At 63.9% G+C, this 56,366-nt stretch carries 51 protein-coding genes and 3 pseudogenes (1 of these 54 running past the window's edge); 31 read left to right on the forward strand and 23 right to left on the reverse strand.

Going from position 1 to position 56,366, the window contains the following annotated elements; translation table 11 throughout:
- The coding region (locus ACK4OE_RS00735; RefSeq protein ID WP_409882368.1) for a lyase family protein at positions 1–1,048 on the reverse strand (1,048 nt) is incomplete at its 3' end.
- A 175-nt stretch (positions 1,049–1,223) separates the two neighbouring features.
- Between ACK4OE_RS00735 and ACK4OE_RS00740 the strand changes: the two genes are divergently transcribed.
- Both ACK4OE_RS00740 and ACK4OE_RS00745 read left to right on the forward strand, forming a co-directional pair.
- A complete protein-coding gene (locus tag ACK4OE_RS00740; RefSeq protein ID WP_409882370.1) occupies positions 1,224–2,168 on the forward strand; it encodes a LysR family transcriptional regulator in 945 nt (314 codons plus the stop codon).
- Between the two features lie 323 nt (positions 2,169–2,491).
- Complete coding sequence (locus tag ACK4OE_RS00745) at positions 2,492–2,878, forward strand: DUF6331 family protein (RefSeq protein WP_409882371.1); 387 nt, start codon at positions 2,492–2,494, stop codon at positions 2,876–2,878.
- An 88-nt stretch (positions 2,879–2,966) separates the two neighbouring features.
- On the opposite strand, the gene yegQ is transcribed toward ACK4OE_RS00745, so the two are convergent.
- The 3 genes from yegQ to ACK4OE_RS00760 all read right to left on the reverse strand — a co-directional run bounded on the left by yegQ (position 2,967) and on the right by ACK4OE_RS00760 (position 6,750).
- Entirely contained in the window at positions 2,967–4,406 is a 1,440-nt protein-coding gene (yegQ, locus tag ACK4OE_RS00750) for a tRNA 5-hydroxyuridine modification protein YegQ (RefSeq protein WP_409882372.1), read from the reverse strand.
- A gap of 154 nt (positions 4,407–4,560) precedes the next feature.
- A complete protein-coding gene (ttcA, locus tag ACK4OE_RS00755; RefSeq protein ID WP_409882535.1) occupies positions 4,561–5,472 on the reverse strand; it encodes a tRNA 2-thiocytidine(32) synthetase TtcA in 912 nt (303 codons plus the stop codon).
- A 213-nt stretch (positions 5,473–5,685) separates the two neighbouring features.
- On the reverse strand, positions 5,686–6,750 hold the full coding sequence (locus ACK4OE_RS00760; RefSeq protein ID WP_409882373.1) for a homocysteine S-methyltransferase family protein: 1,065 nt from the start codon (positions 6,748–6,750) through the stop codon (positions 5,686–5,688).
- Between the two features lie 373 nt (positions 6,751–7,123).
- Here ACK4OE_RS00760 and ACK4OE_RS00765 point away from each other — a divergent pair, with 373 nt between their 5' ends.
- From ACK4OE_RS00765 to ACK4OE_RS00800, 8 genes are all read left to right on the forward strand, one after another.
- Entirely contained in the window at positions 7,124–7,336 is a 213-nt protein-coding gene (locus ACK4OE_RS00765) for a hypothetical protein (RefSeq protein ID WP_409882374.1), read from the forward strand.
- A 166-nt stretch (positions 7,337–7,502) separates the two neighbouring features.
- Positions 7,503–7,853: an RNA recognition motif domain-containing protein gene (locus tag ACK4OE_RS00770; protein WP_409882375.1), complete on the forward strand. Its 351-nt coding sequence runs from the start codon at positions 7,503–7,505 to the stop codon at positions 7,851–7,853.
- Positions 7,854–8,095: 242 nt separating this feature from the next.
- Entirely contained in the window at positions 8,096–10,006 is a 1,911-nt protein-coding gene (gene recQ / locus ACK4OE_RS00775; RefSeq protein ID WP_409882377.1) for a DNA helicase RecQ, read from the forward strand.
- A gap of 99 nt (positions 10,007–10,105) precedes the next feature.
- Positions 10,106–10,954: a hypothetical protein gene (locus ACK4OE_RS00780; RefSeq protein WP_409882378.1), complete on the forward strand. Its 849-nt coding sequence runs from the start codon at positions 10,106–10,108 to the stop codon at positions 10,952–10,954.
- A 113-nt stretch (positions 10,955–11,067) separates the two neighbouring features.
- A complete protein-coding gene (locus ACK4OE_RS00785) occupies positions 11,068–12,267 on the forward strand; it encodes a threonine ammonia-lyase (RefSeq protein WP_409882379.1) in 1,200 nt (399 codons plus the stop codon).
- A 76-nt stretch (positions 12,268–12,343) separates the two neighbouring features.
- On the forward strand, positions 12,344–12,490 hold the full coding sequence (locus ACK4OE_RS00790; protein ID WP_409882380.1) for a hypothetical protein: 147 nt from the start codon (positions 12,344–12,346) through the stop codon (positions 12,488–12,490).
- Positions 12,491–12,568: 78 nt separating this feature from the next.
- The gene (gene queC, locus ACK4OE_RS00795; protein WP_409882382.1) at positions 12,569–13,279 is read left to right on the forward strand and encodes a 7-cyano-7-deazaguanine synthase QueC; all 711 of its coding nucleotides are present in this window, start codon (positions 12,569–12,571) and stop codon (positions 13,277–13,279) included.
- A 296-nt stretch (positions 13,280–13,575) separates the two neighbouring features.
- Positions 13,576–15,456, forward strand: coding sequence for a phosphoenolpyruvate carboxykinase (GTP) (locus tag ACK4OE_RS00800; protein ID WP_409882383.1), 1,881 nt, complete (start codon positions 13,576–13,578; stop codon positions 15,454–15,456).
- A 101-nt stretch (positions 15,457–15,557) separates the two neighbouring features.
- Here ACK4OE_RS00800 and ACK4OE_RS00805 read toward each other — a convergent pair whose 3' ends face one another.
- Together ACK4OE_RS00805 and ACK4OE_RS00810 are read right to left on the reverse strand one after the other, a co-directional pair.
- Complete coding sequence (locus ACK4OE_RS00805) at positions 15,558–15,998, reverse strand: hypothetical protein (protein WP_409882385.1); 441 nt, start codon at positions 15,996–15,998, stop codon at positions 15,558–15,560.
- 224 nt (positions 15,999–16,222) lie between these two features.
- Positions 16,223–16,663: a hypothetical protein gene (locus tag ACK4OE_RS00810; RefSeq protein WP_409882386.1), complete on the reverse strand. Its 441-nt coding sequence runs from the start codon at positions 16,661–16,663 to the stop codon at positions 16,223–16,225.
- 124 nt (positions 16,664–16,787) lie between these two features.
- Between ACK4OE_RS00810 and ACK4OE_RS00815 the strand changes: the two genes are divergently transcribed.
- The 5 genes from ACK4OE_RS00815 (at position 16,788) to ACK4OE_RS00835 (ending at position 20,831) form a co-directional block, all read left to right on the forward strand.
- The gene (locus ACK4OE_RS00815) at positions 16,788–17,741 is read left to right on the forward strand and encodes a LysR family transcriptional regulator (protein ID WP_409882387.1); all 954 of its coding nucleotides are present in this window, start codon (positions 16,788–16,790) and stop codon (positions 17,739–17,741) included.
- Between the two features lie 82 nt (positions 17,742–17,823).
- Positions 17,824–18,669 (forward strand): metallophosphoesterase, encoded by an 846-nt coding sequence (locus ACK4OE_RS00820; protein WP_409882388.1) that lies wholly within the window; start codon positions 17,824–17,826, stop codon positions 18,667–18,669.
- A gap of 112 nt (positions 18,670–18,781) precedes the next feature.
- Positions 18,782–19,204: a universal stress protein gene (locus ACK4OE_RS00825; RefSeq protein ID WP_409882389.1), complete on the forward strand. Its 423-nt coding sequence runs from the start codon at positions 18,782–18,784 to the stop codon at positions 19,202–19,204.
- A gap of 170 nt (positions 19,205–19,374) precedes the next feature.
- Positions 19,375–19,830, forward strand: a complete 456-nt coding sequence (locus tag ACK4OE_RS00830; RefSeq protein ID WP_409779925.1) for a fasciclin domain-containing protein — start codon at positions 19,375–19,377, stop codon at positions 19,828–19,830.
- Between the two features lie 62 nt (positions 19,831–19,892).
- Entirely contained in the window at positions 19,893–20,831 is a 939-nt protein-coding gene (locus ACK4OE_RS00835; protein ID WP_409882390.1) for a fasciclin domain-containing protein, read from the forward strand.
- 102 nt (positions 20,832–20,933) lie between these two features.
- Here the strand turns inward: ACK4OE_RS00835 and ACK4OE_RS00840 are convergent, their stop codons facing one another.
- Both ACK4OE_RS00840 and ACK4OE_RS00845 read right to left on the reverse strand, forming a co-directional pair.
- A complete protein-coding gene (locus tag ACK4OE_RS00840) occupies positions 20,934–21,557 on the reverse strand; it encodes a TetR/AcrR family transcriptional regulator (protein WP_409882391.1) in 624 nt (207 codons plus the stop codon).
- A 108-nt stretch (positions 21,558–21,665) separates the two neighbouring features.
- Positions 21,666–22,577: a LysR family transcriptional regulator ArgP gene (locus ACK4OE_RS00845; protein ID WP_409882392.1), complete on the reverse strand. Its 912-nt coding sequence runs from the start codon at positions 22,575–22,577 to the stop codon at positions 21,666–21,668.
- A gap of 80 nt (positions 22,578–22,657) precedes the next feature.
- On the opposite strand from ACK4OE_RS00845, the gene ACK4OE_RS00850 reads away from it, so the two are divergent.
- Positions 22,658–23,995 (forward strand): D-amino acid dehydrogenase, encoded by a 1,338-nt coding sequence (locus ACK4OE_RS00850; RefSeq protein ID WP_409882393.1) that lies wholly within the window; start codon positions 22,658–22,660, stop codon positions 23,993–23,995.
- Between the two features lie 42 nt (positions 23,996–24,037).
- Positions 24,038–24,610: an NAD(P)H-dependent oxidoreductase gene (locus ACK4OE_RS00855; protein WP_409882394.1), complete on the forward strand. Its 573-nt coding sequence runs from the start codon at positions 24,038–24,040 to the stop codon at positions 24,608–24,610.
- An 18-nt stretch (positions 24,611–24,628) separates the two neighbouring features.
- On the opposite strand, the gene ACK4OE_RS00860 is transcribed toward ACK4OE_RS00855, so the two are convergent.
- Positions 24,629–25,630: a M14 family zinc carboxypeptidase gene (locus tag ACK4OE_RS00860; protein ID WP_409882395.1), complete on the reverse strand. Its 1,002-nt coding sequence runs from the start codon at positions 25,628–25,630 to the stop codon at positions 24,629–24,631.
- Positions 25,627–25,881: a hypothetical protein gene (locus ACK4OE_RS00865; protein ID WP_409882396.1), complete on the reverse strand. Its 255-nt coding sequence runs from the start codon at positions 25,879–25,881 to the stop codon at positions 25,627–25,629. Before ACK4OE_RS00865 ends, ACK4OE_RS00860 begins: the two co-directional genes overlap by 4 nt.
- A gap of 97 nt (positions 25,882–25,978) precedes the next feature.
- On the opposite strand from ACK4OE_RS00865, the gene ACK4OE_RS00870 reads away from it, so the two are divergent.
- Positions 25,979–26,500 carry a flavin reductase family protein gene (locus ACK4OE_RS00870; protein WP_409882397.1) on the forward strand — a complete coding sequence of 174 codons (522 nt, stop codon included), beginning with the start codon at positions 25,979–25,981 and terminating at the stop codon, positions 26,498–26,500.
- Positions 26,501–26,589: 89 nt separating this feature from the next.
- Here the strand turns inward: ACK4OE_RS00870 and ACK4OE_RS00875 are convergent, their stop codons facing one another.
- The 6 genes from ACK4OE_RS00875 to ACK4OE_RS00900 all read right to left on the reverse strand — a co-directional run bounded on the left by ACK4OE_RS00875 (position 26,590) and on the right by ACK4OE_RS00900 (position 31,516).
- Entirely contained in the window at positions 26,590–28,089 is a 1,500-nt protein-coding gene (locus tag ACK4OE_RS00875; RefSeq protein ID WP_409882399.1) for a DUF4832 domain-containing protein, read from the reverse strand.
- An 81-nt stretch (positions 28,090–28,170) separates the two neighbouring features.
- Entirely contained in the window at positions 28,171–28,437 is a 267-nt protein-coding gene (gene minE, locus ACK4OE_RS00880; protein WP_010465263.1) for a cell division topological specificity factor MinE, read from the reverse strand.
- Positions 28,438–28,440: 3 nt separating this feature from the next.
- The gene (gene minD / locus ACK4OE_RS00885) at positions 28,441–29,259 is read right to left on the reverse strand and encodes a septum site-determining protein MinD (RefSeq protein ID WP_409882400.1); all 819 of its coding nucleotides are present in this window, start codon (positions 29,257–29,259) and stop codon (positions 28,441–28,443) included.
- A gap of 43 nt (positions 29,260–29,302) precedes the next feature.
- On the reverse strand, positions 29,303–30,043 hold the full coding sequence (gene minC / locus ACK4OE_RS00890) for a septum site-determining protein MinC (protein ID WP_409882401.1): 741 nt from the start codon (positions 30,041–30,043) through the stop codon (positions 29,303–29,305).
- A gap of 166 nt (positions 30,044–30,209) precedes the next feature.
- The gene (locus ACK4OE_RS00895) at positions 30,210–30,512 is read right to left on the reverse strand and encodes a proteophosphoglycan ppg4 (RefSeq protein ID WP_409882402.1); all 303 of its coding nucleotides are present in this window, start codon (positions 30,510–30,512) and stop codon (positions 30,210–30,212) included.
- A 209-nt stretch (positions 30,513–30,721) separates the two neighbouring features.
- A complete protein-coding gene (locus tag ACK4OE_RS00900) occupies positions 30,722–31,516 on the reverse strand; it encodes a hypothetical protein (protein ID WP_409882403.1) in 795 nt (264 codons plus the stop codon).
- Positions 31,517–31,749: 233 nt separating this feature from the next.
- Between ACK4OE_RS00900 and ACK4OE_RS00905 the strand changes: the two genes are divergently transcribed.
- Positions 31,750–32,679 carry a DMT family transporter gene (locus tag ACK4OE_RS00905; RefSeq protein ID WP_409882536.1) on the forward strand — a complete coding sequence of 310 codons (930 nt, stop codon included), beginning with the start codon at positions 31,750–31,752 and terminating at the stop codon, positions 32,677–32,679.
- Positions 32,680–32,780: 101 nt separating this feature from the next.
- Here the strand turns inward: ACK4OE_RS00905 and ACK4OE_RS00910 are convergent.
- The 3 genes and pseudogenes from ACK4OE_RS00910 to ACK4OE_RS00920 form a co-directional block, all read right to left on the reverse strand.
- Positions 32,781–33,622 (reverse strand): annotated as a pseudogene (locus ACK4OE_RS00910) (PhzF family phenazine biosynthesis protein).
- Between the two features lie 98 nt (positions 33,623–33,720).
- A complete protein-coding gene (gene pssA, locus ACK4OE_RS00915; RefSeq protein ID WP_409882404.1) occupies positions 33,721–34,347 on the reverse strand; it encodes a CDP-diacylglycerol--serine O-phosphatidyltransferase in 627 nt (208 codons plus the stop codon).
- A 140-nt stretch (positions 34,348–34,487) separates the two neighbouring features.
- Positions 34,488–34,724, reverse strand: a pseudogene (locus ACK4OE_RS00920) (acetoacetate--CoA ligase); the annotation flags it as partial.
- A gap of 127 nt (positions 34,725–34,851) precedes the next feature.
- Here ACK4OE_RS00920 and ACK4OE_RS00925 point away from each other — a divergent pair.
- The 3 genes and pseudogenes from ACK4OE_RS00925 to ACK4OE_RS00935 all read left to right on the forward strand — a co-directional run.
- A pseudogene (locus tag ACK4OE_RS00925) lies at positions 34,852–35,130 on the forward strand (tripartite tricarboxylate transporter substrate-binding protein); the annotation flags it as partial.
- Between the two features lie 393 nt (positions 35,131–35,523).
- On the forward strand, positions 35,524–36,009 hold the full coding sequence (locus tag ACK4OE_RS00930; protein ID WP_409882406.1) for a Cache 3/Cache 2 fusion domain-containing protein: 486 nt from the start codon (positions 35,524–35,526) through the stop codon (positions 36,007–36,009).
- A gap of 91 nt (positions 36,010–36,100) precedes the next feature.
- On the forward strand, positions 36,101–37,612 hold the full coding sequence (locus tag ACK4OE_RS00935) for a methyl-accepting chemotaxis protein (RefSeq protein ID WP_409882407.1): 1,512 nt from the start codon (positions 36,101–36,103) through the stop codon (positions 37,610–37,612).
- A gap of 141 nt (positions 37,613–37,753) precedes the next feature.
- On the opposite strand, the gene ACK4OE_RS00940 is transcribed toward ACK4OE_RS00935, so the two are convergent.
- The gene (locus ACK4OE_RS00940) at positions 37,754–39,862 is read right to left on the reverse strand and encodes an acetoacetate--CoA ligase (RefSeq protein WP_409882409.1); all 2,109 of its coding nucleotides are present in this window, start codon (positions 39,860–39,862) and stop codon (positions 37,754–37,756) included.
- A 259-nt stretch (positions 39,863–40,121) separates the two neighbouring features.
- On the opposite strand from ACK4OE_RS00940, the gene ACK4OE_RS00945 reads away from it, so the two are divergent.
- Positions 40,122–41,714, forward strand: a complete 1,593-nt coding sequence (locus ACK4OE_RS00945; protein ID WP_409882410.1) for a fibronectin type III domain-containing protein — start codon at positions 40,122–40,124, stop codon at positions 41,712–41,714.
- A 161-nt stretch (positions 41,715–41,875) separates the two neighbouring features.
- Positions 41,876–43,861, forward strand: a complete 1,986-nt coding sequence (locus ACK4OE_RS00950; protein WP_409882411.1) for a hypothetical protein — start codon at positions 41,876–41,878, stop codon at positions 43,859–43,861.
- Between the two features lie 122 nt (positions 43,862–43,983).
- On the opposite strand, the gene ACK4OE_RS00955 is transcribed toward ACK4OE_RS00950, so the two are convergent.
- A complete protein-coding gene (locus ACK4OE_RS00955; RefSeq protein ID WP_409882413.1) occupies positions 43,984–44,814 on the reverse strand; it encodes a M48 family metallopeptidase in 831 nt (276 codons plus the stop codon).
- A gap of 897 nt (positions 44,815–45,711) precedes the next feature.
- Here ACK4OE_RS00955 and ACK4OE_RS00960 point away from each other — a divergent pair.
- The 3 genes from ACK4OE_RS00960 (at position 45,712) to ubiM (ending at position 49,431) form a co-directional block, all read left to right on the forward strand.
- A complete protein-coding gene (locus ACK4OE_RS00960; RefSeq protein WP_409882414.1) occupies positions 45,712–47,289 on the forward strand; it encodes a BCCT family transporter in 1,578 nt (525 codons plus the stop codon).
- Positions 47,290–47,518: 229 nt separating this feature from the next.
- On the forward strand, positions 47,519–47,953 hold the full coding sequence (locus ACK4OE_RS00965; protein WP_409882415.1) for a hypothetical protein: 435 nt from the start codon (positions 47,519–47,521) through the stop codon (positions 47,951–47,953).
- A gap of 197 nt (positions 47,954–48,150) precedes the next feature.
- Positions 48,151–49,431: a 5-demethoxyubiquinol-8 5-hydroxylase UbiM gene (ubiM, locus tag ACK4OE_RS00970; protein ID WP_409882417.1), complete on the forward strand. Its 1,281-nt coding sequence runs from the start codon at positions 48,151–48,153 to the stop codon at positions 49,429–49,431.
- Positions 49,432–49,610: 179 nt separating this feature from the next.
- On the opposite strand, the gene ACK4OE_RS00975 is transcribed toward ubiM, so the two are convergent.
- Together ACK4OE_RS00975 and ACK4OE_RS00980 are read right to left on the reverse strand one after the other, a co-directional pair.
- Positions 49,611–50,543, reverse strand: coding sequence for a class I SAM-dependent methyltransferase (locus ACK4OE_RS00975; RefSeq protein WP_409882418.1), 933 nt, complete (start codon positions 50,541–50,543; stop codon positions 49,611–49,613).
- Between the two features lie 180 nt (positions 50,544–50,723).
- Positions 50,724–51,482 carry a zf-TFIIB domain-containing protein gene (locus tag ACK4OE_RS00980; RefSeq protein WP_409882420.1) on the reverse strand — a complete coding sequence of 253 codons (759 nt, stop codon included), beginning with the start codon at positions 51,480–51,482 and terminating at the stop codon, positions 50,724–50,726.
- 141 nt (positions 51,483–51,623) lie between these two features.
- On the opposite strand from ACK4OE_RS00980, the gene ACK4OE_RS00985 reads away from it, so the two are divergent.
- The 4 genes from ACK4OE_RS00985 to ACK4OE_RS01000 all read left to right on the forward strand — a co-directional run.
- Positions 51,624–52,913 carry a solute carrier family 23 protein gene (locus ACK4OE_RS00985; protein ID WP_409882421.1) on the forward strand — a complete coding sequence of 430 codons (1,290 nt, stop codon included), beginning with the start codon at positions 51,624–51,626 and terminating at the stop codon, positions 52,911–52,913.
- A gap of 142 nt (positions 52,914–53,055) precedes the next feature.
- Positions 53,056–54,597, forward strand: coding sequence for an acetyl-CoA hydrolase/transferase family protein (locus ACK4OE_RS00990; RefSeq protein WP_409882422.1), 1,542 nt, complete (start codon positions 53,056–53,058; stop codon positions 54,595–54,597).
- Positions 54,598–54,783: 186 nt separating this feature from the next.
- Positions 54,784–55,935 (forward strand): ABC transporter substrate-binding protein, encoded by a 1,152-nt coding sequence (locus ACK4OE_RS00995; RefSeq protein ID WP_409882423.1) that lies wholly within the window; start codon positions 54,784–54,786, stop codon positions 55,933–55,935.
- Between the two features lie 114 nt (positions 55,936–56,049).
- Positions 56,050–56,366, forward strand: partial view of a hotdog fold thioesterase gene (locus ACK4OE_RS01000; RefSeq protein WP_409882424.1) — the 5' portion only. 106 nt of this gene lie beyond the right edge of the window; only the first 317 of its 423 coding nucleotides appear in the window; the start codon lies at positions 56,050–56,052; its stop codon lies beyond the right edge, outside the window.

A 56,366-nucleotide genomic window follows, 5' to 3' on the forward strand; every position in this document is an offset into this window, starting at 1 on the left:
GCGATGCCTGGGCCGAGGCCACCACGTCGCTGGCCTTGGCCCGCGTGTTCTGGATGATGCCGGGGTTGGCCTTTTGCGGCATGGCGCTGCTGGTGTAGGTCTTGCCGCTGGCCAGCAGCAACCAGGGCCGGGTCTGGTGGTACTGGGTGTGCACGTCCTGCATGAACGCGCCCACGCGGATGGCAGTAGAGCTGGCGATGGATGTGGCCTCGATGGGAATGTCGTACGTGCTGATCTGCCCCGCGTCCAGCGAGTTCACGATGAGACCGTCGAAACCCAGCAACTGCGCCAGGCGCTCGCGGTTGATGCCCCAGCTGGAGTTGGACAGGACTGCCGTGCCCATGGGGCTGAGGTTGATGCGGGCATAGGCCTCGCGAATGCGCGCCGAGTCGCGAGCGAACGAATCGGCCCAGGCCATCAGGTAGTGCCCGTAGCTGATGGGCATGGCCTGCACGCCATTGGTGTAGGCGGGCACATAGGTGGCGGTGTGGGCCTGCGCCGTGGTGATGAGCCTTGCGCGCACCTGGTCCAGCGCATCGGCAAAGTCCAGCATCTCCAGGCGCAACTGCGCGGCATTCAAGGTGGAGTGGATGTCCTGGCGGCTGCGCCCGGTGTGGATCAGCGTTGCCTCCGGGCCCACGGCATCCGTGATGATCTTCTCGACCTGCAGCACATCGGTGGGCCGCTTGCCGCCGGGCGTAGTTGCCTGGGTGATCGACAGCTCCACACCACGCGCAATGCGACCCGCCTGGGCCTTGGGGATGATGCCTTGTTCCACATTCACCACCGTCGATGCCATGTTGATGCGGCCAAACCAGTAGAACGTGTCTTGCGACTTTGCCAAGGCGCTGGTGGCGTCCCCTTTGACCACCCCCTGGATCTTGGCCACCTGCGCCTGGCACTCGGCCGTGGTCTTGCACGCGGTGTCGAGGGTATCGGCGGCGTTGGCCTGGCCCATGGCGAAGATGGCGGCCATCACCGGGGCGACGAGGAAACGGGACGGGCGCGAGGTGATCTCGCCCAAGCTGAGGCGCTGCAATGACGGCATGAAGTTTTGTCTCCTGATTTCCTGCGCACTGGCTTGCACACGTGCGGGAATAAGATTCGTTAGTTGAATGACCCCAGGGCAGGCTTGCGTCCACCCCGAGGCACCTGATAGTTGCACAGCAGTCACCACAGGGCCAATGCTTCTTTTTCAACACGATTCAAATTTTGAATACCCCATGCCAGACCTGACGCCCTCCGTCCTGTTCAATCGCATCCTGGGCCGTGTGCGCCTCAAGCACCTGCAGTTGGCGATTGCGATTGCCGATTTACAAAGCCTGCACCGCGCGGCCTCTGCCATTGGCTTGAGCCAGCCCGCAGCGACGCATGCACTGGCGGAGCTGGAGAGTTCTATCGGCGGTGCCCTCTTTGAAAGGCACGCCAAGGGCATGCGCTTGACCCGCCTGGGTGAGGCGGTTCTGCCACTGCTGCGCGCTTCGCTGGTGCCCCTGCAAGCGGCTGCTGGCAACGCGGCGCTGATGCAGCAAGGGGCCGCGTCCGCGCTGATCCGCATCGGCAGCATCGCGGCGGGCATCAACGGGTTACTGACGGCCGCCATTCCGGCCTACTGCGCCCTGCACCCGAGCGCCGCCATCGATGTTCACGAAGTCACCATCGACAACCTGCTGGAGAGCATCCAGGAAGGAACCCTGGATCTGGCGATCTGCCGTGAACCGACCCCGCTGCCGCAGGGGTTCGAGTTTCACGCCGCGCTGCAGGATGCATTCGTCATCGCGTGCCGCCCTGGGCACCCATTGGCGCAACAGGCAACCGTCACAGGCGCTGAACTGCTGTCACAACGCTGGCTGGCCCCGCCGCTCACGGGCCTAGGGCCTCAACAAGTGGATAGCCTTTTTGACGATCTGGGCGGGGTGCCGGAACTGTGCAGGGTATCGAGCCGCTCGACGGAAATCATCTACGCCATGCTGGCGGAAAGCGACATGCTGGTCTGCGTGCCAGCGAGTCTTGTGAGGCCGTTGGTGCGCCGCAAGGATCTGGCCGTTTTAGCGTGGAGGCCGCAGGGGGTGGGCCCGCTGGGGGTGTTGGTGAAAGAGGAGGTGTTTGCGAATGGCGCGCATCCCTGTCGTGCGTTTATCGAGCATGTGCTTTCTGCGCGGGCATAGCGCTGGGCTTGTCGGCCTTTGTGGGCAGCGGCGCCGAAGCCGCGACAGGCTTGGGTTTGTACAGCCCCAGCAACTCCGCCTCAACCGGGAACTGAGCCACAGGCGGGAGAGCGCTGCGGGACCGGTCTATGGGGAGGGCAATCACAGATCAACACTCCCTCGTGCGGTACGTAGGCGACTTTGGGCGGGAACGTTGCGCATAATGCGGACCGCCAGCCCAAACTTCAGTTTGTGCCGAACGCTACTTGTTTGCATCAGCCCGATGCAGTCAGCCAAAAAATGGCTATTTGTTACGTCTTCCAGCGCATTCCTTTCGGCTTCCGATGAACAAGCGTATTCGCACAAACGACATCTTGATTGGCGAGGATCGATGGATTGAGTCCATCGAACTCAAAGGTGGACACAGCGATGCTGTAGAGATTGATCCACTCCTGATCGGCCTTTCCTCAATGTGGTCGTTGCTTGAAGTGCACTGCGTTGCAGGCTGCTGCGGCTTAGAAGCGTTCGACTTTTTTCCGGAGTCCATCGCTACCGCGAGCAAAAGAATGGACCTGTTCGACCTGAATAGCTCACTCACCAATGCGATTCAGGACATTGAGGATCTCAGCACCGAGTTGGTAAGAAGTACGCGTTTGAACAATCTGGCAGATAAAAAAATGTTCCTAGCCCTTCTTCACCACATTCGCTCATGCGTTCCTACGGCGTACTAGATCCCGCGCAGGATGCGTGGGCCAACAACAAGCTTGATATGTCGACCCACTCGCACTGCTAGGAGCATTTGGTGGAATGCTTCCAGCGTCACACCGCTGCTACGGAATCCCGTGTAATAGCACCGGCCTCAGCTTCCACCACCCGCGCCAGCAACGCCCCGCTATACCGCCCAGCCAGCGGAATCCACACCCGCACCGGATTCCCCTGCGCCACCTGCACGCTCTGACCGAGCACATCGTGCATCTGCTCCAGCCGCACGGTGATATTCCCACTCGGGTGCACTACTGCAAGAAGATCACCCACGGCAAAGTGGTTCTTAGTTTCCACCAGCACCCAGTCGCCCAACAGACCCACATCGGCCTGCCCCTCGGCACCCAGCACTTCGCCCACATACTGGCTGCGCTGCGTGGCTGAGTGGCCGTTGATGTAGTTCTGGTAGTCGTTGCTCGGGCGGCGCTCCAGCAGGCCGCCGGTGTAGCCGCGGTTGGATAAGCCTTCCAGTTCAATCAGCAGCTCGGGGTTGAACGGGCGGCCGGCCACGGCGTCGTCGATGGCGCGGCGGTAGACCTGGGCAGTGCGGGCCACGTAGTACAGGCTCTTGGTGCGGCCTTCGATCTTGAGCGAATCCACGCCGATCTGCGCCAGGCGGGCCACATGCTCCACAGCGCGCAGGTCCTTGCTGTTCATGATGTAGGTGCCGTGCTCGTCTTCCATGATGGGCATCATCTGCCCAGGGCGGCCAGCCTCTTCGATCAAATACACCTTGTCGGCCTTGGGGTGGCGCTCGCCGTTGCCGGTGGTGGAGGCAAACGATTGTTCCGCCTTTTGCTGTGCGGCCTCGAAGTTGAAATCGCCTTCCATCTTTTGCGCAATGGCTTCGCCCGTGGTGGGGTCGATGTCGGCGTCGTGCGTGGCGTAGTTCCAGCGGCAGGCGTTGGTGCAGGTGCCCTGGTTGGGGTCGCGGTGGTTGAAGTAGCCGCTGAGCAGGCAGCGGCCCGAATACGCGATGCACAGCGCGCCGTGCACGAACACTTCCAGCTCCATGTCGGGGCATTCCTGGCGGATCTTTTCGATCTCGTCCAGGCTGAGTTCGCGCGAGAGGATCACGCGCTCCACGCCCATCTTTTGCCAGAACTTCACGGCCGCCCAGTTGGTGGTGTTGGCCTGCACCGACAGGTGCACCACCTGCTCGGGCCACTTTTCCTTGACCATCATGATCAGGCCTGCATCGGCCATGATGAGGGCGTCGGGCTTGCAGTCGATCACGGGCTCGATGTCGCGCAGGTAGGTGCGGATCTTGTCGTTGTGCGCAATCAGGTTGCTGGTCACAAAGAACTTCTTGCCGCGTACGTGGGCCTCGTCAATGCCTTGCTTGATCTGCTCCAGGCGGAACTCGTTGTTGCGCGCGCGCAAGGAGTAGCGGGGCTGCCCGGCATACACCGCGTCGGCGCCAAAGTCGTAGGCGGCGCGCATTTTGTCGAGCGAGCCAGCGGGCAACAGCAGTTCGGGGGCTTTGAGGATGGTCATGGGGTACCTCTGAATCTGGATAAGGGCGGCATCAATCCACCAACATCCGTTCGGCCTGAGCCCGTCGAAGGCTGGCACCGGGCTTCGACAGGCTCAGCCTGAACGGTTGGGGGAATGCGGCCTGTGAAAACATGGCAGTCGGGGCGCGGAAGCTTCAGCGCGGCATCAGCGGCAGGCCGCCCAGCATGCCTACGGCCTGCGCAGGAAACTCTTCGGCATCAAACGCCTTGTCGCCATCGGCGTCCTGCACACCATTGGGCACCAGGCCCTTGAAGTCGAACTGGCGCGGGTCCATGAAGTGCGAAGGCACCAGGTTGCGCAGCGCCACGGCCATGTTCTCGATGCGGCCGGGGTACAGCTGCTGCCACTCGCGCAGCATCTGGCCGATCTGCTTGCGCTGCAGGTTTTCTTGGCTACCACACAGCGTGCAGGGGATGATGGGGAACTGGCGGTGCTCGGCCCAGCGGGTCAGGTCGTCTTCAGCCACATAGGCCAGGGGGCGGATGATGAGGTGGTCGCCCCGGTCGCTTTGCACCTTGGGCGGCATGCCCTTGAGCTTGCCGCCAAAGAACATGTTCAAGAAGAAGGTCTGCAGCATGTCGTCCCGGTGGTGGCCCAGCGCGATCTTGGTGGCGCCCAGCTCGTCAGCCACGCGGTACAGGATGCCCCGGCGCAGGCGGCTGCAGAGGCTGCACATGGTCTTGCCTTCGGGGATGTGCTCTTTGACGACGCTGTAGGTGTCCTGCGTCTCGATGTGGAAGGGCACGCCCACCTTCGTCAGATATTCGGGCAGCACATGGGCCGGAAAGCCGGGTTGCTTCTGGTCGAGGTTGACGGCTATCAGCTCGAACTTGTTGCCATTGCGCTGCTGCAGCATGCGCAGCACGTCGAGCATGCCGTAGCTGTCTTTTCCGCCCGAGACGCACACCATGACCTTGTCGCCGTCTTCGATCAAACCAAAGTCGGTGATGGCCTGGGCGACCTGGCGCACCAGGCGCTTTTCAAGCTTGAGCGCGGCGTGGGCGGCGGCCTTGTCGGCCACTGCGGATGCGTCGTCGCCTTCCATGGAGGATTGAGCGGGCGGGGTGGCGGTATCAAGCATGGGGTGGGCAGACCAGAGGGCGGAACGGGTAGGCGCGATGACTGGGGATTGCAAGGGTGCCGCACCAGGCACTGCCCTGCAATGGGCTGCCGCACTGCGCTAGCGCGGCATTTACTATACTTTTTATAGCTGCTAGCGCTTATTGGATAAGCGCTAGAGGCCAATTTGACTAATATTTCAGGCTTCGGCAGGGTAGAACATCTTGCGCGTAGGAACGCTTTCCACCGCCTTGGCGATGGCGCCGATGTGGTCCGGCGTGGTGCCGCAGCAGCCGCCCACGATGTTGACCAGCCCTTCGGCAGCAAACTCGTGCACCAGGCGGCTCGTCACCTCCGGCGTTTCGTCAAAGCCGGTGTCACTCATGGGGTTGGGCAGACCGGCGTTGGGGTAGCAGCTGATGAAGGTGTCTTCGGCCACGCGGTTCAGCTCCTGAATGTAGGGGCGCATCAGCGTGGCGCCCAGGGCGCAGTTCAGGCCAACGGCCAGCGGGCGTGAATGGCGCACGCTGTGCCAGAAGGCGGTCACGGTCTGGCCACTCAGGATGCGGCCCGAGGCGTCGGTGACGGTGCCGCTGATGATCAGCGGCAAGCGCTCGCCGCTGTTTTCAAAGAACTCGTCGATGGCAAACAGCGCTGCCTTGGCATTGAGCGTGTCGAAGATGGTTTCGACCAGCAGCACGTCGCTGCCGCCCTCGACCAGCGCTTCCACCTGCTCGTAGTAAGCGGCGCGCAGCTGCTCAAAGTCCACATTGCGCGCGCCGGGGTCGTTCACATCGGGGCTGATGCTGGCCGTCTTGGGCGTGGGGCCGAGGGCGCCAGCGACAAAGCGGGGTTTGTCGGGCGTGCTGTACTTGTCACAGGCGGCGCGGGCCAGCTGGGCCGACTTGAGGTTCATCTCGCGCGCCAGATCGGCCATCTTGTAGTCCTCTTGCGCAATGGTCGTTGCGCCGAAGGTGTTGGTCTCGATCAGGTCGGCGCCTGCGGCCAGGTAGCGCTCGTGGATGTCGCGGATCACGTCGGGCCGGGTGATGCTGAGCAGCTCGTTGTTGCCCTTCACATCGCGCGCAAAGTCCTTGAACCGGTCGCCCACACCGTCGGGCCCGGTGTAGCCCTCGCCGCGGTACTGCGCCTCGCCCAGCTTGAAGCGCTGGATCATGGTACCCATGGCGCCGTCCAGGATGACGATGCGTTGGGCGAGGATGTCGGGCAGCTGCGCGGCGCGCGTGTAGTGAAGGGCTTGCATAGCCCGCTATTGTAGGAAGACGGACCGCCCGGGCATGTCGGGCGCCCTGCGGCCCCTGCGTGTGACGGGGCTCAAGGCGCGCCCCTGCGCGGCACGGCTTTAAAACCCTTGAGAATAATAATTCGCCTCTAAATTACAGATTGCAATATAATCACCGAAGTTGCAGTCACGCCTCCTGACTAGGGCCGTCACCGCAACGCCTGCCCAGCGGCTGCAAGCCGCCCTGCGCGGGCTGCCCTTTGCGACCTTTGTTTGTCGCCCCAGTGGATCTGTCGAGCTGCAGCCCACCGAGTCCTTTCGATGCTCACGCAGGTTGTTTTTTGGAGCCTGCGTTCCAGACTGAATGCACCAGATTTCACAGACAGCCATCTCCATGGGCCAGTTCGTCGTCTCGCCCACGACACACCCGACCGACTGCGGCCGCTTCTTTCGCGCCTCTTTCTCGGTCCATCGATCCCAAGGCAACGGCAGCTATTGCCGCGTGTTCCGCTTCGACAAAACCTTTGCCTCGCGCGAAGCCGCCCGGCTCTTTGCGGTCACGCAGGGCTGGCTGCAAACCTGCATGCGGCATCCGCCGGCGTGCTGATCACGGTGATGTGGATGGCGCTGGTGCAAGCATTCATGCAGTCATCGCAGCGGCCACCCCTCTCTCATCGCCTTCTTTTCCCGGTTGCTGCGGACTCCCGCTCCGCACAGCTGCATCCCAACGGTACGCCCTTCGTTGCGCGCCACATTTCAGAAAGGCTCTTCTCATGAGCACCAAAATCTACGTGGGCAACCTGCCCTACTCCGTGAACGACGACATCCTGCAAAGCAACTTTGCCGAATTCGGTGGCGTGTCGTCTGCCAAGGTCATGATGGACCGCGAAACCGGCCGCTCAAAGGGTTTCGGCTTTGTCGAAATGGCCAACGCCGAAGTCGCCCAGGCCGCCATCACCGCGCTGCACGGCATGTCTGTGGATGGCCGTTCGATCGTCGTGAACCTGGCCCGCCCACGTGAAGCCAGTGGCGGCGCAGGTGGCTACAGTGCCGGCGGTTACAACACCGGCGCACGCTCGGACGTTGGCTATGGCAATGGTGGCTACGGCGGCGGCCGCTACTGAAATAAGTAGCTTCGTGAGAAAGACCGGCTCTTTGGAGCCGGTTTTTTTTCGCCCCTCTGAGGCTCGCCCTGGCGAAACCTGCGGGGCGGCAGGGCCCCATGGTCATGGCAACGCACCCAGCTGCACCCGGCGCACAATAAGCCCCTTCGCCCGCAGGCACACCTGCCTTGAGAATATTGGTCAAATTGGCCTCTAGCGCTTGATAGATAAGCGCTACCAGCTATCAAATTCAGAGTATCCGTTTGTCTTCCCGCCTGTCCTCCGCTCCGTCTTCATCCCCCGCCCACACCGTCCTGCAGGACGTTTTTGGCTACGAGCAGTTTCGCGGCCCGCAGCAGGGCATCGTCGAGCACGTGATTGCGGGCGGCGATGCGCTGGTGCTGATGCCCACGGGCGGCGGCAAGTCGCTGTGCTACCAAGTACCGGCCATCGTGCGCCAGCAGCAGGGGCGCGGGGTCACCATCGTGATCTCGCCGCTGATTGCGCTGATGCACGACCAGGTGGGCGCGCTGCATGAAGCAGGGGTGAGCGCGGCGTTTCTCAATTCCACGCTGAGCTACGACGAAACGCAAGATGTGGAGCTGCGCCTGCAGACCGGCGACATCACGCTGCTGTACGCCGCGCCCGAGCGGCTGAACACGCCGCGTTTTCTGGGCCTGCTCGACAGTCTGTACCAGGGCGGGCACCTGTCGCTGTTTGCGATTGACGAGGCGCATTGCGTGAGCCAGTGGGGCCACGACTTCAGGCCCGAGTACCGCGCGCTCACGGTGCTGCACGAGCGTTATGCGGGCGTGCCGCGCATCGCGCTCACCGCCACGGCGGACGACCTTACGCGGGCCGACATCATCGAGCGGCTGCAGCTGGAGAACGCGCGCCTCTTCATCAGCAGCTTTGACCGGCCCAACATCCGCTACCGCATCGAGGAAAAGAAAGACGTCACCACGCAGTTGCTGCGCTTCATCGAACGCGAACACGCGGGCGAGGCAGGCGTGGTGTATTGCCAGTCACGCAAGCGCGTGGAAGAGCTGGCCGCCACGCTGAGCGACGCGGGGCTGACCGCCTTGCCTTACCACGCGGGGCTGGACACGAAAGTGCGCCAGAAGAACCAGGATCGCTTTCTGCGCGAGGAAGGCATCGTGATGGTGGCGACCATTGCGTTCGGCATGGGCATCGACAAGCCCGATGTGCGGTTTGTGGCGCATGTGGACATGCCCAAGAACATCGAGGGCTACTACCAGGAGACCGGCCGCGCGGGCCGCGACGGGCTGAACGCCGACGCCTGGATGGCCTATGGCCTGAACGACGTGGTCAACCAGCGCCGCATGATCGACGAGAGCCCGGCGGGCGAAGAATTCAAAGCAGCATTGCGCGGCAAGCTCGACGCGCTGCTGGCCCTGGCCGAGGCCACCGACTGCCGCCGCGTGCGGCTGCTGGCCTACTTTGGCGAAAAGTCCACGCCCTGCGGCAACTGCGACAACTGCCTGAACCCACCGGCCGTTTGGGATGCGACGGATGCGGCGCGCAAGCTGCTGTCCACCATCTACCGTGTGAACCAGGCCAGCGGCATCAGTTTTGGCACCGGGCACATCATGGACATCCTGCGCGGCAAGAAGACTGAGAAGGTGGAACAGTTCGGGCACGAAAAGCTCTCCACCTTCGGCATCGGCGCGGACCTGTCAGAGCCCCAGCTGCGCGGCGTGCTGCGCCAGCTGATCGCCACCGGTGCCGTGGGCCTGCAAAAGGTGATGCTCGACAGCGGGTTCAGTTTTGACACGCTGTGCCTCACCGAGGGATCGCGGGCCGTGCTCAAGGGCGATGTGCCGGTGCAGCTGCGCGAATCAGTATCGTCGGCACCTGCCAAACGCGCCCGTACGCGCAAGGGCACGGGCACCGCCCCGCCAGCCGCTGCCGCCAACCTGGGGCCGGATGCACAGGCACGCTTCATCAACCTCAAGGCCTGGCGCGGCGAGGTGGCGCGCGAGCACAACCTGCCCGCGTATGTGATCTTTCACGACGCCACGCTGGCAGCCATTGCCGAGCGCAACCCGGGCACGCTGGACGACCTGCAGGGCATCAGCGGGATGGGGGCGAAGAAGCTGGAGGCGTATGGGGCCGAGGTGCTGCGGGTGGTTTCTGGCGGGCCAAACCAGTAAAACCCTAGACGGGTGGCGCGGCAAAAATTTCTTTGTTACAAATCAAGAAGCTACCTACATTACTTGAGCACACAAATTTTTCGTGCAAAAGGAACTCTGATGTTGTTTAAAAAATTGGTGACCGCGGCCCTTCTGTTATCCGGCGTGGCCGCCCACGCTTTCTCTCCCCAGGCTGGAACTTGGGTTGTCAACGCCGAGTTAGACGGCAAACCTGGCCGGGGTTTAGCAATCGACGTGCAAAACGACGTTTTCGTGATGCAGATGTATGCATATGAGGCGAGTGGGGAGCCTACGTTTTATCTGGCCTCGGGCAAGATCACCAGTGAGCAAGTGGCTGTGCCTTTGGTTCGCTATGTCGGCGGCCGCTATTTGGGCAGCGGCGCGCAGTCGGGCCGGGAGTCGGGCAGCGTTGGCACTGTGCGGTTTCGTTTTACCAGCGGAGCTACTGGCTTTGTTACGCTCCCCGGTGAATCCGAAAAGGCGATCTCACGATTCAACTTTGGATATCCGTTTGCAGCCCAAAGCTTAGTGGGCCTCTGGAGCATGCTTTCGCTGGGTTCGGAAGGGTTGTCTGCAGATGCCGTCCAGCTGTCCACAAACATCGGACCTAGCTCCACAGGGAATGGCCTCGTGGTTACATCCGATGGCCTTTTTGGCTGCGAGCACCAAACCAGCGGATCGTCTGCGGGTACCGTTCTCTGTGTGCGCATCAACGCACAAGGACAACTGGTGCGGTCTTACAACTTCGTGTATGTGGCCAACGATGGCGAGGGGTATTCCCTGCGCTCAGGCAGCAGCACGCAGCAAACCATGTCCGTTCGTCGACACACCAGCCCTCAAGGCGTAGGTACTGGATTGGTATTTAAAGAGGAGACGCCTGCGTTTGAGCACTCTGCACTGCGCGCTCACCTCAATGCCATTGCCAGCAGCGAGACGCCAGCGCGATAGTGCGTTTTCCCAGCGGGTGACCCGTCAAACCGAATAGTTGGACTTCAATTGCACATGGTTCGGCAGGTGGGTGTGCTGTGCGAGTGTGTGCCGCCGTGCGCCACAATCGCGCCATGCTGACCCTCCAAGACATCCGCGACGCCGCCGTCCGCCTGCAAGGCCATGTGCTGGACACCCCTTGTGTGGAATCCAAAACGCTCTCGCAGATTGTGGGCGCGCAGGTGTTCCTCAAGTTCGAGAACCTGCAGTTCACTGCGTCCTTCAAGGAGCGCGGCGCCTGCAACCGCTTGACGCTGCTGTCCGACAAGGAGCGCGCACGGGGCGTGGTGGCCATGAGCGCGGGCAACCATGCGCAGGGCGTGGCGTACCACGCGCAACGCCTGGGCCTGCGCGCGGTGATCGTGATGCCGCGCTTTACGCCGGGTGTAAAAGTGGAGCGCACGCGCGGTTTTGGGGCCGAGGTGGTGCTGCATGGCGACACGCTGGAAGAAGCCCGCGCCCATGCCTATGCGCTGGCCGACGCGCAGGGGCTGACCTTTGTGCACCCCTACGACGATGAAGGTGTGGCCGCTGGCCAGGGCACGCTGGGGCTGGAGATGCTGCAGGCCGTGCCCGACCTGGACACGCTCGTCATCGCGGTGGGCGGAGGCGGGTTGATCTCGGGCGTGGCGACGGCGGCCAAGGCGATCAAGCCGGGCATCGAGATCATTGGCGTGCAGACCCAGCGCTTTCCGGCCATGGTGAATGCAGTGACCGGTTCGAACCACCCGCAGGGCACATCAACCATCGCCGAGGGCATTGCTGTGGGCACGCCGGGCAAGATCACGCAGGAGATCATCAAGCGCCTGGTGGACGACCTGGTTCTGGTGGACGAAGGCGACATCGAGCAGGCGGTGCTGATGCTGCTGGAGATTGAAAAGACGCTGGTCGAGGGCGCCGGGGCGGCAGGGCTGGCGGCGCTGGTGCGCTACCCCGAGCGCTTCAAGGGCAAGCGCGTGGGGCTGGTGCTGTGTGGCGGCAATATCGACCCGCTGCTGCTCGCCGCAATCATCGAGCGCGGCATGGTGCGGTCAGGCCGGTTGGCGCGCATCAAGGTCAGTGCGCGCGACGTGCCCGGCGTGCTGGCGCGGATCACCGCCACCGTGGCTGATGCCGGGGCAAACATTGAAGAAGTGCACCACCAGCGGGCGTTCACCATGCTGGCCGCGCAGAACGTCGAGATTGAGCTGGTGCTGCAAACGCGGGGCAAGAGCCATGTCGATGACGTGCTGGCGCAGCTGCGGTCGGCGGGCATGGAGGCGGATCTCATCTGACCCCGCAAAGAGGTTTTGGCTGTGGCCCACGCTGGCGGCTAGAATTGCGCAAGTTTTAAGCATCTGGAGCCACCCCATGTCCGACCACAACACACCGCACTCCCCTGAAGCCCACCCGGTTGACCCCGTTGAAAATGTGGTGCCGCTCATGCCGGTGGTGCTCCCTGTGGTGGGCGGCATCATGATGTTCTTGCTGGCATTCATTGCCGTGACAATGGCCTGATTGCACCGCCTCAGCATGTCACCAGAGCCCCGCACTGCGGGGCTTTTTTACGTCACGCATCCGTTTGAGGAGTTCGCCATGAGACCCGGACACGCACTTGTTTTATTTTCCGGAGGCCAGGACTCCACCACCTGCCTGGCCTGGGCCTTGGAGCACTTTGCCCGTGTCGAAACCATCGGCTTTGACTACGGCCAGCGCCACCACATTGAGCTGCAGGCGCGCCAAACCGTGCTGGCATCGCTGCGCAAGCAGTTCCCACACTGGGCAGCCAGGCTGGGGGACGACCACATGATCGACTTGGCCGTGCTGGGCCACATCAGCGACACGGCGCTGACCAGCGACACCGAGATCCAGATGACGGCTGCGGGTTTGCCCAACACCTTTGTGCCAGGACGCAACCTGCTGTTCTTCAACCTGGCGGCCGCCGTGGGCTACCGGCGCGGCCTGCACACGCTGGTGGGTGGCATGTGCGAGACCGACTTTTCAGGCTACCCCGACTGCCGCGACGACACGCTCAAGGCGCTGCAGGTCGCAGTTTCGCTGGGTATGGGACAGCGTTTCACCTTCGACACCCCGCTCATGTGGCTGGACAAGGCCGAGACTTGGGAGCTGGCAAGGACCCTGGGTGGACAGGCGCTCGTCGATTTGATCGTGAACGACTCCCACACCTGCTACCACGGCGTGCGGGACACGCTGCATAGCTGGGGCTACGGCTGCGGTACCTGCCCAGCTTGCGCATTGCGAAAAAGCGGCTACGAACGCTGGACAGGCGTTTTGGCCGGCGCCTGACACCGCTTCAACCGAATCACTCACGCATAACCCCATGCAATTTTTGCATGGATTTGACCCCAGTCTGACAGACAAGCGGGCGGCAGATTCATAAAATTGACATCCCAGCCGACCCGCGGAATGCGTGGAACTAGCCTCCACCCGTGGGGCGGATACACGCACCCGCCCGCCGACTGAGCACGTAAGCCGTTTTTTCAAAGGCAGCGCTCAGCATCCGCATCTGCGCCAGGTCTTGCCGCGATCCGTCCGGGTCCGCTTCCTTTGAAAAAACTGTTTTTCAACTTAGGAAGCTCCCGATGAACGCACCCACGATGCAGGGCCTGAATCTCAACGCCCCGTCTTACGTCAAAAACGCCCGGCTGCTTGCCTGGGTGGCCGACATGGCCGCCCTGTGCAAGCCCGACACCATTTATTGGTGCGACGGCTCCAAGGAAGAGTACGACCGCCTGTGTCAGCAACTGGTGGATGCTGGCACCTTCAAGAAACTGAACCCCGCCAAGCGCCCTGGCAGTTTTCTGGCCTGGTCCGATCCGTCGGACGTGGCCCGCGTGGAAGACCGTACATACATCTGCTCGGCTGCCAAGGAAGACGCCGGCCCCACCAACAACTGGATGGCCCCCGCCGAAATGCGCGCCACGCTGCACCCGCTGTTTGACGGCTGCATGAAGGGCCGCACCATGTACGTGGTGCCCTTCAGCATGGGCCCGCTGGGCAGCCACATCGCCCACATCGGCGTGGAACTGACCGACAGCGCCTACGTGGCCGTGAACCAGCGCCTGATGACCCGCATGGGCAAGGCCGTGTACGACGTGCTGGGCGTGGAAGGCGAGTTCGTTCCCTGCATGCACACCGTGGGTGCCCCCCTGGCCGAAGGCGAGAAGGACACCACGAGCTGGCCGTGCAACCCCAAGGTCAAGTACATCGTGCACTACCCCGAAACACGCGAGATCTGGTCGTACGGCTCGGGTTACGGCGGCAACGCGCTGCTGGGCAAGAAGTGCCTGGCCCTGCGCATTGCATCCACCATGGGGCGTGACCAGGGCTGGCTGGCCGAGCACATGCTCATCCTGGGCGTGACCAACCCTGCGGGCAAGAAATACCACGTGGCTGCGGCCTTCCCAAGCGCCTGCGGCAAGACCAATTTCTCGATGCTGGTGCCGCCCGAGGCTGGCTTTGCCGGCTGGAAGGTCACCACCATCGGTGACGACATCGCCTGGATCAAGCCCAACGCCGACGGCAAGATGTATGCGATCAACCCCGAGGCCGGCTACTTTGGTGTGGCGCCCGGCACCAACATGCACACCAACCCTAACTGCATGCTCTCGCTGAACAAGGACGTGATTTTCACCAACGTGGCCCTGACGGACGACGGCGACGTGTGGTGGGAAGGCATGGAAAAGGACACCGGCAAGCTGCCGGACCATTTGATCGACTGGCAAGGCAAGGACTGGACGCCGCAAATCGCCAAGGAAACCGGCGCCAAGGCCGCCCACCCCAACTCGCGCTTTACGGTGGCCGCCACCAACAACCCAGCGCTTGATGCGCAGTGGGATGACGCCAGTGGCGTAGCGATTGACGCGTTCATCTTTGGCGGCCGCCGCTCGACCACCGTGCCGCTGGTGACCGAAGCCCGCACCTGGACCGAAGGTGTGTACATGGCAGCCACCATGGGCAGCGAAACCACCGCCGCCGCCTTTGGCGCCCAAGGCGTGGTGCGCCGCGACCCCTTTGCCATGCTGCCGTTCTGCGGCTACAACATGAGCGACTACTTCCAGCACTGGCTCAACATGGAAGGCAAGATCGCCGCCACCGGCAACGCTCTGCCCAAGGTGTTCTGCGTGAACTGGTTCCGCAAGGACGAGGCAGGCAAGTTCGTGTGGCCCGGCTATGGCGACAACATGCGCGTGCTCAAGTGGATGATCGACCGCATCGAAGGCCAGGCCCAAGGCCAGGAAACCATGTTTGGTGTGGCTCCGCAGTACGCAGAGATCAACTGGACGGGCCTGGATTTCAGCGCCCAGCAGTTCCAGGCCGTCACCAATATCGACACGGCCGCGTGGGCAGAAGAGTTCAAGCTGCACGACGCCCATTTTGAGCAGCTGGCGTATCACCTGCCCAAGGAGCTTCTTGCCACCAAGGCGCAGCTGGAAAAGCGATTGGCCAATTTGTCCGCCTGAAGCTCAGCGCCGACGCACATACAAGAAAGCCGCCCTGCGTAATGCAGGGCGGCTTTTTTTCGAACTTTCTGCTTCGCAGCGCACCGCGAAGCAGACTCCTTTTACCGGTATGCGCGGATATCGTTCACCGTTGCAATGCCCATGGCATGGTGCAGTTCCGCCATGATCCGGGGGTCCTTCAACGCGACTTGCCAAGTGCGCTCATCTTGCGCGGCATGGCGGCGGTTTTGGGCCCACGATTGAGCGGCTGACAGCAACACCACGCCAGCACGGCGTGCAGGCGCGGTCAGCAGTGCCAGTGCCGCAAAGGCCACCAGCCACAGAACCATCCACGCGGCCAGCAAGTGGCCTTCGCTCCAGGTGTCGATCATCTGATTGGCAACCACCAGCAGCGCGGACACAACGGCCGCCAGCAGGAGGGATGCAGCGCCACGGGCGCCATTAAAGTTGGCGGCGATGCTCTTCAGGGCTGCGGCTGCGTTTTCGGCGCGTACAACGCCGGCATGTTCGGTGGGGTATTCGGTGTGTGCAAAGCTGGTCATGGTCTTTCCCTTGTCTAACGCTTGTGGCGAAAATGCCGGGCGATGGGGTGATATTAGGGTTAACCCTTGATATGTTCAAGTTTATATTTTGAATTCTTACCATTCACATGGGTGATGAATAGGACTGCAGCCCAAAAGCCCACACTTGAGCAAAAGTACAAAAAGGCCGGGGCAACAGGTGCCACGGCCTTCCCGACTTACAACCCGGGTGCCCCGGGCTTGCTTTAGCGGTACTTGCGAATGTCGTCCACGGCACGGCGGTCCAGGGCATGGGAGATGTCCGCCATCACGCGCAGGTCCTTCACGGCCAGTTGCCATGTCTTTTCGTCCTCAATCGCCAGACGGCGGTTTTCGGCCCACCGTGCGCCAGCGCTACGCAAGGCAAAACCTGCGCGGCGGGCCGGGGCGCTGAACAGCGCAATGCCCACAAACGCGACCGCCCACAGCACCATCCAGGCTGCAACCACTTGGCCGTTGGCCCACGCGTCGACAACCTGATTGGCGACCACCAGCAGCCCAGCGACAACAGCCGCCAGCAAAAGGGATGCGGCACCCCGCGCACCGTCAAATCCACCGACCGCACGCTGGAGTGCAGCGGCTGCGTTTTCGGCGCGCACAACGCCGGGATGTTCGGTAGGGTAGTCAACGTGGGCAAAGGCAGTCATGGGGTTCCCTTTTCAAGCGCTTGTGGCGAGATTGCCGGGCGATGTGGCAATACTAGGGTTTACCCTTTATCGATTCAAATTTATATGTTGAATCATTGATATTCATAACGTTGATGGACGCACCATGGGCCCTTTGAACTTCCGCTCGCTGGATCTGAACCTGTTGCGCGTTTTTGACGAGGTGATGGCAGAGCGCAGCCTCACCCGCGCGGCGCACAAGCTCTCCATTACCCAGCCCGCGGTGAGCAACGCCATGCGGCGTCTGCGCGAGGTGGTGGGCGATGAACTATTGGTCCGCAGCGGGCAGGGTGTGGAGCCCACACCCCGTGCCCTCGCGCTGTGGCCGCCTGTGCGGGAGGCCCTCACGCAATTGCAGGAGTCCCTGGCCCCTGGGCGCTTTGAGCCTGCCACGGCCAAGTCGACGTTTGTGCTGGCCATGGCTGACGCCACTGCAGCGACCCTGATCCCCGCGCTGGTCGAGATCATTGAGCGCGAAGCGCCCGGTATCTCGGTTCGGGTGCTGCCGCTGACCACCCGAGACCCCCGCCGTCTGCTGGAAGGAGAGGAAGCCGACATGGCGGTGGGCTACTTCCCGGCTGCGCTCGCTGACCTGACGGCTCGCGCGCAGTCTGGCGGGGTGGTGGCCTATGAGAGTCGGCGGCTCTACGACGGCGAGTATGTCTGCGTGATGCGACAGGGCCACCCGCTGGCCAGCGCACCGTTGACTCTGGATGCCTATTGCGAAGCGCGCCACATGCTGGTGAGTTTCTCCGGGCGCCCCTTCGGGTTCATCGACGAAGCGCTAGCGTCGTTGGGCCGGGAGCGGCGGGTGGTGCTCACCGTCAATCAGTTCTTTACCGCCGGGCGTGTGGTGTGTGGCTCGGACCTGCTGACCGTGCTGCCCCGGCATTTCGTGCCCGTCACCGGCATTGAGGACGCGTTGGTCCAACGCGCCTTGCCGCTGGACGTACCTGCCGTGCATGTGGACGCCCTCTGGCGCAGGCGCGGCCCCCAGCAAACGGCCATTGACTGGTTGCTGGGTGCGCTGTCTCGGTCCGCGCGCAAAACCTTTCCTTGACAGGGCGGGTGCACCGTCCTACACAGCCGTGCCGAAACTACTGCCCGGCAAGCACCGGCGCAGGCCGTAGACTGCGCGGTCCATGAATATTCAACTGCTGTCAGACCTACACCTGGAGGCGCATCCCCACTTTGCGCCAGAGCCCGCCCCGCTCGCCGATGTCTTGGTGCTGGCGGGAGACATCGGCTCTTATCAGGAAGGATCGCAACTGGGCGATGAAGACTTTGGACTTGCCCGGTTTTCGCCGCTGCCGCAGTTTGCAGGGTGGCCCACACCGGTGCTGTTTGTGCCCGGCAACCATGAATACGATGCCCAGGACTTTGATGTGGCGCACGAGCGCCTGCGTACCACCTGCGACCGCCTCGGCATTACGTGGCTGGAGCGCGAGAGCCTGCAGTTGCAAGGCGTCCGGTTTGTGGGAACCACTCTCTGGACCGACTTTGATGCGCTGGCCGACCACGAGGCCACAACGGACCTGGGCCGGCGGCTGAAACTGCGCGACAAGGCGTTTCGTGCCGCCAACTATTACTTGCGCAAGACAGACGGGACCCGCAACGCAGAGCCCTTTCTTGCTGAGCCCATGCGCGACCAAGGACTCGTCTGCCAGGAATGGTTAGCCAACGCTCTGGCCACGCCGTTTGACGGCCCCACCGTGGTGGTGACCCACTTTGCGCCGAGCCTGCGCAGCGCCGACCCGCGCTACGGGCTTGTGCCGGGGACTGCGGGGTTTTGCAATGCACTGGAGCACTTGATGCCCCACGCCAAGCTATGGCTTCACGGCCACCTGCATGCCCCCAGTGACTACACCGTGCAAGGGCACCACCATAACGGAACGCCGTGGGCATGCCGTGTGGTGGCTAACCCGCTGGGCTATTCCCGCAAAGGCGAACAGGCAACGTTTCTGCCGCAGTGCTGCACCACCGTATGATGGCCGCGCGGGGCAGATACGCCCTGGAGCGCGCAGCAGAAAAACATGACCCAGGTCAAGACAACACAGACGCGCGCAGATTAATCTGAGTCATCCCATTTCGGAGAACACCATGAACATCCTGCTTGCTGTCGATGGCAGCGCCTACACCAAAAAAATGCTGGCCTATCTGGCAACCCATTCAGAGCTTCTGGGTGAAACGCACGACTACACCGTGCTCACCGTGCAAGCCCCGTTGCCAGCCCGCGCTCGTGCAGCGCTGGGCAAGGAGGTCGTCGACACTTACCACGCCGAAGAAGCCGAAAAGATCCTCGCACCTGTGTGCAAGTTTCTGGCTCGCCACGGAGTGCAGGCCAAGCGCAGCGTGAAGGTCGGCACCGTGGGCGAGAGCATTGCCAAGGTGGCAGACACAGGCAAGTTCGATCTGCTGGTGATGGGCTCACACGGGCATGGCGCGTTGGCCACGCTTGTGATGGGATCCGTGACAACCCAAGTGCTCGCACACAGCAAGGTGCCCGTTCTCATCGTGCGCTAACCCACTCGCCAACACCACAGCCCTGCCCCAGCGCAGGGCTTTTTTACGACCAGTTACGACCAATCAGTTATTTGAAGACTGATGGGTTTACATTGAAACCAAACAGTTATATATTCGCGCCACGCCCATCTTGGCGTGTCATTTCCATCTCACTAAAAGAGGAACGACCCATGAAGAAGACCCTGATTGCACTCGCCCTGACCGCTGGCGCCACCTTCAGCGCCATGGCGCAAGACATCGTCGACACCGCCGTGAAGGCGGGCAACTTCAAGACCCTGGTGGCCGCCGTGCAGGCCGCTGGTTTGGTGGACACCCTCAAGGGCCCTGGCCCGTTCACCGTGTTTGCGCCTACTGACGAAGCGTTCGCCAAGATTCCCAAGGCCACGCTGGATGGCCTGTTGGCCGACAAGGCCGCACTGACCAAGGTGCTGACGTACCACGTAGTCCCCGGCAAGGTCATGGCCAAAGACGTGAAGGCCGGCAAGGTCAAGACCGTGCAGGGCCAGGAAATCACCGTGTCCACCAACATGGGTGTGATGGTGGACCAGTCCAAGGTCATCGCGACCGATGTGGCCGCCAGTAACGGCGTGATCCATGCGATCGACACGGTACTGATGCCCAAGTAAGCGCTAAGAGCGGGGCACAACCGCTCTTTTCATTCACCATCCATTTACGAGGAGAAGCCGCCATGAACACCGTATTCAATCGCCGCACCGTCCTGATGGCAGCCGCCCTAGGCGCCAGCACCACATTGCTGCAAGCTTGTGGGGGCAGCGATGACGAGCCCCAGCGCAACATCGTCGAGCTGGCACAAAACACCCCTGAGCTGAGCATCCTGGTCGAAGCCGTGGTCGCCGCCGGTCTGGCGCCCACGCTGAGCGCGGGCACGCTCACCGTGTTCGCCCCGACCAACGCGGCATTTGCTGCGTTGCTGACCGAACTGGGCGTGACCAAGGAAGCGCTGCTGGCCAACAAACCCCTGCTGACCGCCGTGCTGACGTACCACGTGCTGGGCAGCAAGGTAATGCGGGCCGACGTACCGGTGGGCAAGGCGATCACCCCGGTGTCGGGTGGCTTTTTCAAGATCGAATCCAACAACGGCCTTAAGGTTACCGACGGCCGCAACCGCGTGAGCACCATCACCAGCACCGACATCCAGGCCAGCAATGGCGTGGTGCATTTGGTGGACCGCGTGCTACTTCCCGCCGACAAGGACATCGTGGCAACGGCCTCTGCCTTGCCTGATTTCAGCATCCTCGTCGAGGCTGTGGTGGCTGCCGGCCTGGTGAGCACGCTGCAGGGCGCAGGCCCGTTCACGGTGTTTGCCCCCACCAACGCCGCCTTCGCTGCGCTACTGACTGAGCTGGGCGTGACCAAAGAGGCCCTGCTGGCCAACAGGGCCTTGCTCACTTCGGTGCTGACATACCACGTGGTGCCCGCGCGCGTGCTGAAGGCAGAAGTACCTGTAAACACGGCCATCACCACTGTGCAAGGCCAGACCTTCACCATCAACTCTAGCCTGGTCATCACCGACCAGAACATGCGCACCAGCAATATCGTGACCGCCGACGTTTTCACCAGCAATGGCGTGATCCACGTGGTGGACAAGGTCATCCTGCCGAAGTAACGGCAAAACTGGCGCTGCCCGGTCACCGGCGCAGCGGCCACACAGCAAAAAGCCCGGCATGCCGGGCTTTTTTCGTGAATGTGTTTTACGCGGTCGTACCGCTCAACGGGCCGCCAACCCGTCAAAACAGGTGCGAACCACCAGATCCACAATCTCCGCGTCTGAGTATTGACCGCCTTCTTTGAGAAAGCTCACCACCGGGTCGCAGGCGCGGGCATACAGGGTGTACAGCACGACCAGGGGTGGCAGTGTGGGACTGATAACGCCCTGGGCTTGGGCCTGCGTGATCCATTCGCCGACTTGGTCGCTCACGGCCACCAAGCCATTGAGATAGTCCTTGTTGGCCATGAGCACCGCGCGCAGCGTGGAATTACGGCTGGGCAGCAGCGGCATTTCGTTGGTCAGCAGGCGCTCTAGCGACCAGCGCACCAGCGCATGAAGCTTTTCTACCGGGGGCATCTCGGCCGGCAGGCTGGCCAGATAGCTTTGCACCCGCCCCAGGATCTGCACCATAGCGGCGCTGCACAACTCTTCTTTGCTACAAAAGTGTTTGTACAGGCTGGCCTTGGCAATGCCGACGGCATTGGCGACATCGTCCATGGTCATGGCGTCGAAGGCTTTTTCGCCCAGCAGGCGACAGGCGGACTGGAGGATGGCGTCCTCGCGTGCCTGGTGCATCTGTTCCTTGAAAGAGACTTTGGGTTGCGTCGTTTGCATGGCGTCCATTTTATACACTGCAGTAAAAAAACAAATGACTAAGTTGCAATACAACCACGTCGTTCACGTTTTAGTCTGCAGGAAGCGTGCCATGAGTACCGCGCCTGCTTGCCTGGTTCAAGCCACCAACGCCACGGCGGCTGCACCCGTCAGCGCTGCCGACAGCGCATCGAGAAGCTCGGACTCCAGGTTCCAGCAATGCCAGTACAACTGAACCGGCAGTGTGCGTCCTGGAGCCAGGTCGACCATGCTGCCGTCGGCAATGGCGGCGCGCGCCATCAACTCTGGCACCACCCCCACCGCCCAGCCCGCAGCCACTGCGCGCATCTGCGCCTCGGTGCCGGGCACAAACAGGTGGTTGAGCGCCACGCGCTTGAGCCCGAAGGCACGGGCGACAAACTCGACCGCCATGTCGTCCTTGCGGTTGAACGACAGGAACGACACATCCCGAAAATTATGGGGTGTCAGCCCGTGCGGCAAGTGCTTTTGCCCGAACTCGGCAGAAGCCACCGCCATATAGTGCATGGCGCCCAGCGGCACCATCTTGCAGCCCCGCAGCGCCTGCTTGAGCGTGGTGACGCACCCCAGCACCTGGCCCGAGCGCAGCCACTCCTGGGTGAAATCCTGGTCGTCGGCAATGATCTCCAGCGGCAGGCGCTGGCGCACCAGTTCATGCAGTGCTCCCATGGCCCAGGTGGCAATGCTGTCGGCATTGATGGCAATGGAGATGCGCTCGTCCTCTCGGGTGCTGCCCGGCGCACTGGGCGCCAGTTCCTGCAGGTCGCGCTCCAGGTCGGCGCGCAGCAGGCGCATCTGCTTGGTGTGCTTGAGGAGCAACTGCCCGGCCGATGTGGGCCGCAGCGGTCGGCTGCGCACGATGAGCACTGAGCCCACCTGCGCCTCCAGCGCGCGCAGGCGCTGGGAAACCGCTGACTGCGTGACGTTCAGGCGCTGGGCGGCGCGCTCGAAACCGCCCTCCTCAACGATGGCGGCAAGGCATTCGAGAGCGGCAGGGTCGTAGGTGCTCATACTATTAGATCATCTGATGTTTTTGGATCAAGTTTAATTTTGCTTTTACAAGAAAGCAATGTCGCTCACACTTCGGTCCCATGAAAACCATCGTTTTGGGCGCCGGCATCATCGGCATCAGTACGGCGTGGCACCTGCTGGAGCGCGGTCACGAAGTGATCGTGGTCGACCGCCAGCCCGATGCGGCGCTTGAAACCAGTTTTGCCAACGCGGCGCAGATCTCGGTGAGCTACTGCGAGCCCTGGGCCAACCGCGAGGCACCGCTCAAAGCGCTCAAGTGGATGTTCGACAAGGAAGCCCCCCTGCTGTTTCGCCCGCAACTCGACTGGGACCAGTGGCGCTGGGGCCTGAAGTTTCTGGCGCAGTGCAACGACACCGCATTCGAGCGCAATGTGCAGCAGATCGTGGCACTGGGTGCCTACAGCCACGCCGCGCTTAAGGAGCTGGTGAGCACCACGGGCATTGAATACAACCGGCTCGAGCGCGGCATTGCCCATTTTTACACTGACCAGAAATCGTTTGACGCCGCAGGACATGCAGTAGAGCTGATGCGCAAACATGGCGTGCAGCGCCGCCTGGTCAGCCGCGACGAGTTGCTGCAGATCGAGCCCGCCTTCAAGGCCTACGGCGACAAGATCACCGGCGGCACCTACACCAGCACCGATGAAAGCGGCGACGCCCGCGTATTCACACAGGAGCTGGCCCGCCGCTGTGCCGCGCGCGGCGTGCAGTTTCTGTACGGCCACGACGTGCTGCGCCTGAACAAGATCGGCAACGCTATTGATTCGGTAGCTGTCATGGCACGCCAGTCAAGCGCTGGAGGCAAAAAAGACTTTATTTTGAAGGGTGACGCCATCATTGTGGCTTGTGGCTCCTACAGTGCGCCGCTTCTGCGCAGCGTGGGTGTGGACTTGCCGATTTACCCCGGCAAGGGCTACAGCGCCACTTTTCCATTGCTCCGCCCTGAGGCAGCGCCCCAGGTATCCACCATCGACGACGGCCGCAAGATCGCCATGAGCCGCCTGGGCAATGTGCTGCGCGTGGCGGGCACCATTGAACTGGGTGGATATGACCTGTCGCTCGACAACGCGGTGGCCAAAGCCCGCTGCCACATGCTGTCGCGCCGCATCGAAGAGATCCTGCCCGGTGTGTGCGACACCCGCACTCCGGAGCAAGGCGGCGACCCGCAGTACTGGACGGGCCTGCGCCCCGCCACACCGACCAACATTCCCTTCATCGGCCGCACGCGCCTGGGCAAGTTGTGGGTCAACGCGGGCCACGGCACGCTGGGCTGGACGCACGGCGCGGGTTCGGGCAAAGCGCTGGCTGAGCTGATCAGTGGCGAACAACCGGCGATGAACTTCGGGTTTCTGGGCGCAGACACCGCGCGCGCGCCCGGCGCCGCCGTCCCCGCCTGAGTGCTGCGGCAACCTGGGCCCGGGGCCGTTACGATCCCGGCCATGTCTGCACCACACTACCTTTTTCTCACGTCCTCCACCCGCGAGCCAGGCCATGTCGGCAACACCGAGTGGCTGGCACGCCAGGCCGCCGCCGCCCTTCCTGCCAGCGCCACACAAACCTGGCTTCACCTGGCACGCATGGACCTGCCGCCTTTTGTGGACCAGCGCCACACCGCTGGCACGTATGCGCCGCCCGAAGGCGACATGAAAAACCTTCTGGATGCCACGCTGTCGGCCACCCATATCGTTTTTGTGGCGCCGGTGTACTGGTTCAGCATTCCCTCGCCGCTCAAGACCTACCTGGACCACTGGAGCGCCTGGATGCGGGTTCCGGGCCTGGCGTTCAAGGAGCCCATGGGCACCAAGACGCTGTCGCTCATCACCACCAGCGGCGACCGCGCCAAGGCACAGCCGATGATCGACTCGGTGGCACTGTGCGCGCAGTTTCTGGGCATGCGATGGGGGGGCGCGCTGTGGGGCAAGGGCGGGCCACCGGGTGCGGTGCAGGCAGATGAGCAAGCGGTGGCCGCCGCAGCCCGCCACTTTGCAGACCTGGAAAGCCCTGCGACCTGAGGTTTTTCAGCAGCGCGCTCACGGCCGCTGATTCAGGTCCACCTGCGGCCAGTGCTCGCCCATCCAGCGCAGCAGGTCCTGAAACATGGACTGAATTTCCGCCTCTTGCGGCATCTCCAGCGCGTGCGGCAACTCGATGGTCACCACCGGCATGCCCCGGTGCACACCGCCGTAGTGCCCCAGTGACCCAGGGAAGATGCCCACCTGGTCCAGCCACAACCGCCCCAGCCGAGCGGGTGGGGCCTGGGGGCCGTCAAAGTCCAGCACCCCGTAAGGCGCATGGATGCTGACAATGAGTTGCGGCTGGAACTGCGCCATCTGCGTGTGCAAAAACCGCGATTCCGGCTCCGACAGGGGCTTCGGGCCGGGCCAGCGGCGCGGGTCGCGGCGGGTGCGCTTCTCCCAGTACCTCGGCGCATCCTGCGCCCAGCCGGGGGTCGGAAAGTTGCGGTTCAGGTCCACCCCACTGGCGTTGACCCGCGTGGGGGGCTTGGCCAGCAGTCCGTCCGGGTTGAGCACCGGAATGAACCGCCAATGCACGGGTCGACCTGCGTGCTCGGCCAATGCAATCCACCGCAATGCCAACGACGCAGCCGTCAACTCATCGCCGTGGATGGCGCCCACCACCAGCACGCGCAGCGCATCGTCGTCAGCCCACTGGCGCACGCTGGCGGGCGTTACGTCGCGCCAGAACAGAGGGATGCCTTGCCCGGAACCCGCCCCGCTGGGCGCCAGCCGCGCTGCACGGCACTGCGCCTGCGAAACGGTGGGCATGCGGTGCAGCAGCAAATCGCAGGCGCTGGGCCCCAAAACCTCCGTCAATACGGGGGCGGGCTCTTCCGCTGCCTGTTGCACATCAGCGTTGCGAGAAGCCGCAGCGCCCGTCGGGGTGGCCTGCAACGTCGTTCCCCGTTCCAAGTCCCCTTTAGGAGCTATCCACACGCCCACAGCGGCCAGCGCCACCAGCAGGGCCCCGGCGCACATCGGCCAGCGCGCCATGTCGGTTCGGGCCTGGCTCATTGCAGCACCCGGCGGGTGATGACCAGAAAATCCAGCAGCGCCAGGCGACTTTCCGCACGGCTCTTGAAGGTATGGGGCTCTATTGGCGCGCTGTGGACATCACCCGGCATGTCCCAGGCCATAGCGCGGTAGCCCGCCCTCGCGAGTGTTTCGACCTGGGGAGCTAACGTGAGGTGTTTGCCATCGGCGTCGTGCAGCATCAGCACGGCGGGGCCAGCGCCCAGGGTGGTGAAGGTGGGGAGAAGAGCCATGCAGTAAAAACAGATGTAAACCCCGCAACAGCGCGGCGGCGGGCAGCGCTCCATAATAGTTCCATCCCCTTCTGCTGGCGGCCCCGCCCTGCTTTCTGTGAACCGTCCCCTGCCTCGCCCTGCCCTTGCCCGCCCGCCCAGCTTCTCCACCCGCGAGTTCCGCGACGCGCTGGGCATGTTCGCCACCGGCGTGACCATCGTCACCGCACGGGACGCCGAGGGCCAGCTGATCGGCCTTACCGCCAACTCATTCAACTCGGTGTCGCTCGACCCCCCGCTGGTGCTGTGGAGCCTGGCGCGCGCGGCGGCCTCCATGCCCGTGTTTGCCAATGGCTCGCACTACGCGATCAACGTGCTGGCAGCCGACCAGAAAGCGCTGGCCGAGCGTTTTGCAGCGCGCGGCGTAGACCGCTGGAGCGGGGTGGAACACAGCCCGGGCATCAGCGACGCCCCGGTGCTGGCCGGTTGCGCCGCCACCTTTGAATGCTTCAACCGCAGCCGCTATGAAGAAGGCGACCATGTGATCTTTGTGGGCGAGGTGGAGCGCTGCAGCCACCGCGCGGGCGTTCCGCCGCTCCTGTACCACGGCGGCAAGTTCTACACAGAACACCCCCTTTGAGGCACTAGGCCCCGGGTCGTTTTGCTTCACTTTTCACAGCGCCTACCGCTTATAAATCAAGCGCTACGGGGCATTTTGCTCAGTTTTCTTCAAGGCACCTGCAGCGTTGTTCCCAAGGCCAGGCGCCCGGATTGCGCATCCCACTGCACCCCGGTGATGGCGGTGTCGGCGTTGGCAAACCGCAGCGCGTAGGCAGGCATGGTCGACAGTGCCTGGGATGCGTCGGGAGCGCCAAGGAATACGCGGTAGCTGCCGGGAGGCAGCGTGGCAGGCAGCGGCACCTCACCCGACCATTGCAGCGACTCGCGGGGGCCCAGCTGGCGCAGGTCGGTTCCAGGCAACGGCAGCGCCACGGTGGTGTTGTCAGAGCGCGCCAGATACAGGGCCAGTCCGCGCGCGTTCATGGGCCGAGCCCAGCCCTCGTTGCTCAGAGACACTCGCCATGCCAGCAACCCGCCGGGTGCGGCCACTGCGCTGTGCGCCACCGCCTGCAGTTGCATCCGGTAGCCGAGCTTGCGCGACACCTCGGCCATGCAGCCACCCGCCTGCCACTGGGCGAAGAAGCCCGCGTAGTAGTCGCGGTTCAGGTAGGTCATGTGGTAGGCCGCGCCCTCGCGCAGGATGTCCTCGCACGCCATGCGGGCCTGGGCCGCCACTGGGGGGGCGCAGGTCTCGCCACCCGTACCGGTGACCGCACTGGCCTGCTGCGCATAGGTGCGCAACGCGGCCGATTCCGCCGGGCTGGCAGACCAGTAGGTGCCGACGTCGTCCGGGCTGGCCAGAAAGCAGTCGTTGTGCTGGCCAATGCGAGCGGCCGCCGTGGGGCTGGGGGCCAGCAACTGGGCCACGGTGGGCGGTACCGGGTACCAGGTGGCCAGGTCGCGCGGATAGCGCAGGTGTATCTGGCGGCTGGCGGGCACAGCCTGCAGCAATGCATCGCGCACGGCGATCTTGTTGGCGGGCGACGTGAGCTTGTTGGACGAGGTGTGCCACTCGCCCCAGGCACCGATGAAACCGCCCTGCACCAGGGCAATCACATCGGCATTGGCCTGCAGCACCGGCTGCAACTGGGCGATGTGGCGCTTCACGCGGGACAGCGTGGCGTCTTGCGCATTCAGGTAGTCGGCCTCGGAGGACGGATAGTTGTACGCAAAGCGCACCACCGCCTTGAGGCCCTGCTTGCGCAGATGGGCAAAGCCCGTGTTGAGCTTGGTGAGGTAGCTGCTGGGCAGGTCGCGCGTGCGGTAGGCGCTGAGGTCGGCCGGGGTGTAGACGAGGCGCTGGCCGTCTGCCACCACATAGTCGAGCGAGGTGGCCGTAATCCTGGCAGGGTCGGTGGCAAAGCGGTAGAAGCCGCGCTCGGGGTTCGGAAAGTCCACGTCAGAGGGTGCCAGGCTGACTTCGGCCAGGGGTGCGGTAGAGAGCGCGCGATAGACCGGTGCGCCAGCCACCGCAGGCGACGCGCCGGGGGTATCCGGCCCGCCAGACGCGACGAAGGCACGCTCCTCTTCGGCGGAGCCCCCGCAGGCAGCCAACGCCGCACAAATCAGGACGCTCGCCGTCCAGTGCCGGTTGCAATGGTGCTTCATGGGGCCTCCGCGATGGTTGGCGCATTGTTGCGCCAACTACGCGGGGCTGGCAAGCGCGCTGACGGAGCCCCTGCTGCGGTCTCAGCGCACCGTGTCGGGCAACTCAATCTTCACTTCGAGCACCTCCAGGTTGTCCTGGCGTTCCAGGTGCACCTTGAGGTCTTCAGGGTTGATCTTGACGTACTTGGAGATCACCGCCACCAACTCGCGCTGCAACGCGGGCAGGTAGTCGGGCTCGGCGGCGTTGCGGCCGTTGCGCTCGTGCGCCAGGATGATCTGCAGGCGCTCTTTGGCGACGCTGGCCGTTTTTTTCTTCTCGCCAAGGAGGAAGGACAGGAACGATGCCATGGCTTATTTGCTCCCGAACAGGCGTTTGAAGAAGCCGGGCTTTTCGGCGTCGATAAAACGCAGGGGCTTGTCGGTGGCCCCCAGAAAACGGTCGATCACGTCCTTGTACGCTTCCGACACATCGGTGTCCTTGGCATGGATGGCGGGCGTGCCCTGGTTGGACGACTGCAGCACCACCTCGGATTCCGGGATCACGCCGATCAGCTTGATGCGCAGAATGTCCTGGATGTCTTCCAGGCTCAGCATCTGGCCGTCCTGCACGCGGCTGGGGTTGTAGCGTGTGATGAGCAGGTGCTCTTTGATCGGCTCACCACCCTCAATGGCGCGCTTGGTCTTGCTGCCCAGCATGCCCAGGATGCGGTCCGAGTCGCGCACGCTGGACACCTCGGGGTTGGTCACCAGCAGCGCCTCGTCGGCAAAGTGCATGGCCATGAGCGCGCCGCTTTCTATGCCCGCGGGCGAGTCGCAGACGATGTACTCAAAGTCCATCGCGGCCAGGTCCTTGAGGATCTTCTCTACGCCGTCCTGGGTCAAAGCGTCCTTGTCGCGCGTCTGGCTGGCGGCCAGCACGAACAGGTTGTCGCACTGCTTGTCCTTGATGAGCGCCTGGTTCAGGTTGGCTTCGCCCTGGATCACGTTGATGAGGTCATACACCACGCGACGCTCGCAACCCATGATGAGATCCAGGTTGCGCAGACCGACATCAAAGTCGATCACGGCAGTTTTGTGGCCGCGCAGGGCGAGGCCGGTGGCAAAGCTGGCGCTGGTGGTGGTCTTGCCCACGCCACCTTTGCCGGAGGTCACGACGACGATTTTGGCCATGTGTTGCTGATTCTTTGTGGGGTTAATACGAATGAAATAACGCTCAGGCGAGCGGCTCGATGATGAGCTTCTCGCCGTCGAGCCGCACCTGCGCCGGCTTGCCGCGAACGTCGGCGGGCAACTCTGTCTCGGTGGTGCGGTAGATGCCCGCGATAGAGACCAGCTGGGGCTCCAGGCAGGTAGAAAAAATACGCGCTTCGGTGTTGCCACGGGCCCCAGCAATGGCGCGGCCGCGCAGTGGGGCGTATACATGGATGTTGCCGTCGGCAATCACCTCGGCGCCAAAGCTGACCACGGCCATCACCACCAGGTCACCGCCGCGCGCATACACCTGTTGGCCCGAGCGCAACGGCTTGTCGATGACCATGGTGCCGGGGCCCGCCACGGGCACTTCCCGCACCACTTCGACCTCTACTTCGCGGACCACCTCGCGCACCTCGGCGCGGGCGGGGGGCGCGTCAGGCGCCGGGGCCAAGCCTGCGGCGCGGGCGGCTTCCATCTGCGCAGCGTTGCCGCCGCGCACGGCCACGGGCAGAGTGCTGTGGCTGCGCAACAGGGCCACGATGGCCGCAAAGTCGATGGATTCCTCGGCCTCGCGCACGGGGGCCAAGTCAATCAGCACCGGGTCGTTGTCAAAAAAGCCCGGGGCGTCGGCCACGCGGTCGGCCAGATCGGCCGCAAACAATGCAGCGTCGGTGGTTTTAAGCACCACGGCCACCACGGGCAGCGAGGCGCTTTTGAGGTCAAAGCTGGTACGGGCCTGGGCCGACGTAGTAAGGGCCATGGAGTGGGGGCGTGGAATGGAGCGCGGGAACCTGTTTCTGAAGGCGCAAAGTGTACCGTGGGGCCACGTAAGCGCTTGTTCGCAGCTGTTTGCACGCTTCACGCGCCCTCACCCACAAAAAAGCCGGGCGTGCCCGGCATTCTTGTTCTTGCCAGGATTCCCCGGCTCAGTTGCGGTCAGCGCGCATGGGGCGGGTTGTCGCACCGCCGGAGCCCGACATGGTCGTGTCTGTGGTTACGGGGGCCGCAGCGGCAGGTGCCGGAGCGGCTTGCGTGGTCCCTGTCGCGGCGCCCCCACCGCCAACGCCCGTGGTGCCCATCGGCGTGCCTTGCGAGCTTTGCTGGCCGGCTCCTGTGGCGGCGTTCGGACTTGCGGTGGTGGGTGGCGTGCCCTGCGCCATCGCGGTGCCAACAACGGCGACGGTAGCCAGGCCCGCGAGCAATGTCTTGAGTGTGTTCGATGCAGTCATGTGGAGACTCCTTGGTGTGTGTGGTGAATTTGGAACTCGCCAGCAACGTCGCCAGCTGTTCCCAGACTAGGTGTTTGCGGCGTGCGCCACGTCGGCTTGAGACCGGTGCGCGTGTGGGACAGGGACGGGCCTGCACGGTGTGGGTTTTGCCATCGCACTCCGAAAACACCCTGTTCAACAAGCCCGCACACACCGTGGGTCAATGGGCATCACTGCGCAGGCACGTCATAGGCGCCAAAAAGTGCGGCTGCCGGTTGTGTCTCGGGCAGCACGTACACCACAGCGCCCGTGCCACGCACCAGGGGGCTCAGCACTTTTTCGTAAAAGGAGACCGGAAGGTTGATACACCCGAACGAGATGCGGTTGTCTGCGGCGGTACTGGAGGCCAGCCGCTCCAGCCGACGCTCGGCTTTGACGTTGGCCCGCACTCGGTGCATGGACACCGCCGCGTCGTAGTCCACCCACACCACATCTTCACCATTGGCGTTCAGGCCGACTTCCGCAATGAAGCGACCTGCCGGTGTGGTGCGTTCTTCGGGCAGCACCTGAGCCACCGGTTTGTCGCCCACACCGGGAACGCTGTGGTCGCCGATGGCCGACCCCATCAACGCGGGTGTGGCGCCCTGGAGTGCGCCACGGGGGTCAAACACGAAGACCTTCGCATCCTTTTTGTCGACCACCACCACCGCACGGTTTTGGTTGTCCCCTGAATGCAAAGCCCAGCTGGCGATTTGGCGGGCATCCGCCGAGGCGGGTGCATCGCCAAACTGCGCCCGCGGTGGCACTGACGGTGCCCGCGACACCTGAGGCGCTGGCGCGTCGCCTGGGGGCGTCGCTGCCTGACCGACCTGCTGGGGCGCTGGCGGATCTGACGCCGGGTCATGTGCCGGAGCCCACACCCACAGCAATATCAACGCCCCTGCCAGCGCCAGCACAGCGGCGCCCGGCCACAAGCGCTTGCGCCATAAATCACCCAGCGTCGCGGAATGGGTCGGGTCTTTCATGTCTGCTCCTTGGGGGCCGGTGTCCGGGAAACGCTTGAAAGCCGAGGCAGACGCCACGGGCTGACCCCATGGATATGACCTTAACCATCGCCTTCGCCCCCCAGCGTGCTGCCAACGTCACAGCGCTTGTAGGACCAACCCTGAATCAAACCAAGGCCGCAGCAAGCGGCGAGCACGACGTGGGCGGCACGCTGGCGACTGGCCGCACGGTGCGTCCCTTTGATAATCACCCGATGCCCCTGTCCTCCCGCAAAACCCATATCGACTCCCTTGCCATCACCTTGCTGCTGGCCTGCTGCATGTTCTGGGGCTTTCAGCAAGTGCTGGTCAAGGCCACGGTGGCCGAGGTGGCGCCCGCATTTCAGGCCTTTGTTCGGTTTTCAATCGCCACGGTGGCGGTCGCGGCCTGGTGCCTGTGGCGCGGGGTGCGGCTGTCCAGCGCTGCTGAGCCGGTGGGCGCCCTGCGCGCAGGGCTGCTGGCGGGCGTGCTGTTTGCGGGCGAATTTGCGTGCATCTACCTGGGGCTGCAATACACCACCGCATCGCGGCTCACGGTGTTTTTGTATGCCGCGCCGTTCTGGGTGGCCATCCTGCTGCCACGCTTCATCCCCGGCGAGGGGCTCAAGGGCTGGCAGTGGCTGGGCCTGGCGGCTGCGTTTGTGGGCGTGGGGCTGGCGCTGGGCGACGGGCTGCTGGGCCACGCCAACGCCGCGCTGCCCCAGGCCTGGCTGGGCGACCTGCTGGGGCTGGCGGCGGGCCTGATGTGGGCGCTGACCACCGTGGTCATCCGCACCACGCCCTTGGCCCGCGTGGCGCCAGCCAAACAACTGCTGTACCAGGTGGGTGTGAGCGCCCTTGCGTTGCCCTGGTTGTCGCTGGCGTTGGGGGAAACCTGGACGCTGCAGTTCAGCGCGTTTGCCTGGGGGTCACTCTTGGTGCAGGCCTTGGTGGGCGCGTTTGTGAGCTACCTCGCCTGGATGTGGATGCTGGCGCACTACCCGGCCACCAAGATCTCGGTGTTTGTGTTTTTGACGCCCGTGTTTGCACTGCTGTTTGGCGCCTGGTGGCTGGGCGAGCCCATCACCCCCGGGCTGGTGGCGGCGCTGGTGCTGGTGGCGGCGGGCATCGTGCTGGTGAACCGGCGGCCTGCGGCGGCAGCCTGACGCATGCCATCGTTCAAAAAAAATAAGAGTCAAAACAGGCTCTAGCGCTTATTCAGTAAGCGCTAGTAGCTACTATTTTTATAGTATTCACATTTATCTATTTATTCACCGCTGCGCATCCACCGCGCGGTACCCGATACGCGGATGGAGCTGCCAGGCACGGGCCCGATCTCGGCGCGCAGGCGAGAGCGCATGCCCATGTCTTCGCCCTGCACCACGTCGATGGCGCCGCCATGCGGCCAGAGCCCAGGTCGCGCAGATAACCCGCCAAGGCGGCCGTCGCAGCGCCCGTGGCCGGGTCTTCCAGCACTCCGCCCGAAGCAAACGCGTTGCGCGTGTGCAGCAGCTGGTCTGACTCCACAACCACCAGCACGATGGTAACCAGCCCCGCCTCCAGCATCAGCGTGCGGCCTGCGTCCAGCGCGTAGTGCATGGCCGCCAGCGCCGCGCGGCTGCGCAGGGCCAGCACGGCGTGGTCCGCGCCGCCGTGGATCAGCGCCGGAGGAATGCGCGCGTCGAGGTCGGCAGTGGCGAGGCCAAACAGTATGAGGAGGCGGTCCAGTAGCCCGTCAGGCAGCGGCCCGCTGCGTGTGGGCGGCGACTGCAACGCGGCTTGCACCAAATCGCCGTCGCGGCGCCCCTCGACCGTGATCTGCGCGTGCGCCAGCGACAGGGCAAACACCCCATCGCCCTCGCGCTGGGCCAGCGCAGCGCCCAAGGCAATGGTGGCGTGCCCACAAAACGGCACCTCGGACTCGGGCGAAAAGTAGCGCACGCTCCAGCCGCTACCCTGTGGCGCGGCAAACGCGGTTTCCGAAAAACCAACGTCGGCCGCGATGCGTTGCATCTCGGCGGGCGGCGGCAGGGCCTCGCCAATCCAGACACCGGCGGGGTTGCCACCCACAGCGCCGTCAGAGAAAGCAGCAATTTTTTGAAGGTACATGGCGGGCAGACGCAAAAAAGACCATAAAAGGGAAAACCGACTCTGCGCACAGTGCAGCTGCAGGGGCGGCTGGCCAAAGCCCTGCGTGAACCCGAGGGTCAGAACTTCGGAATCCGAATCCGGCTGATCATCAACGACCCCGACACCGCGAACACCAGCACCAGCGGGTGCAGCTTGAAGCCGCCCAGCACCACCTGGCCAAACCACAGGTTCTCGCGCACGGCGCCCATGTAGGCGGCCAGGGCCATCAGGCCAACCAGCACGATCGAGGTAGGAATGGGCGTGCCTTCAAAATATTTGACCTTGCCGTCGTCGCCCGAAAGCGTTTCGGCGGTGACGTTGTAGCGGGCCAGGCGCGACACACCGCAGGCTACAAAGTAGGCCAGCACCACGCGGTCATACAGCCCCTGCATACCGCAGCCATAGGCAATGATGGCCGGGGCCACTCCAAACGAGATCACGTCGGCCAGTGAATCCAGCTCACGGCCCAGGGCCGAGCTCTTTTGGCGCCAGCGCGCAATGCGGCCGTCAAACACATCGAAGATCAGCGCCGCCAGCACCAGGGCGCAGGCAAAGTACACGTGGCGCACATCGTTTGTCTCCAGGTACGACATGACCGAGAACAGCGCCCCCACACCACAGACCGCATTGCCCAGCGTGAACCAGTCGGCCAGATGGAATTCGCGGATCATCGAAAAGCGCTTGGGATGGGAGCGTGTGGTCATGGGCAATTTTCTCCTGCAGGGCGCGTTGGCGGGGTCGCGCATTATGGCGGGCAGCACCGTGGCGCCGCTCTGCCTAGTCTGCCCCCCGCCGCATCCGATGCGTGTAGGGCATGGCCGCCTGTTGTATCCGGCGCGGTGCAGGCGGCGTGCCCCTTGCGCTCGGCGGTAAACGCCACGTACCAGTCCAGGCACGCCGTGTTCGCCATGGCGTCCTTGTTGACCACCTTCTCGATGGGCTGACCCAGCAGCAGCTTCTTGATCGGCAGCTCCTGCTTGTTGCCGCTCAAGGTGCACGGCACCACGAACGCCACCATGCATGGCGGAGCCCGTTCGATTTTTACGAACCTGACAGGAGACAACGCATGCCTTTTCACCCCCTCATGACCCGCCGCATTTGGCTCGGTGCCGCAGCCCTGGCCGCTGCAACCTGCACCGGCACAGCCGCCTGAGCGCAGGCTGCCTATCCCAACAAGCCCCTCAAGGTGACCGTGCCGTTTGCCGCAGGTGGCGCACCCCAGCGTATCGGTAGCCACGGGCACCGAGCTGCTTAAGTACGTGGTGGCCAACAAAGGCAAGGTCGCCTATGGCTCGTACGGCACGGGCGCCTATCCGCACCTGGCTGGGGCCTGTATGAGCCTCACGCAGAACGCCGACATGAGCCATGTGGCCTACCGGGGCGAAGCGCCCATGGTGCAGGACCTGCTGGGTGGCCAGATCCAGATCGGCTTTGCCAGCGCGCTGCAGGTCAAGCCGCACATCGAGGCCGGCAAGCTCAGGGCCATCGCTTTCCCGTGGGCAGGCTCAATTGGGTGAGCCCCGTTTTGCGTACGTCATGGCGTAACAAGGCCACAGCCCGCGCTGCAAGACACCATTGCTGCGCAACTCAGTATCTCCGAGCTATTGATGACACCTTGCTCCAACAGCCCCTGCTGTGAGCGAGCGCACGGGTGTGGGGCCGCACTTGAGCACACTGGATCGATTCGTCCAAATTCGGCAAATATGATATTTTTTAGCGTAATTGCTATTGCAAAGTCAGATCGCGCCATTTAATATCATTTTCAAGGGACACACCGTTGCGGCAAGGCATTCAGCTATCAAGTCTTTTGGGAGCGTGCCAGCGTCAACGTGGTGGACCCGTGAGTCCCCCCTCTTCAACCTGTTTTTACTGGAGTCGCCATGAAACTAAACCGCACCCTGACATGCGCCGCACTGGCTGTCTGCTCACTGGCCTACGCCAACGATCCCAAAGCCACGATTGCTGAGCTGGACGCACGCCTGACCAAAATCGGCGCGCCCCGCGTGCAGGGCACGGACGCAGTGGCTGGCAAGACGGTTCCGGCCATCTTCTTTGGCGAGCGAAAAATCAACAACAACTTCGACGTGGTCGACAGCATTCGCAAGAGCCACCAGGCCACTGCCACCGTCTTTGTAAAAGATGGCGATGAATTCGTGCGCGTCAGCACCAACGTTCTCACGCCGGAGGGAAAACGCGGCGTAGGCACTCAACTGGCCCGCAATGCGGCCTACGAAGCTGTGAGCAAAGGCCAGCAGTTCTGCGGCCCTATCGATGTGCTCGGCACAGCCTTTGACGCCTGCTACAACCCGATCAAGGACGCTGGGGGCAAGATCATTGGCGTGAGCTACATAGGCCATAAGAAGTAAGCGGGGTGGCGCGATGAAAATACGTCTGAATCTTGTGGGCTGGCTCCATCGGCTGCCGGTAGGGGGGCAACTATTGAGCGCATTCGGGGTCGTGTTGCTGTTGACCGCCGCACTCGGAGGCACCGCTCTGCTGGGTCTCAAGAGCGTGGATTCAGAAGCCGTCGCGCTGTCCGAGAAATGGCTCAAAGGAGTGGGCGCACTGTCCGACGCCCGCGCTCTGGTGGTCGAATTTCGCGAGTTTGAGATCAAGCACAGCCGCACCGAAGACGGTAGTTACCACGCGGAGTACGAAGACAAGATGAAGGACATCGGCAAGTCCCTGCAAACCTTGTTGGCGGCTTACCAGGAGCGGGTATCGGGCGACGCTGAAAAAGCCCTGGTGGCCAAGCTCTCGGCCGCCTGGACCGCCTACCTGCAGGCCAACGACAAAGTCATCAAGCTCGGGCGTGAGAAGCAGCAGATGGATGCAGCGGACATTGCAGACGGTGTAGCCAGCATGGCGGTTGACGACGTGGTGGCAGCCCTCAACGGCTTGCTCAAGTTCAACTACGAAGGGGGCGAAGCGTCAGCAAGCCACGTAACCACCGTGTACGACGGAGCCCGCTATGCAGTGATGGGGCTGCTGGGCTTGTCTCTGGTGTTGGGGGTGGGGCTGGCGCTGGGCATCACCCGCAGCCTCCTTCACCAGCTGGGCGGCGAGCCGCGTACCGCCGTGACCATTGCGCGGGCTGTGGCAGAAGGCGATCTCACCACGCCCATCCAGCTCAAAGGCACCGACTCCGACAGCCTGTTGGCCTGGCTGCAAGCCATGCAAAAGGGTTTGTCCACCGCAGTGACCGACGTGCGCCGCAGCTCTGACTATGTGTCACATGCCAGCGGTGAGATCGCCTCTGGAAACCAGGACCTGTCTGCACGCACCGAACAGCAGGCCAGCGAACTTCAACAAACTGCAGCCACCATGGAGCAGCTGGGCACGACCGTGCGCCACAACGCGGACAACGCGCGCCAGGCCAGTCAGCTGGCCCAGAGCGCATCCACCGTGGCGGTGCAAGGCGGCGAGGTGGTCGGGCGTGTGGTGCAGACCATGAAAGGCATCAATGAGAGCAGCCGCAAGATCAGCGACATCATTGGCGTCATCGATGGAATCGCCTTCCAGACCAATATCCTGGCGCTCAACGCAGCTGTAGAAGCCGCGCGGGCGGGTGAGCAAGGCCGTGGATTTGCCGTGGTGGCAGGCGAGGTGCGCAGCCTCGCACAGCGCAGTGCAGAAGCCGCCAAGGAAATCAAAAGCCTGATCGGCGCCAGCGTGGAGCGGGTGGAGCAAGGCTCTGTCCTTGTGAATCAGGCGGGCACCACCATGCAGGAGGTCGTGGCGGCGATCCGCCGTGTGAGCGACATTGTGGGAGAGATCAGCGCGGCGAGTTCCGAACAAAGCTCAGGCGTGCAACAGGTGGGGCAGGCCATCTCGCGCATGGACCAGGGAACGCAGCAAAACGCCGCACTAGTGGAACAAAGCGCTGCAGCGGCCGACAGTCTCAAACAGCAGGCGCAGCAGCTGGTTGCGTCAGTGTCGGTCTTCAAAACGGGGGGAGCGATCGGCTGATCGATCTCCTTCCCGCAGGGGGACAGGGGGTCAGACCGCAGCGCCGCTGGTGCTGCGGTGGTTGAGCCCCAACGCACGGCGGGGCAGTGCAGAATTTCAAGCAAAAATGGCTGCCACCGCTTATCCATAAAGCGCTGACAGCTATGAATTTGATAGCTTTCTGACCCGCTCCGCAGCAAACGCCACGTACCAGTCCAGGCACCCGGGGTTGGCCATGGCGTCCTTGTTGACCACCTTTTCGATGGGCTGGCCCAGCAGCAGCTTCTTGATGGGCAGCTCCTGCTTCTTGCCGCTCAAGGTGCGCGGCACCTCGGCCACCACAAAGATGTCGTCGGGCACAAAACGCGGGCTGAGCGCCGTGCGCACCGCGCCGTTGATGCGCGCGCGCAGGGCATCGTCCAACACGCTGCCGGGACGCAGCACCACAAACAGCGGCATGTAGCTCTCGCGACCCAGGTATTCCAGATCGACCACCAGGCTGTCGAGCACTTCGGGCAGGGATTCGACAGCGCTGTAGATCTCGCTGGTGCCCATGCGCAGGCCGTGGCGGTTGATGGTTGCATCAGAGCGGCCATAGATCACGCAGCCGCCGTTGGCGCCGATCTTGAGCCAATCTCCGTGGCGCCAGACTGCGCCCATATGGGCGGGGCCATCGCCACCGCCGGGCTGGCGGCCGTGGCCTGCGGGGTACATGTCAAAGTAGCTAGACAGGTAGCGCGATCCGTCCTTGTCGCCCCACAGGTACAGGGGCATGGACGGAATGGGCTGCGCGCACACCAGCTCGCCCACTTCATTCATCACCGGCAGGCCTTCAGCGTTCCAGGACTCCACCGCTGCACCCAGCATGCGGCATTGCATCTCGCCCGGTACCTGGGGCAGCTCGCGGTGGCCGCCAATGAAGGCGCCACAGAAGTCGGTTCCGCCGGAGATGTTGTTCCACCAGATATCGTGCGTGCCCAGCGCTTCGAACTGCGCCGTGCCCCACTGCTGCACCTCAGGCGACAGCGGCGAGCCGGTGGTGCCCAGAGCACGGACACGGCTCAGGTCGCCATAGTCTGCCAGCGTGATGCCCGCCTTCATGCAGTTGGCAAAAAACGCAGCGCCCGCGCCGAAGAAGGTCACGCCCGTCTCGGCGGCAAAGCGCCACAGCACGCCCCAGTCGGGGCGTTCCTTGCTGCCGCCGGGGTTGCCGTCGTAGATCACGCAGGTGGTGCCCGAGAGCAAGCCGCTGAGCTGCGCGTTCCACATCACCCAGCCGGTGGAGCTGTACCAGTGGTAGCGCTCGCCCCAGCTGTTGGGCTCGTAGCTACAACCGATGTCGTTGTGCAGCACCTTGAGCTGCAGCGCCACCAGCACCGTGCCGCCGTGGCCGTGCACGATGGGCTTGGGCAGGCCGGTGGTGCCGCTGGAGTAGACGATCCACAGCGGGTGGTCGAACGGCAGCCACATCGGCTCAAACGCTGCGGTTTCAGCATCAATTTGGGCTGTAGCGCTTTTCCAGCTTGCGCAACCAGCTATCGAAACAGAAGCATTCAGGTTACCCAACAACACCACATGCTGCACGCTGGGCAGGTCGGCGCGCAACTCGGCCAGCACGCCGGTGCGGTCGTGGTCACGCCCGCCATAGGTCACGCCGTCTACAGCGATCAGCACCTTGGGCTCGATCTGGCGGAAGCGGTCGAGCACTGCGTGCGTGCCCATGTCGGGCGCGCAAATGCTCCACACGCCGCCGATGCTCACCGTGGCCAGGAAGGCGATCATGGCCTCGGGCACGTTGGGCAGATAGGCGGCCACGCGGTCGCCGGGCTCCATGCCCTGGGCCTTGAGGTGCAGCGCCAGCGACGCGACCTGGCGGCGCAGTTCAGGCCAGCTCAGCTCGCGGTGGTGGCCTTTTTCATTGCGGCTGATGATGGCGGGCAGGCCCGCAGCGTGAGCGGCGTCCACATGGCGCAGCGCCTGGCGGGCGTAATTGACCTGGGCGCCCGGAAACCACTGCGCGCCGGGCATGGTGTTTTTGGCCAGCACGGCCGTGTGGGGCGTGGGCGACTGCAGGTCAAAGTAATCCCACACGCTTTGCCAGAAGGCATCCAGGTCGGTAGTGGACCAGCGCCACAGAGCGTCGTAATTATCGAACTGCAGGCCCCGTGCATCGCGCAGCCAGTTTTGGTACAGACGGATCTGGGGAATGTAGGGCGGGCGCAGCCCACTGGCCGACGGGGCGAGGCCGCCGGTGAATCGTTGTGTCTCCATGCCCGTCAAGGTATCAGCGCTTATGCGTATCGGCCACCACCGACAGTCACCTGTTTGACAGGCGCCCCGTGTGTGGCGACAGCGCTGCATATTGCCCCACTGATTACAAGTATTAACAGCGCGAAATCGGTGGACTGTTACATATGACGTCATACAACACAGAACCCGCGATCAGTGAGAGGGACGGTTGGCAAGCGGTAGCCAACCCGGAGAAGCCCCGGCACCAGCCGGACGAACAACAGCTCGGTATCTGAACAGCATGCAGATCAACACAACCCCCACGCCTGTACCTGCGGCGGGCCATCGCCGTCGCATCCCGACAACGACCCTGATGGCCTGGGCCATGGCCTGCAGTCTGGCTGCCTGTGGGGGTGGCTCGGAAGACAGTGCTTCTGCCGACGTCCCTCCACCAGCGTCCTCGCCAACAACGCCTACACCGGCACCTTCGCCAGCGCCGAGCCCTGCTCCTGCGCCGGGACCGGCCCCCGCGCCTGCACCCTCGACGCCTCCGACACATGAACCACCGCTGCCTGCACCACCTGTAGCGCCTCCACCGGCATCACCGCCGCCACCACCTGCGCCAGTGGCCGACACCGCGCCCCCCTCCACGCCCACGGCCCTCAACGCCACCGCAGCAAGCTCCACCAGCGTGCAGCTGAAGTGGGCCGCCAGCACCGACAACGTAGCCGTGACCGGATACCGCATCTATCGCGACGGCTCTCAGGTGGCCACGGCCACCACCACCCAGTACACGGCCACGGGCCTTTCGCCCTCCACCAGCTACACCTTCCATGTGGTGGCCGTCGATGCGGCGGGCAACCTGTCGAGGGCCAGTACATCGGCCACCGCCACTACGCCGGGGACCCAGGCCATCGTGGACTACGATTTTTCGAGGGGCGACACCCTCGCCGCCAAAAATGGGTGGAGGTTCCACTCCAACTGGGCGCTGTCTCCCGTGCCGGGAGCCAATGCCATGGGGTTGCCATTTACCTACCAGGGGACTGCCGATGGTGTCTACCCCAACAACGCCGAGATGCGCTTTGACATGCCTGCGCAGAGCGCGCTGTGGCTGCGGGTGCGATTGCACGAACCCACCAACTACGTCCATCGGCACAACACATCGATCGACGTAGCCAATGCCGCTGCGGCCGGCTGGCGCGTGGGCGACCAGTTGCTGGCGCACGACGGCGTCTCCAAAGGCACCATCTCCTCGATCACGCCCACCAGTGTGTTCGTGCGTTGGGCCGAAAAGTCGGCCTATGACATCTGGGGCAACTCCAGCGCAATCCGCACCATCCGCAATACGACCAACAACACCGCGCTCAACAGCACGCGCAAGTCGGTGTGGGACGGCAGCAAGATCATGGCGCTGTGGGTGGATGGTTATTCCCAAGCCGGCACTGGGCCTACGGTCATTCTGGGGCTGAATTCAGACTGGACGTTTGGCTCCAGCAAGGATCCTCTGCTGACGGCAGGCTACACCGCCACCGCGGGCACCAGCCGTACCAGCGTGGGAGGCATAACCGGCGGCAAGCTGTTCACCGCAGCCCATAGGGGCAAGTACCTGGACCTGGCTGTCCATGTGCGCTTTTCTTCGCAGCCACGCGCCAAAGACGGCGTCATCCAGACATGGGTGCGCTACGAAGGTGAAGCCGCCTACACGCTGCGGCACAACATTCGCAATGCCGACATGGACCGCCCGCTCAACTTGGCGGGCGACCGCCAACTTTGGCAAAAAGGCTACCTGATGGGGTGGTCCAACGTTGGTTTCGACGAGGAGACCACCTTCCACATCTCGAAGATTGAGGTATTTGGCCAACAACCCGCAGACCTCATGGGGGTGACGCCATGACACGCACAGCCCGCGCAATCAGCACCCTGGCACATCCCCTGCGCCCACACCGCACCATGCAACAACCCCTGCACGCCCCTTTGCCCCTCCAGGTATCGCCGATGTCTCCAAGCCCTCAAACACAATCTCGCCAGGCCCAGCGTATAGCCGCAATATCGCTGATGTTGTGCGCTGTCGCGGGGCTGTCCGCCTGCGGCGGTGGCTCGGAGGACACCGTGGCCACGGCAAACCCAGCGCCTGCCCCCTCTCCCACGCAACCGACCACGCCCCCACCACCAGCGCCTTCGCCGTCGCCATCACCCACGACGCCTCCGACACCTGAGCCACCGCCGCCTGCGCCACCCGTATCGCCTCCACCGGCATCACCACCGCCGCCTGCGCCACCACCACCTGCACCGGCCGCTACCGCTTTAAACGTCCGCGTACAGGGGCTGGGCCTAGGTGGCACGCTCAAGCTGGGGCACGGCTCGGCCACGCTGGATGCGACGCTGAACCAGCCTTACACCTTCACGCCGCAGGTGGCTTCCGGGGCACCGCTGGACTTGCGTGTGCTGGCACAGCCTGCGGGTCAGGCGTGTGCGGTGTCCAGCGCGGCGCCCACCACCGTACCCGCTGATGGCGCGCCGGTGTTTGTGCGATGCGTGTACACAAGTGCAGCGCACCTGACCCTGCCCGAGACATTGCCCAACGCCGCGCTGGCCGTGTCCTTTGGACTGCGCGACATTGCCTACCCAGGCATTGCGTACGAAAGCCGACCAGGCGTGGTGGGCGGCATCTTCCCGTATGAGTACCGCATCAAGAGCTTCACCCTGGGGGGGGTTCCCCAAAGCACCACAGGGGTATCGCTGGATTGGCGCCGGGGCACCGTGCGTTTCACCCCGTCCGGTGAGGGCACCTACGTGCTCACCCTGGAAATCAAGGACAGTGGCGCAACCCAGAAGACGCTGGAGCAAAGCTTCACCATCGAGTCTGCCGCCTCGCGCTTCATCTTTGTGGCGCCCAACGGGAACGACGCTGCGGGCGGCGGCACCTTGGCAGCGCCTTACAAAACCCTGGCCTACGCGCTGGCCAGCTCCACCCCCAACCAAGCCATTGTTTTGCGCAAGGGCACCTACCTGCCCGGCAGCATCAAGGTTTTTGACACCAAGGCTAAGCAGTTTCTCGCCTACCCGGACGAGGTGGTGACGCTGAACCTCAACAAGACCGCCAACTTCAGCGTGGGCAGCAACACCGCCCCTGCAGTGCGCTTCGAGGGCTTCGACATCACGGGCGTCACGCAGTGGGGCATCGTCAGCGACCCGAGCAAGGCGGGTCTGGTGGTCCGCAACGTGCGGTTTCTGGACGGCCAGTCCAACAACAACGGCGAGAACCCGGCGTTCATCCATGGCTGGGGCGACACCAGCCCGGTCTGGCGACACAAGTTCCTGATCCAGGAGAACGATTTCGGCACCTACATCGGCAACGGCTACGCCACCACCTGGTTCGATGCGGGCGAGTCATTGGTCGAGAACAACCAGCTGAACCTGGGCAAGGTGAACGGAGGCTTTCACGACAAGGACAACTCGCAGTACAACACCTACCGCGAAAACTACATCGTCTTCTCGGACACCAACCGCAACCCCATGGGCATACAGGTTTCAGCGCAAGACAACTCGGCCAACGTGCACATCCACCACAACCTGCTCGTGAACGCAGGCATCCATCTGGGCGTGCAGTGCTTTCAGGCCACCTGCTCCATGCGCAACCACGATGTGCACCACAACACCATCGTCAAGCACCGCATCGGCCTGGGTTGGGGTCCCTTCCAACCCAACAGCGCAGGAACACGCATCAGCCACAACATCATCAGCAACGGCAACCTGAGCCCGTACGGTGGCCTCTCCTGTCAGGGCCGCCCGGCAGGGCTGACCACCCAGCTGGCGACGTCGGCCAACCTCATCGAAAGCAGCCATACGCTGGCGTTCAAGGACAGCGAGTGCACCGGCAACGACATGACCTGGGCCGTGTGGCAAGGTACGTATGGCTTTGACACGACTGCCTCAGGCAGCACCGTTGGCACCACCAGCGTGCTCACCGGCAGCGGGCCTGGCACCGGCTTGCCCGCAGGGGACACCAGGCGCACGCGCCGGGGGCACCAGTACCCCTGAGGCGGGTAGCCCCAGCAAACGCCCCCACCCACAAAAAAGCCCCGCATTGCGGGGCTTTTTTTAAGCTTTTTTGGCCTCCAGCGCTTAATTTATAAGCGCTGACAGCTATTCAATTCATAGCATTATTTTTTGTCTACCGCCTTGTCACGCATGCGGTCTGCACGGGCGCCTGGGTCGGGGTGCGACGACAGCATCTGGTCCATGCCGGCTTGCTTGCCGCCCAAAGAGGCAATCTTGCGGAACGCACCTTCCATCGCCTTGACGTTGTACTTGTGCTTTTTCATGAAGGCCAGGCCGTAGTCGTCGGACTCGGTTTCCTGGCTTTGCGAGAACTGGCTGTTGAGCAGCTTCTCACCGAGCTCGCCCAGGTCCGAGTCGGCCAGCCGGGCCCCTGCGCCGCCCGAGGCCGCCACCGCCTTGCGGCCTGCCGATGCCATGTAGGCGGTGCGCATGGCGCCCATGGTGTGTGCGTGCTTGACGTGGCCGATTTCGTGACCAATGACGGCCAGCAGTTCCTGGTCGTTCATCATGTCCATCAGGCCGGAATAGACGCGGATGGAGCCATCGGCCGTGGCGTTGGCGTTCACTTCCTTGCTCAGGTACACCCTGAAGTTGAGCTTCATGCCGTCTTCATTGACGTGCTTGGCCGTCAGGCGGGCCAGGCGCTTCGAATACTTGTTGTTGGCCGGGGCCAGCTTTTCCGTGCGATCGCCATAGGCGCGGTATTGCAGAGCCACGGACTTGAGTTCGTCATCCGACACGGTGGCGGCTTTGAACACGTCCAGGGCAGCACCCAGCTTGTTTTCGGACTTGCTGGCGCCCGAGCCCCCGGCGCTGGTCGTGCCAAGGGCTGCGGAAACGGACGACAGACCGCTGGCGGAACCGCCTTCGGTCGTGGCACAGCCGGTCAGTGCCAGCGCGCACGCCATGGCGATAAAAGTCAGTTGTTTCACGGAGTGATTTCCCTCTTTGGATGAATGTGGCTTACGAGCAGCGGCGCTTGAAGGAGCGTTGGCGCGTTGGCCATTTAGCGAATCTGCAAGCCCCGTAGCGGCTTGTTTCAGTTGCCACGCAATTGTTTCATGCAGCTTTTCGCAGCGCCTCGCCCGATCGCCTTGGTTGCAACCGTTCGTATCCTGACAACGGCTCAAAAACACGCCGCAACCTTTAGGCGGGCAACGTAACAACAGCGCTTCGGCACTGCGGCAGGGTTCACTTTGCGTTACATCTTTCAAGCGCTTGGAGGGCTGAAGCGTGTGTTTTTCGTATCGTGCGAATTCATCGCCCCGCCATCTCCTGGGGGTTTTTGTACAAACCCTCACCAGCCAAAGACGCAGCCACCTTTTGGACTCGGTTGCCACGCCTTGACAGCGCCTTGCAGCGCAAGCATCCCTGCGTTTGACTGCGGTATTGCAGACAGTTTGGCGGGCCCGTTACATACACTTGCTTCCTTTCTCCCTCTGCGCACGGCTGTATGCGTGCCCGCGGGGTGCCAACAAGGCGCTGTGCAGATGGGATGTCTACAAACCTGTTCAATGCCTTGCCGCGCCACCGAGCGCGCATCGGCTTCGGGCCATGCCCCTTTCGGGATGCCTGCTTTGCGACGCTGCCACGCCAGCGCACGCGTGGCAGCTTGCAGTGCGCGGCCCAACTCCCTGTGATGTGCAGGCGGGACGCTGCGGTACCACCACCCCTGGCGCTACCCAGCCCCCGCTTTTGCCGCCTTTTCGCCTTGGCTGAAAAGGCGCGATGGCTTGTGTTCCTCCGCCTTTTGGTGCCTCATGGGCACCCAAGAGCGCAGTGAATACGGCCTGTGCATCCCTTTTTTGATCGTCCAGAAAGGTGATCCCATGGAACTTCTCATCTCGGCGGGGCTGATCCTCGCCATCGTGCTCTGGGGCGTGGTTGCGCCCGATTCGCTGGGCTCCGTGTTCGACACGGCGCTGGCTGCCATCACGCGCAACTTTGGCTGGTTCTACCTATGGGTGGTGCTGGGGCTGGTGGTGATGGCGATCATCCTGGCGTTCAGCCGCTATGGCGACCTGAAGCTGGGCCAGGAGGACGACGAACCTGAGTTCTCCATCGGCGCGTGGTTTGCCATGCTGTTTGCGGCGGGCATGGGCATTGGCCTGGTGTTCTGGGGTGTGGCCGAACCCATCTCGCACTATGGCGCCCCGCCGCCGGGCATTGCCGCCAACACGCCCGAGGCGGCCAACGCGGCCATGCGCTACAGCTTTTTCCATTGGGGGCTGCACCCTTGGGCGGTGTACAGCATCGTGGCCCTGTCGATTGCGTTCTTCCAGTTCCGCAAGGGCGGCTCGGCGCTGGTCAGCACGGCGGTGATGGCCCTGCCCTGGGCGCCGCTGCAGCGCATTGGCCCGCTGGTCAACATCCTGGCGGTGATCGCCACCGCGTTTGGCGTGGCCGCGTCGCTGGGCATGGGCGCGCTGCAGATCAACAGCGGGCTGCACACCGCCTTCGGCCTGCCCGTGGGGCCTGCGTCGCAGGTGGGCATCATCGTGGTGACCACGGTGCTGTTTCTGGCGTCGGCGGTGACGGGCGTGACGCGTGGCATCAAGTGGCTGTCCAGCATCAATCTGGTGGTGGCGTCGCTCTTGGCGCTGGCGGTGTTTGTGCTGGGGCCCACGGTGGCCATCATCGACACCTTTACCAACACGCTGGGCAGCTACCTCACCGAGTTTGTGCGCATGAGCCTGCGCATGACGCCCTTTCGCGACAGCGGCTGGGTGGGCGGCTGGACGGTGTTTTACTGGGCCTGGTGGGTGAGCTGGTCGCCGTTTGTGGGCCTGTTCATCGCGCGCGTTTCGCGTGGGCGCACCATTCGTGAATTCATTCTGGGCACGGTGCTTGCGCCCACACTGGCGGCGTTTGTGTGGTTCTCGGTGTTTGGCGGCACTGCGCTGCACATGGAGATCATGCAGGGCATCCCGCTGGCCGAAGCCGTCGAGGCCGACGTGTCGACCGCGCTGTTTGCCATGTTCAACGCCCTGCCCTGGGGCGCCGTGATGTCGTTTGTGGCCACGCTGCTGGTGCTGGTGTTCTTTGTCACGTCGGGCGACTCGGCAACGCTGGTGCTGGGCATGATGAGCACCGGCGGGCAAGAGAACCCGTCGGCGCGCGTCAAGATCGTCTGGGGCGTGCTGGTGTCCGGCATTGCCATCAGCCTGCTGCTGGCGGGCGGCGTGAAGGCGGTGCAGACCGCCACCATCGTGTTTGCGCTGCCGTTCACCGTTGTCATCCTGCTGATGGCGCTGGCCCTGTGGCGCGGCGTAAAGGCCGACTGGGAAGCGGATGACCGCCGGGACCGCGCACTGCGGCGGCGCATGCGCGAGATGGTGGGGAGCCCGGCTGGGGATGCGCCCGCCCCCGGCGCTGCACCATTCGCCCCCGCGAAACGGGTGCCGTGAAGGTGCCGAGCGGCGCACTGACGGCGTTTTAGGTGTTTTTGGCCTCCAGCGCTTTATCCATAAGCGCTAGCAGCTATTAAATAAATAGCAATCACCACGAATCAGGGCAGCGTCATCAAGCCCTGCCCGGGCTGCCTGCCGCAGGGTCTATCATCCGCAGCCACACCCGCCGCGCTGCGCTGTGGCGCGCGGTTCCTTTTCTATACCTTCTGCGACGTCAGACCTCCCCATGCACATGCTCATCTCCGCCTGGCCCGCACTGGTCTGGCTGTTGCCCGCGCTGGCGCTGGTGTCGGCCCTGTACTTTCTGGCCAAGGGCGACCGCCGGGCACTGGGCCATCTGCTGGCGTTGCTGGCGTGTTTTGTGGTGGGCGCGCTGCTGATGGAGTTCTTCATCTTCATGGCCGCACGCGTGGCGCGTTCGGGCAGTGCGCAGGCCAACCCGGTGCTGGGCAGGGGAACGCTGCAGTTGCTCAAGACCCTGGCCAACCCACGCTCCCTGACCGCGGCGCCTGGTTCGTTGGCATGGGTGGCGGCGTACAGCGTGCTGCTGTCGTACCTGTGGCTGGTGGTGACGTGGGGGCTGCATTTGCGCGGCAAGACGAAACCGGCCCCCGCACGCAAGAAGGCGGGCAAAGCCCCGCGCAAAACAGCCAGGGCCTGAGAACCTGAGCCAGCCCCTCGGTGGTTCGGCGGCCAAATTTCAAGTGTTTTTGGCCTCTAACGCTTATCCATAAAGCGCCAATAGCTATATAATTTATAGCATCACACGCTTAGCGTGGCAGGTTGATGCAGGGCAAAGCCCGCCAGAACCCACCCACCCACAATGGCACGCACCCCTTTCTTTGCGTTGTTCTTGCCATGACCCTTCACAGCGACGTTCTCATCGTCGGCGCCGGCCCGGCGGGCCTGTCGTTGGCCATCTCCCTCGCGCAGGCGGGCTTCAGCGCCACGGTGGTGGAGCAGCAGCCCGAAAGCGCCCTGGCACAGCCCGCGCCGGACGGCCGCGAGATTGCGCTGACCCACCCCAGCCGCACCACCCTGCAGCGGCTTGGCACCTGGTCGCACCTGGCCGACCATGAGGTGGGCACGATCCACCAGGCCCAAGTGCACGACGGCCCGCTGGGCCGCCACAGCGCGCTGCAGTTGAGTGCGTCACTGAGCACGCCGGGCAACCCGCGCGGCGGCGCTGCAACAGACCCGCTGGGCTTCATCGTGCCCAACCACGCACTGCGCCGCAGCGCCTACGCGGTGGCAGCACGCACACCGGGCGTGCGCATCATCACCAGCGCCCAGGTCACCCGCGTGGCCACGCTGGGCGCGCACGCCGAGCTGGACTACATGGCGGCCGATGACAGCGCCGCCCCACCCGAGCGCCTGCACGCCCCGTTGCTGGTGGCCGCCGACAGCCGTTTTTCAGCCACGCGCCGCCAGCTGGGCATGGGCGCGCAGATGACCGACTTTGGCCGCACCGTCATCGTGTGCCGAATGCAGCACACGCTGCACCACGGCGGCGTGGCCCATGAATGTTTTGGCTACGAACGCACGCTGGCCGTGTTGCCCCTGCCTGATGACCCCCAAGACGGGCAACCGTTGTGCTCGGTGGTGGTCACGGCGGCTGCAGCCGACGCCGCTGCGCTGATGGCCCTAAGCCCCGCAGCCTTTGCGGCGCAGGTGCAGGCGCAGTTCAACGCGCGGCTGGGGCCCATGCAGCTGGTGGGCGAGCGCCACGCCTACCCGCTGGTCGCCGTGTATGCCCAGCGCTTTACGGGCCCGCGCTGCGCGCTGCTGGGCGACGCAGCCGTGGGCATGCACCCGGTGACGGCCCATGGCTACAACCTGGGCCTGGCGGGTGTAGAGCGGCTGATGGCTGCGCTGGTGGCCGCCCGCCAGCGCGGGCAAGACATTGGCAGTGCCGACGCGCTGGCCCCGTATGCAAGCGGCCACCACCGGCACGCCTGGCCCATCTACCAGGGCACCAACGCCATCGTGCAGCTGTACACCGACCCGCGCCCGGTGCCCCGCCTGCTTCGGCAGTGGGTGCTGCAGGGCGCGCGGCGCCTGCCGCCGTTGCAGGCAGCCATCGTGGGGCAGCTGACAGGCCAGCCGCCACGGTGGATGCGCGCGCTGGTGCCCAGGTAGCAGCACGTCATTCGCAACGGGAGCGGCACAAGCCAGCGCCACCGTGGAACTGGCTTTGCCAGGCCACCGGTGGCGTCCCCCTCAGGGGCTGAGATGCCGCGGCTCCAAGCCTGCCTGCGCAGGCTTGGACGGCATCGAAGAGTTGCCGCCTCCGGCGGTGACACCGAGCGGGTCGTGGCTCAGGGGGAGCCATGCTCCACACCCAGCGTCGCCATGCCGTACAACGGCGCGCCCAGCCAGGGGCGCCACAGCATGTCCAGCGCAATACCCGTCCAGCCGTAGCACTCCGACACGCTCTGCTCGCGCAGCAGTGCAAGGCGCGGGTGCACCTGCTCCAGCTCGGCCATGCGGCCTACGCCCCAGTGAAACTCTGCGCCCGTGGGCCCCACGCTGGCGTGGGTGGCCGCCCGACCCACGGCCTGGCGCGTGAGTACATCCAGCACCATGCGCGAACCCGGCGGCGCGCTCTGCGCAAACTCGGCCAGCACGGCGTGCACCTGCTCGGGCTGCAGGTACATCAGCACGCCCTCGCAGATCAACAGCACGGGTTGCGCATCGGTTTTCTTGGGCAGCCCCAGCCGCTTCCACCAGCCGGGCTGGGCCAGGTCCACCCGGGCATGCCGCGCACGCGGGCAGTGCAGCGGCAGCAGCTGCTCGCGCAGCGCCATCACCTCGGGCAGGTCGGCGTCCAGCCACTGGTTGGCGCCGGTGTCGAGCCACTGGAAGTGGTGGGTGAGCCCGCATCCCAGGTTGACGCCCAGTGCCTGCGGATGCTCTGCAAAAAACGCCTGCCCCACCTGCTTGATCGCCCGCGTGCGCCACAGCACGTTGAGCACGGTGGGCAGGTCGTCCAGATACGCATGGATGTCTGCCCCCAGCGCGGCCAGCAGCTGGGTGGCCACGGCGTCGTGACAGGCCAGCCACGCAAAGTACCGCCCGCCATGCGCGCGGGCCGCCAGGGGGATGAGCAAGGTGCTGGGCACGGCGTGGAGCTGGGCGCGCTCCAGAAGGCAGGGTTGGTCGGTGTCGCAGTCACCGTGTTGCGCGGAGGTGGCCTGTGCGGGGTGCGGGTGCGCGGAGCGGCGTCGGCTGGGGGGCGGCGGCTGGGGCATGGGGCTCTCCTCGGGTGGCGAGGAGGCGCCACGGTGGGTGGGATGCGGGAGGCCCAGGGCACAGGCCTTCCCCATTGTGGACGCATCGCCCGGCGCGTGGGCAATGTCCGCGCACTGCAATCATGTATCGGGCGGCCCGCGCTGCGGTTCGCTGCTGGGGGAGCGGCAGCGGGAGAAGACTCAGTGGCTTCTGGTCTTGATCAACGCCCAGACCATCTCCACCCCCGCAGCCAACAGGTCGCCGGTGAATCCGTCATCTGCAGCGTCGGCGGTGCTGGTGAACGCTTTTTTCTGCCGCTCTCGCTCCGCCCGGGTGCGGTCGCGTTCCAGGGCCACCAGGGCATCACCAATGTCGACCTGCGGAGACGACGGTGTGCCGACAGGCACCCGGGCGCTGGCCTGCGCGTAGCCCTCCAGGGCGTGCACCACGGCCTGCGGGTCGATGAGCGAAAACGCGGCGCGGCAGTAGGGGCAGGCGTGGTCCTTGCGGATGTCCACCGGGGCGCCGCAGCTGGTGCAGTAGATGGCGCCCACACGTTTGGCCAGGTCGTCGATCTCGGGGCGCGTCATGTGGCGCACAAAGCCCTTTTCGACCATGAAGGACGAGAACGTGCTGAAGCGGCCATGCTGGCGCCCACAGCGGTAAATCATGTAGCGGCCGCTGCGCACCACGTCAAAACCTTTGGCCAGCGTTGTGTTGCAGCGCGGGCAGGCCATGGGGTCTGCCAGGGGCTGGTGCTGGTCGGTGCGGTGTACGTGCAGCAGGCGGAACAGCTCCACCACCGATGTGGGCGAGAGCTTGAGGTTTTCGTGCCGGTCAAACCACAGGCCCTGGCAGGCAAAGCAGATGTCCAGCTCCAGCGGGTCGCCCTGGTTGCTGGTGAACCGGTGGGCCTGCATGGGCTGGCGGCAGGAAGGGCAGGACGGCAGATGTTGCATGGCGGGGGTGCCCTAGCGAGTGATGGCCCAAATGCTAACCCGGCTCCCGGCGGGCGGCCGCCTGGCGAAGGACACACAGGTTCACGGCAACGCCGTGCCTATCCACTAGCATTCGCGCCTCAACCACAAGGAATAAACAACATGGGATTCATGAACTGGCGCGTGAAAAGCGCTGATGTGTTGCAACAAGGCGGGGTCATCGCACCAGACGAGCGGCTGCCCTGGCCGCAGACGGCGGTGATGGGTGTGCAGCACGTGATTGCGATGTTTGGCGCCACGGTGCTGGCGCCCATCCTGATGGGCTTTGACCCGAACGTGGCCATCTTGATGAGCGGCATTGGCACGCTGATCTTCTTCCTGGTCACGGGCGGCAAGGTGCCCAGCTACCTGGGGTCGAGCTTTGCGTTCATTGGCGTGGTGATTGCGGCCACGGGCTATGCGGGCCAGGGGCCCAACACCAACATGGGCGTTGCGCTGGGCGGCATCATCGCCTGCGGCCTGCTGTACACGCTGATCGGCGCGCTGGTGCAGGCGGTTGGCACGGGCTGGATCGAGCGCTTCATGCCGCCCGTGGTCACGGGCTCGGTGGTGGCGGTGATCGGTCTGAACCTGGCGGGCATCCCCATCAAGAACATGGCGGCCAGCAACTTTGACAGCTGGATGCAGGTGGTGACCTTTGTGAGCGTGGGCCTGGTGGCCGTGCTCACGCGCGGCATGGTGCAGCGCCTGCTGATCCTGGTGGGCCTGATTGCCGCCAGCATCATCTACGCGGTGCTGACCAATGGCATGGGCCTGGGCAAGCCGATGGATCTTTCTGCGCTGGCCAATGCCGCCTGGTTCGGCATGCCCAACTTTGCAGCGCCCGTATTCAGCGGCAACGCCATGCTGCTGATTGCCCCGGTGGCCATCATCCTGGTGGCCGAGAACCTGGGCCACATCAAGGCCGTGACGGCCATGACCGGCCAGAACCTGGACCGCTACATGGGCCGCGCGTTCATCGGCGACGGCATTGCCACCATGGTCAGTGGCAGCGCAGGAGGCACCGGCGTGACCACCTATGCCGAGAACATCGGCGTGATGGCGGCCACCAAGATCTACTCCACCGCCGTGTTCTTGCTGGCGGGCGTGTTTGCCCTGGTGCTGGGCTTTTCCCCCAAGTTCGGTGCGCTAATCCAGACGATTCCGCTGCCGGTGATGGGCGGCGTGTCCATTGTGGTGTTTGGCCTGATCGCGGTGGCGGGGGCCAAGATCTGGGTGGACAACAAGGTGGATTTTTCGCAGAACAAGAACCTCATCGTGGCGGCCATCACCCTCATCCTGGGCACGGGCGACTTCACGCTCAAGTTCGGCCAGTTTGCGCTGGGCGGCATCGGCACGGCCACGTTCGGGGCGATCCTGCTGTACGCGCTGCTCAACCGCAAAGCGGCGTAACCTGCGTACGTGAGCGGACAGACTGGATGTTTAAGGGTTAACCCTTAATTTGTAAGAAACACAGGCTAGCATCCTGGGTCTTGTCCACAGGGCCATCCGCTCACCGGGCGGGTGGCCTTTTTTCTTTTTGCGGAGTTTGTTCATGTCCCTGGCCGATCGGGTTCTGTACCCCGAATTTCTCTCCCGCACCATGTCCGCCGATGAGGCGGCGGCGTTGATCCCAGCGGGCGCGCATGTAGGCATGAGCGGCTTTACCGGCGCGGGCTACCCCAAGGCGGTGCCGGGCGCGCTGGCGCGCCGCATCGAGAGCCTGAACGCGCAGGGCAGGGGCTTCAAGATTGGCCTGTGGACGGGCGCATCCACCGCGCCCGAGCTGGACGGCGCGCTGGCCCAGGTGGACGGCATCGAGATGCGCCTGCCCTACCAGTCCGACCCCACGGTGCGCCGCCAGATCAATGCGGGGCAGATGCAGTATGTGGACATCCACCTGTCGCATGTGGCGCAGTTTGTGTGGTTTGGCTTTCTGGGCAAGCTGGATGTGGCCGTGGTGGAGGTGGCGGGCGTGCTGCCCGACGGGCGGCTGATTCCCTCATCATCAGTGGGCAACAACAAAACCTGGCTGGACCAGGCCGACAAGATCATCTTGGAGGTGAATGCTTGGCACAACCCGGCTCTGGAGGGCATGCACGACATTTACTACGGCACCGATGTGCCGCCGCACCGCAAGCCGATACCGATGACGCACCCGCACGAGCGCATTGGCGAGCCGTACCTGCGCTGCGACCCGGCGAAGGTGATTGCAGTGGTGGTGACCAACCAGCCCGACGGCAACAGCGTCTATGCCGCGCCCGACGACACGTCCAACCGCATCGCAGGCCACATCATTGAGTTCTTGCAGCACGAAGTGAAACGGGGCCGCCTGCCCAAGGACCTGCTGCCACTGCAGTCGGGCGTGGGCAACATTGCCAACGCAGTGCTGGCGGGGCTGAACAACGGCCCGTTCAACAACCTCACCGCCTACACAGAGGTGCTGCAGGACGGCATGCTGGACATGCTGCGATCGGGCACGCTGGCGAGCGCATCGGCCACGGCGCTGTCGCTGAGCCCTGCGGCCATGCAGGACTTCAACGAACGCATCGACTATTACAAACAGCGCATCGTGCTGCGCCCACAGGAGATCAGCAACCACCCCGAGCTGATCCGCCGCATGGGCCTGATTGCGATGAACGGGATGATCGAGGCCGACATCTACGGCAACGTGAACAGCACGCACATCATGGGCTCCGCCATCATGAACGGCATTGGCGGCTCGGGCGACTTTGCGCGCAATGCGTACCTGTCGATCTTCATGACGCCCTCGCTGGCCAAGAACGGCAGCATCTCGTGTATCGTGCCCATGGCATCGCACGTGGACCACACCGAGCACGACGTGCAGATCATCGTCACCGAGCAGGGCCTGGCCGACCTGCGCGGGCACTCGCCCACGCAGCGCGCCGAGATCATCATCGACCAGTGCGCGCACCCTGACTTTCGCCCTGCACTGCACGACTACGTGTCCCGGGCGCGCAAGACGGCGGTGGGCCAGCACACGCCGCACATCCTGGGCGAGGCGCTGTCGTGGCACCAGCGGTATGTGGAGACGGGCAGCATGCGCCTGCCTGCGCAACCCGCACCAACGGCATAGAGGGCTGCCGGTCAATGCCGGTCAAGGGGCGACTACTTCGCCCGTCTTGGGGCGGCGCTCATTGACAGCCAATTGCCAGCCTCGCCAGATAAAATCAGGGTTTACCCTAGGTCCATCGACCTCCCACCGTCCAACCCACCAGCCCCCATCCAGGGCTGGTTCATTTTTGTCAGCGAGCTTTTCACCATGCAACGTCGCCAGTTCACCCAATCCCTTGTTGCCGCCAGCACCGGCCTGCTGTGGGCCACGCCTTCGCGCGCTGTGGGCGTACAGGACCCGATGGACGCCAAGGTGGTCTCCATTGGCTGCTCGCTGGGCGTGACCGGCGCGCTGGCCAGTCTGGGCAAAGAACTCAAGCAGGGCCTGGATGCAGGTTTTGCGCAGGCCAACGAGCGCGGCATACATGGCCGCCAGGTCAAGCTGCTGGCGCTGGACGACGGCTATGACGCCGCCCGCTCTGAAGACAACGTGCGCAAGCTGATCGCCGATGCCAACGTGGTGTCGCTGATCTCGTGCATGGGCACGGCCAACAACCAGCGCATCCTGCCGCTGGTGGACGAGGCACAGATCCCCTACGTGGCCCCCCAAAGCGGCGCCACATCATTGCGCAAGGCCGAATACCGCTCGGTGTTCCACGTGCGCGCCAGCTACACCGATGAAGCCCAGCGCCTCACGCAGAAACTGGTGTCCATGGGCATGACCGACCTGGCCATCGTGTACCAGGACACGGCCTTTGGCCGCGAGTTTCTGGCCGATGTGAACAAGGCCATGGCCGCCGCCAAGCAATCCGCGCCCAAGGCTTTCAAGCTCGATGCACAGGGCACGCAGGTGGCAGATGCGGTGGGCAAGGCTGTGGCGGCCAAGGCAGCCGCTGTGCTTCTCGGCACCGCAGGTGACGTGACCGCCACGCTGGTCAACGAGTTCAAGAAGGTCTCGCCCAGCACCCCACTGGCTGCCACCAGCGTGGCCCTGTCGGGCGACAACCTGCGTCAGCTGGGGGGCAAGGCGTCAGGCATTGCACTGTCGATGGTGCTGCCCGATGCCGCACGCACCAGCGTGGGTGTGGTGCGCGACTACCAGAAAGCCATGCGCGCGCTGGGCTATCAGGAATTCTCGGCCCGTAGCTTTGAAGGCTATGTGAACGCCCGCGTACTGACCGAAGGCCTTGAGCGCGCCGGACGCGAGCTGACCCGAGCCAAGCTGCGCACCGCGCTGGCCGGTATCCGCAGCAGTGACCTGGGCGGTTTGTCCATTGACTATGCCGGCGGCGCGCCGTATGTGGGCTCGCGTTTTCTGGACCTGGGGGTGATGGGCGCCAACGGGAAGTTTGTAGGCTGAGGCCGCCGGACGGGCCCGCTCGCTTGCTCACGCAGCGGGCGTGCTCCCTTGCGAGGTGGGCATGGGCACAATCAGTGGCTTGCACCGACTTGAACTTGCCCTCCCCTACACACCATGCCCATCTGGAAAAAACCCATCGATCTGGCCCTGCTGAAGGCCGCCAACCGCAACACCGCCGTAGAGCACCTTGGCATTGAGTTTGTCGAGGTGGGCGACGATTTTCTGCGCGCGCGGGTGCCGGTGGACCACCGCACCATCCAGCCTTTTGGCCTGCTGCACGGCGGGGTCAGCGTGGTGCTGGCCGAGTCACTGGGCTCCACCGGCGCCTACTACACACTGCCCGAGGGCTACCGCGCGGTGGGTCTGGACATCAACGCCAATCACCTGCGCTCTGCGACCAGCGGCTGGGTGACCGGGACGGCGAAGCCCGT

Source organism: Acidovorax sp. (assembly GCF_046314175.1).
GTDB lineage: Bacteria > Pseudomonadota > Gammaproteobacteria > Burkholderiales > Burkholderiaceae_C > Acidovorax.

Bases quoted from the DNA above. Each gene is read 5' to 3' on its own strand.
- ACK4OE_RS00745 (WP_409882371.1), top strand. From the start codon at position 2,492: ATGAACAAGCGTATTCGCACAAACGACATCTTGATTGGCGAGGATCGA.
- ACK4OE_RS00765 (WP_409882374.1), top strand. From the start codon at position 7,124: ATGGGCCAGTTCGTCGTCTCGCCCACGACACACCCGACCGACTGCGGC.
- ACK4OE_RS00865 (WP_409882396.1), bottom strand. From the start codon at position 25,881: ATGGCTCTTCTCCCCACCTTCACCACCCTGGGCGCTGGCCCCGCCGTG.
- ACK4OE_RS00790 (WP_409882380.1), top strand. From the start codon at position 12,344: ATGTCCGACCACAACACACCGCACTCCCCTGAAGCCCACCCGGTTGAC.
- ACK4OE_RS00860 (WP_409882395.1), bottom strand. From the start codon at position 25,630: ATGAGCCAGGCCCGAACCGACATGGCGCGCTGGCCGATGTGCGCCGGG.
- ACK4OE_RS00965 (WP_409882415.1), top strand. From the start codon at position 47,519: ATGCACATGCTCATCTCCGCCTGGCCCGCACTGGTCTGGCTGTTGCCC.
- ACK4OE_RS00810 (WP_409882386.1), bottom strand. From the start codon at position 16,663: ATGACTGCCTTTGCCCACGTTGACTACCCTACCGAACATCCCGGCGTT.
- ACK4OE_RS00940 (WP_409882409.1), bottom strand. From the start codon at position 39,862: ATGGAGACACAACGATTCACCGGCGGCCTCGCCCCGTCGGCCAGTGGG.
- ACK4OE_RS00930 (WP_409882406.1), top strand. From the start codon at position 35,524: ATGAAACTAAACCGCACCCTGACATGCGCCGCACTGGCTGTCTGCTCA.
- ACK4OE_RS00995 (WP_409882423.1), top strand. From the start codon at position 54,784: ATGCAACGTCGCCAGTTCACCCAATCCCTTGTTGCCGCCAGCACCGGC.
- ACK4OE_RS00820 (WP_409882388.1), top strand. From the start codon at position 17,824: ATGAATATTCAACTGCTGTCAGACCTACACCTGGAGGCGCATCCCCAC.
- minC (WP_409882401.1), bottom strand. From the start codon at position 30,043: ATGGCCCTTACTACGTCGGCCCAGGCCCGTACCAGCTTTGACCTCAAA.
- ACK4OE_RS00840 (WP_409882391.1), bottom strand. From the start codon at position 21,557: ATGGACGCCATGCAAACGACGCAACCCAAAGTCTCTTTCAAGGAACAG.
- ubiM (WP_409882417.1), top strand. From the start codon at position 48,151: ATGACCCTTCACAGCGACGTTCTCATCGTCGGCGCCGGCCCGGCGGGC.
- minE (WP_010465263.1), bottom strand. From the start codon at position 28,437: ATGGCATCGTTCCTGTCCTTCCTCCTTGGCGAGAAGAAAAAAACGGCC.
- yegQ (WP_409882372.1), bottom strand. From the start codon at position 4,406: ATGACCATCCTCAAAGCCCCCGAACTGCTGTTGCCCGCTGGCTCGCTC.
- ACK4OE_RS00825 (WP_409882389.1), top strand. From the start codon at position 18,782: ATGAACATCCTGCTTGCTGTCGATGGCAGCGCCTACACCAAAAAAATG.
- ACK4OE_RS00945 (WP_409882410.1), top strand. From the start codon at position 40,122: ATGCAGATCAACACAACCCCCACGCCTGTACCTGCGGCGGGCCATCGC.
- ACK4OE_RS00900 (WP_409882403.1), bottom strand. From the start codon at position 31,516: ATGAAAGACCCGACCCATTCCGCGACGCTGGGTGATTTATGGCGCAAG.
- ACK4OE_RS00980 (WP_409882420.1), bottom strand. From the start codon at position 51,482: ATGCAACATCTGCCGTCCTGCCCTTCCTGCCGCCAGCCCATGCAGGCC.
- ACK4OE_RS00740 (WP_409882370.1), top strand. From the start codon at position 1,224: ATGCCAGACCTGACGCCCTCCGTCCTGTTCAATCGCATCCTGGGCCGT.
- ACK4OE_RS00780 (WP_409882378.1), top strand. From the start codon at position 10,106: ATGTTGTTTAAAAAATTGGTGACCGCGGCCCTTCTGTTATCCGGCGTG.
- ACK4OE_RS00990 (WP_409882422.1), top strand. From the start codon at position 53,056: ATGTCCCTGGCCGATCGGGTTCTGTACCCCGAATTTCTCTCCCGCACC.
- ttcA (WP_409882535.1), bottom strand. From the start codon at position 5,472: ATGGAAGGCGACGACGCATCCGCAGTGGCCGACAAGGCCGCCGCCCAC.
- ACK4OE_RS00830 (WP_409779925.1), top strand. From the start codon at position 19,375: ATGAAGAAGACCCTGATTGCACTCGCCCTGACCGCTGGCGCCACCTTC.
- minD (WP_409882400.1), bottom strand. From the start codon at position 29,259: ATGGCCAAAATCGTCGTCGTGACCTCCGGCAAAGGTGGCGTGGGCAAG.
- ACK4OE_RS00770 (WP_409882375.1), top strand. From the start codon at position 7,503: ATGAGCACCAAAATCTACGTGGGCAACCTGCCCTACTCCGTGAACGAC.
- ACK4OE_RS00855 (WP_409882394.1), top strand. From the start codon at position 24,038: ATGTCTGCACCACACTACCTTTTTCTCACGTCCTCCACCCGCGAGCCA.
- ACK4OE_RS00845 (WP_409882392.1), bottom strand. From the start codon at position 22,577: ATGAGCACCTACGACCCTGCCGCTCTCGAATGCCTTGCCGCCATCGTT.
- ACK4OE_RS00950 (WP_409882411.1), top strand. From the start codon at position 41,876: ATGTTGTGCGCTGTCGCGGGGCTGTCCGCCTGCGGCGGTGGCTCGGAG.
- pssA (WP_409882404.1), bottom strand. From the start codon at position 34,347: ATGACCACACGCTCCCATCCCAAGCGCTTTTCGATGATCCGCGAATTC.
- ACK4OE_RS00835 (WP_409882390.1), top strand. From the start codon at position 19,893: ATGAACACCGTATTCAATCGCCGCACCGTCCTGATGGCAGCCGCCCTA.
- ACK4OE_RS00805 (WP_409882385.1), bottom strand. From the start codon at position 15,998: ATGACCAGCTTTGCACACACCGAATACCCCACCGAACATGCCGGCGTT.
- ACK4OE_RS00785 (WP_409882379.1), top strand. From the start codon at position 11,068: ATGCTGACCCTCCAAGACATCCGCGACGCCGCCGTCCGCCTGCAAGGC.
- ACK4OE_RS00905 (WP_409882536.1), top strand. From the start codon at position 31,750: ATGCCCCTGTCCTCCCGCAAAACCCATATCGACTCCCTTGCCATCACC.
- ACK4OE_RS00875 (WP_409882399.1), bottom strand. From the start codon at position 28,089: ATGAAGCACCATTGCAACCGGCACTGGACGGCGAGCGTCCTGATTTGT.
- ACK4OE_RS00960 (WP_409882414.1), top strand. From the start codon at position 45,712: ATGGAACTTCTCATCTCGGCGGGGCTGATCCTCGCCATCGTGCTCTGG.
- ACK4OE_RS00815 (WP_409882387.1), top strand. From the start codon at position 16,788: ATGGGCCCTTTGAACTTCCGCTCGCTGGATCTGAACCTGTTGCGCGTT.
- ACK4OE_RS00985 (WP_409882421.1), top strand. From the start codon at position 51,624: ATGGGATTCATGAACTGGCGCGTGAAAAGCGCTGATGTGTTGCAACAA.
- ACK4OE_RS00975 (WP_409882418.1), bottom strand. From the start codon at position 50,543: ATGCCCCAGCCGCCGCCCCCCAGCCGACGCCGCTCCGCGCACCCGCAC.
- ACK4OE_RS00800 (WP_409882383.1), top strand. From the start codon at position 13,576: ATGAACGCACCCACGATGCAGGGCCTGAATCTCAACGCCCCGTCTTAC.
- ACK4OE_RS00760 (WP_409882373.1), bottom strand. From the start codon at position 6,750: ATGCAAGCCCTTCACTACACGCGCGCCGCGCAGCTGCCCGACATCCTC.
- queC (WP_409882382.1), top strand. From the start codon at position 12,569: ATGAGACCCGGACACGCACTTGTTTTATTTTCCGGAGGCCAGGACTCC.
- ACK4OE_RS00895 (WP_409882402.1), bottom strand. From the start codon at position 30,512: ATGACTGCATCGAACACACTCAAGACATTGCTCGCGGGCCTGGCTACC.
- ACK4OE_RS00850 (WP_409882393.1), top strand. From the start codon at position 22,658: ATGAAAACCATCGTTTTGGGCGCCGGCATCATCGGCATCAGTACGGCG.